Genomic DNA, 57,671 nt, shown 5'->3' on the forward strand with positions numbered 1-57,671 from the left:
CATCTTTTTGCCTTTCCAAATAAAATTTTAGAATGCCTTGAAAAAGAAAAAGTAAGCACTATATTTTGGGTACCTTCAGTGTTGATTTATTTTGCAAATGAAAAAGGATTGCAAAAATATTCACTAAATCTTTTAAGAAAAATTCTCTTTGCTGGTGAAATCATGCCTAATAAACAGCTAAATATTTGGCGTAAACACCTACCCAATGCTTTATTTTCCAACCTTTATGGTCCAACAGAAATCACTGATGTATGTTCTTTTTATATCATCAATCGCACTTTTAAAGATGAAGAACTTTTACCTATAGGCAAAGCATGTAAAAACACAGAACTTTTAGTTTTTGATGAAAATATGAATTTCATAAGCCCTAAACAAATAGGCATTAAAGGAGAGCTTTTTGTGCGTGGAACTTCTTTGTCTTTAGGGTATTATAATGACAAAGAAAAAACCAAACAAGCTTTTATACAAAATCCTTTGCATGATAATTATTTAGATTTACTCTATAAAACAGGAGATATCGTTTCTTATAATGAATTTGGCGAACTTTTATGCTATGGAAGAGCGGATAATCAAATCAAATACATGGGGCATAGGATAGAACTTGGAGAAATAGAAAGCGTGATAAATTCTCATACAAGTGTAAAAAATAGCGCTTGTATTTTTAAAGAAGATATTATTTGTTTTTATGAAAGCAAAGATGAGATTAATTTTAAAGCTTTTTTAAAAGATAAATTACCTTCTTATATGATCCCAAAAAATTTTATTAAAATTGACAAATTTAAACTCAATCAAAATGGTAAAATTGATAGGAAAGTTTTAAAAGAACTTGTTTAAATAAATATTTTATATTTTCAAAAAACCAAAGGAGAGAAAAAATGCAAGAAATCAAACAGTTGTTTAATGAGATAGGGAAGAATGATATTACGGAATTTCATAATGATCTCGTGTTTGGTGGGTTTATAGATAGTGTTGATATAATTAGTTTAGTGAGTCTTATTGAGGATAAGTATAAGATTTCAATAGATTTTGATGAGATTGTTCCTGAGAATTTTTATAACTTTCAAACTATAATGGAAATGATATGCAAAATGCAAAAATAAGTACTATTTGTTTGTTGGGTACAAGCAATCTGAGACATATTGTTTTGCAATTACAGGAGTGCTTGCAAAAATATAATATTAGGATAATAAATTTAATTTTTGAAGCTAGTGGCTCTGAACATTGTTTGTTTGAGCTTGTAAAAAACTATAATGAAATATCTAGGGCTGATTTGATTATTTATGATACATATTCTGAAGATATTGTTTTAAATAAAAACGTTGATTTTGTTTGTAAAACAATTGAAAGAACTTTTGAAATTTTATCATCATTTGGTATTCCAACAGTTCATTTAATGTTACCAATAAACAATGCTAATAATTTAAGTAAAGATCAAAAAATGATTACTAATACATATCTAAGCTTGATAAATTATCATAAATTTAATATTGCATATATTGGAAAAAAAAATAAAGAAAAAAGGATTTATAGCGAACTTTTGAAAGATAGAATACATTTTTATGATTGCATTTTGATTGATTCCATATTGCAACTAATTGATAATATTCATTTATTATCTAAGCCTGTTAATAGTTATACTAATATTATAGATAATTTTATAATTTTGCAGAGTGAAAAATTTTGTAAAGAACAATATGTATTTAAATATACTGGAAGAGATTTTAACTATATTCAAATAAAAAAGAAAGATGTGATTAAAATACCAGATGAATATGTGGATATGTATATACATTCTTATTTTTCATTTAATAAATCTTTGGGTGCATGTTTAAGATTTGAAAATAGTAATGCAAAACTACAGTCTTTAATTAGACCAGCTCATCAATTTAAACAACTTGGTGATTTATTTTTGATAACAAAGGATACTTTTTTGAGTTATAGCGAAAATTATACAGATAATATCGATTGCGTGGAACCTATTTATATAAAACAAACAAAACATTTAGGATTTATAAATCTTGGAGATATTCTCCTTGTTAAGGATAAAAATAAATTTTATTGTACAAAAATTAATATAAATACAGATCAGACAATTATTGTTGATAATGATTTGGATTGTTCAAAATTAGTTATTAATGTTGATTTTTGTAAAGAACTGGTCGATAACTATATAGCAGTTCAATGGCCAATCAAATCAATACCGTATAAACAAGAAGTATCTAATTTACAAAATGAAAATAATTCAAATAAAAAAAAATATACGATTATTTTAGATAGATATATAGAATATAGATTGAAAAGTCATTTGAGCTATAGATTTGGAAATGTTTTATTAAATTCAAATTTAATATCTTTAAGTTTTAATTTATTGTATGAGTATAAGCTATATAAAAATAATAAAAATTTAATAGACTATAGGGAATATAAAAATTATGAGGTTTATTATATAATTACAGGTTCTATAGAGTATAAATTGGGCCAAGCTTTTATTGCAATTAGTAAAAATTGGTATAAAAGTTATGGTTTGGCGTATGTGAAATTTGTTTTCATAGATTTAATTGTTTTGAGAAGAAAATTTAATTTCAGGGGTAAATAAATTATTTGGGCAAGATCTAATTTGTAAATATGGATAATAATCTTGCTATAAAAGATAATTGTTTGATTCTTTGTAAAGAATTCTTTTACAAAATAAATTAAAAATAGGATAAATTTAGCAATAAGTTAATAAAATTGGTATGAATAGTGGAAGTATATCAAATTTATCCTCAAAGATGTACCTAGGTTAAAAAGAGAAAAATATAAAAAACTTTGATATAATAAAATATTATATCAAAGAGAGAGTATGAGCACTTATTCAACATCAAAAAAACTTGTAAAAAATGTTAGTGATTTTATTAATGTTAAAAGCTATAAAAATTCACTTTTACCAAGTGATTTTATTTGTGGTTGGGGACGCAAAAAATCAGGTTTAAAAGCTATGAATTTAGCTAAAAAATATAAGGCTAAATTCATACTTTTAGAAGATGGATTTATCCGCTCATTAAACTTAGGGGTTGAAAATAGCCCAAGTTTTTCTATAGTTAAAGATGATATAGGCGTTTATTATGATGCAACAGCACCTTCAAAGCTTGAAAATCTTTTAAATACTTATGAATTTAAAGATGAAGAAATCAAGCAAGCTAAAAAAGCTATAGAGCTTATCAAAAAATATAAAATTAGCAAGTACAATAACAATCTTGATATTCCAGATGATTATTTTCAAAAAGATGAAAAACGCGTTTTAATCATCACTCAAACAGCCAATGATGCCTCTCTTGAATTTGGTTTTGCTAAAGATTTTAAAACTGTCGATATGATAAAAGATGCCATAAAAGAAAATCCTGATTCTAAAATTTATATAAAAATCCATCCTGATGTTTTAAGCGGTAAAAAACAAAGTGATTTAGTTATAAATTTCTTGCCTAAAGAATGTATTTTAATCACTGAAAATTTTAATCCCATAGCCTTGCTTGAGTTTTTTGATAAGGTTTATACCAAAACTTCTGGTATGGGTTTTGAAGCTTTGATACAAGAATGTGAGTGTATTTGTTATGGCATGCCATTTTATGCAGGTTGGGGTCTAACAAAAGATAAATTAGAGTGTAAAAGAAGGATGCAAAAAAGAAGTTTAGAAGAAGTTTTCTATGCTGCTTATATACTTTATAGCGAGTATTTTAATCCTTATTTAAATCAAAAAAGTAATATTTTTGATACTATTCAAACTTTAGCAAAATATAAAGATATAGAAAAGGTAAATTCTAACAGGCTTTTTATGCTAGGCTTTACCTTATGGAAAAGGCATTTTATCAAGCCTTTTTTTAAGGCCAAAGATAATGAAATTATTTTTTTAAATTCTATTAAATCTTTACTTAGATACAAGCTTAAAGAAGATGATAAATTTTTCATTTGGGGTAAAAGGATAGATTATAATACTCTTAAAAGCACTCTTATAAAAAAAGCGCAAGATGAGAATTTGCTTCATTTTGCTCCTAAAATTTCTTTGGTAGAAGATGGTTTTATCCGTTCAATCTCTTTGGGTTCTGATCTTGCGCGCCCTTTTTCTTTAATCGTTGATGATAAAGGACTTTACATTGATCCAAACAAACCAAGTAAACTAGAAGAGCTCTTGCAAAATGAAATTTTTGATGAAAATATACTAAATAGGGCGAAAAATATTATAAAAATCTTACTTGAGAACCGCTTTTCAAAATACAATGGCTTAAAGCATGAAGACTTAAAAATCAATGCCAAAATAGGACAAAAGATTATTTTAATCCCTGCTCAAGTTGAAGATGATGCTTCGATGATTTTAGGGGGTTTTGGCTTATCCACTCTTGATTTGCTTAAGGAGGTGCGTGCTAAAAATCAAGATTCTTATATCATCTTTAAACCTCATCCCGATGTGTTAAGTGGCAACCGTGTGGGTTTAAAAGATGAAACACTCATCTTGAAATTTTGTGATGAGATTGTAAAAGATTGCAGTATTGATAGTGCTATAAAAATTGCTGATGAAATTCACACTATTACCTCTACAAGTGGTTTTGATGCTCTTTTAAGAGCTAAAAAAGTTTTTACTTATGGTATGCCTTTTTATGCGGGCTGGGGTTTGACAAAAGATAAACATAAATGCGAAAGAAGAACAAGAAAACTAAGCCTAGAGGAGCTTGTAGCAGGTGCTTTGATCACATATCCAAGATATATAAATCCTAAAACAAAAACTTTATGTGAAATTGAAGTTTGTTTAGATATAATGCTAAATTTACAAAAAGCTTATTTTTCAAAAAAACATATAAAATTGGCAATAGATTTTAAAACTTTTATACTTAGAAAAATAAGAAGATTTTATGAATTTTTAGCAAAGAAATGAGATTTAGCACTAAAATTAAAAAAGAATTTAGCGGTAAAAATGTTTTACTCTTGCAAGGGCCTGTGGGAAATTTTTTTCATCATCTTGCAATGAAAATGAAAAAAAACCAAACCAAAGTTTTTAAACTCAATTTTAACGGTGGAGATTTTTTTTTCTATCCTAGTGGAACAAGGTGTAAGTGCGATGAAAAAGATCTTGAAAATTTCTATAGAGATTTTTTTCAAAGCAAAAAAATCGATGCTATTTTAATGTATAATGATTGTCGTATTATACATGCTAAGGCTATTAAAGTGGCTAAAGAATTAGGAATTGAAGTATGGATTTTTGAAGAAGGATATTTAAGGCCTTATTGTATTACTTTGGAAAAAGATGGAGTGAATGCAAATTCTTCTTTACCGCGTGATAAAAATTTTTATCTTTCTCAAGATATTTTTACCCAAGAAAGTATAAAAGAAATTCCAGGTGGATTTAAATTTATGGCTTTTGATGCTTTTTTGTATTGGTTGTTTGCTTTTATTTTGGCTCCATTTTTTAACAACAAACTTCATCATCGCACTTTATATCCTTTTGAATTTTTATTTTGGTTTAGATCTTTATATAGAAAATATCTTTACAAGATTACAGAAAAAAAACTTAATGAAAAGATTTATAATTTAGAAAAAAAGTACTTTTTGGCGATTTTACAAGTTTATAGCGATACGCAAATTAAATATCATTACAAAAAAAGCATAGAGCACTTTATAGAGGAAACCATACTTTCTTTTGCAAACCATGCAAGAGCTAAATCTTATCTAGTTTTTAAACACCATCCCATGGATAGGGGTTATAAGAATTATTCTAAACTCATAAATGATTTAACTCAAAAATATCATGTCGAAGGAAGGGTTTTATATGTTCATGATACCCACTTGCCAGTTCTTTTAAGAAAGGCTTTAGGTTGTATTACTATAAATTCAACAGTGGGCCTTAGTGCTATTTTAGAAGGCTGTCCGACTAAGGTTTGTGGCAATGCTTTTTATGATTTTGAAGGCTTATCTTATCCAAAGAAGCTTCAATTTTTTTGGCGTGAAGCTCATGCTTATAAACCCAATCCTGTTTTGGTATGTAATTTTAAAAAATACCTTTTACAAACTAATCAATTCAACGGCAATTTTTACAAAAATTTCTTTTTAGACAAATAAGACTAAAAAGCTTTGATTAAGAGAGCTTTTAAAGCAAAGTTGCTATAATTAAAAGCAAAAAAGAAATATTGTATGGATAGGGAAGCATTTTATATAGCAGGATATGATCCTAAAAGTTATAGATTTTATTATGATTTATTTAAAAAAAACCTAAAAGATTATTCTCGTGCTTTTAATATTAAAGCTGATTTAAGTAAAATTGAAAAAAATGAGCAATTTCCTTTTTTTCAAATTTCTTGCGAAGGAGTACAAACTAAATATCATTTTTTAACATGGAATGATATTGTTAAGAAAAATTGGTCAGAAAATTATAAAGATGCTTTGGCAGATTGTTATAGTTTTTTTAGAATTTATACTATCACAGGACTTTTTATCAAATTTGGCAAAGAGTCGATTTATCAACTTATCACAGGTTATTATCCTTTTTTTTATGTGTTATTTTCTTTACTATTTTCTTTGGTTTTGGCTTTTGGAAGTTTTGCTTTTTTGCAAAATTATATGCATTTTTCTTTAGCTATCATCATAGGATGTTTTTTAGGATTTTTACTAAATCATTTTTTATTTAAATTAGGTAAGAAATTAGCTGTATTTTGGATAGCAAGAATTTGTGCTTTTTGTGCTACTTGGCAAGATAAAAAAACAGGCACTATGCAAGAAAGAATCAAGCTTTTTGCGAATACCATAGTAGATAAGCTAAAACAAAATGAAAATAAACAAGATTATGAACTTGTTTTAGTAGCACATAGTGTTGGAACTATAGTTTGTATAGAAGTTTTGGAGTGTATTTTAAGACAAAATTTAGATTTATCTTTACTTCATAAGTTAAAAATTCTTACTCTAGGAGAATGCATTCCTTTAGTGAGTTATCAAAAAAAAGCGGATGAATTTAGAAAGAAGCTTGAATTTGTTTCAAGGTTTGATTTAAAATGGTATGATTACACATCGATTATTGATGGAGCATGTTTTCCTCAAGTGGATTTTTTCCGCACGAGTGGCGTAAATGCTAAATTTACACCCCCATTTTTAAGTGCTAAATTTCACACTTTATATGAAAAACATGAGTATAAAAAAATAAAAAGAGATAAAAACAAAGCACACTTTTTATATCTTTATAGTATTAGTGTTAAAGGTGATTATGATTTTTTTTCTTTCATCATAATGCCTAAATTTTTAGAAGAAAAGGTAAAAATATGAGTGAATGTCCCTTTTTTCCAAAACCTTATAAAAATAAAGCTTCTACACTTTTAACTTTTTTGTTAAAGCGTAGATCTTGGCTTGATGGGCTTTATGAGCGTAGTTATAAAATGCAAACAGGCTATGTGAAGATGCCAAATTTTGATCTTTATGTTATAAATGACACTAAAGAAGTTAAAAGAATGATGGTTGATGAGGTTAGAGAATTTCCTAAAAGTGCATTTTTGCATGAGCTTTTAAGTCCGCTTTTAGGGGAGAGCATTTTTACTACAAATGGTGAAGTTTGGAAAAAGCAAAGAGAGCTTTTGCGTCCAAGTTTTGAAATGACTCGTATCAATAAAGTGTTTAATCTTATGAGTGAAGCTGTGGCAGATATGATGGATCGTTTTAGCAAGTATCCAAATCATGCTGTTATCGAAGTAGATGAAGCTATGACTTTTATTACCGCTGATGTGATTTTTCGCACCATTATGTCTTCAAAACTCGATGAGGAAAAAGGTAAAAAAATCTTAAATGCCTTTGTGACTTTTCAAGAGCAAAGCGTGCATACAGCCATGCGTCGTATGTTTCGTTTTCCAAAATGGCTTTCTTATGTTTTAGGAGATCGTAAGCGTGCTAAGGCCGGAGATGTGATCAGACAGGTTTTAAGTGACATCATAAAATCAAGATATGATATGGCAGATAATGCAGAATTTGAAGATATTTTAGGATCTTTGCTTTTAGTAGTGGATGCAGATACAAATAAGCGTTTTTCTTTTGAGGAAATTTTAGATCAAGTGGCTATGCTTTTTTTAGCAGGACATGAAACCACAGCAAGTTCTTTGACATGGACGCTTTATTTGCTTAGTCTTTATCCTAAGGAGCAAGAAAAAGCTTATGAGGAGATTACTCAGGTTTTACAGGGTGGAGCCATTGAAATTTCGCATCTAAGACAGTTTAAATACTTAACAAATATTTTTAAAGAATCTTTAAGACTTTATCCTCCTGTTGGATTTTTTGCAAGAGAGGCAAAAAAAGATACCCAAGTTAGAGATAAGCTTATTAAAAAAGGTTCTGGGGTGGTGATTGCTCCTTGGCTGATACACAGACATGAAGAATTTTGGACAAATCCACATGGATTTAATCCTTCTCGTTTTGAAGGAGAATACAAAAAAGATGCTTATTTGCCTTTTGGTGTAGGGGAAAGAATTTGCATAGGACAAGGTTTTGCTATGCAAGAAGCGATTTTGATTTTGGCTAATATTTTAAAAACTTACAAACTAGAACTTGAAGAAGGTTTTGTACCTGATGTAGTAGGCCGTTTAACGGTGCGTTCGGCTAATGGTATGAGGATAAAATTTAGCAAAAGAGAGTTATGAAAAGAGTTAGAACTAAAATTCGTGCCAATTTTCGTCGTCGTGTAAAACGCACTTTAAAAGGAAGCTTAAAAGAAAAATTAGCAGGGACTATTCTGCTTTGTGCAATAGTACCTTTAGCAGTTTTAGGATATCTTTTTATCGTGATTATAGGAACTTTTTTTAATACCGCACGAGCAAGACAGGGTGTTAGAGCCTTAGATCATTTTGTAAATGCAAGCTTGTTTAATGGCTATGCTTGGGAGAGCGTTTCTTCTCATGCGTGGCGTGAAAGAAATCGTAAAAAATGGGCAAGGATTGTTATAAAAATCACAGATTTTTTTCAAAAAGATCATTGTAAAAGAGCAAATAAAAGAGAACAACCTGTGGTAGATTTCATACTTTCAAGAAATTTAGACAAGCAAACTATAGGAAAATAATCAAACTATAGCCACTATGGCTATAGCAAAACCATTATCATGAGAAATGCTTAGGGAAGTTTGAGTGATATTAAAATTTTTTGTAATTTTTTGAGAATATTTTAATTTAGGCGCGTTTTTTTCATCTTTTGATATTTCAATATCAAAAAAACTGCATAATTCACAAATTCCAACACCCAAAGCCTTGCTAGCAGCTTCTTTAGCAGCCCAAAGACCTGCTAGAGTTGCTGGATTTTTAATGAGTATTTGTTCTTTTGGGCTTAGAAATTTATCCAAAAAATTTTTGCCATGTCTAGAATGAATTTTTTCTATCCTAGAAATGGCGATGATATCACAGCCTACACGCATTTAAGAAACTACAAAATCCGTAAAATAAACATTTTTAATAAAGCCATCGGTTAAAATTTCATTGATTTTTCCAACTAGCTCATCTTTTAAACGTTCTTTGCCTTTTTGTGTACTTACTTCTTCAAAAGTTTTAGCTGTTAATGTACGAATAATAATATCACGAATCACCGGGACTTTTTTATCAAGTTCAGGTTTTAAAAGTTCGCTATTTTGTTCTAGTTCTATAGTGCATTTTACATATCTTGAGCCGCTATCGCTAAGTAAATTTAGGGTAAAAGGATCAAGTGGGTACATAGGACCTATATTAGCAAAATCACTACCTCGCTGAGTAGGAGCTGAAACTTTAGGTTTATCAGCTTTTGCTTCTTCTTTTGGAGCTTCTTTGACTTCACTTTCATCACTTGAACTGCTTGAAATAAGCCAAGCAATCACTCCCATAATACTAAGAAGTAAAACAAAAAGTAAAATAACAATAATAATTACAAGTGAACCGCCTTTTTTCTTTTTCGTTTCTTCGTTTTCTAATTCTTCATCCATAAATTTTCCTTCATTTAGTGAAATTAATGTAAAATTGTAGCAAAAATTTCTTTTCTATCCAAATTTGCTTTAGAAAAACGATAAATTTAGGTTAAAGAAGAGATGAATTTAAAGGAAAAAAATGTTAGATGTGATTTTTAGAGAATATGATATAAGAGGGCTTTATGGCAAAGAACTAAATGAAAAAAGTGTTAAGGCTATAGGTTTTTGCTTGGGACAAACCATGCTAAATAAAGGCTGTAAAAATGTAAGTGTGGGCTATGATGCAAGATATAGTGCAAATGAACTTTTTAATTATCTAGTAAGTGGACTTAACAAAGCGGGAATAAAAATCTATGATATAGGGCTTGTGCCAACTCCATTGGGATATTTTAGTCTTTATGAGGGCTTGAAATTTGATGCAAATGTTATGATAACAGGCTCTCATAACCCAAAAGATTATAATGGTTTTAAAATCACTATCAATAAAGAAAGTTTTTTTGGCGTGGAATTAAAAGAGTTTTCAAAAGAAGTTTATAAGCATTTAGATGATGAGATTGAAGAAAATTTAGAAGTAGAAAAATACGATATTTTAAGCCTTTATGTGAAATTTATGTGCGAGCAATTTAGTTTTTTAAAGGATTTTAATTATAAATTTGGTGTTGATTGCACAAATGGTGCGGCTGGAGTGGTGATAAAGCCTTTAATCAAGGCTTTAAATTTAAAAGCTCATGTAATGTTTGCAGAGCCTGATGGACAGTTTCCAAACCATGCTCCAGATCCTACAGAAGAAGAAAACTTAAGTGCGATTAGAGAGTTTTTAAATCAAAATCAAGATTATTCTTTAGCTTTTGCTTTTGATGGGGATGCTGATAGAATGGTTGCTTTGAGTAAAACTCATGTATTTTGTGGGGATGAGCTTTGTTATTTGTTTGCTAAAAATATTCCTAATCCACGCATTTTAGGTGAGGTAAAATGTTCTAAAAATCTTTTTGATGAAGTGGCTAAATTTGGAACTATTTTTATGGGAAAAACAGGACATTCTAATATCAAAAAAATAATGAAAGAAAAAGATATTGATTTAGCTGCTGAAGTGAGTGGACATATTTTCTTTAAACATAGATATTTTGGTTATGATGATGGAATTTACGCATTTTTAAGAGCCTTAGAACTTGTTTATAAAGGTTTTGATTTAGAAAGTATGATTAAAGCTTTACCAAAACTCTATACTACACCTGAAATTAAAATTCCTGTAAATGAAGAAGAAAAATTTAAACTTGTGGAAGAATTTCAAAAAGAGATTGAAAAAGGAGCTTTAAAAGGTGTTAAAAGTCTTTGTGAAATCGATGGAGCTAGGATAGATTTTGGCGATGGATGGGCTTTGCTTCGTGCATCTAACACCAGCCCTTATCTTATCACACGCTTTGAAGCAACTTCTTTAGAAAGAGCAAAAGAGCTTGAAAGTATGGTATTTACTTTATTTGATGATATAAAAGCTAGGCTTAAGAATTGATGAGATAATATTTTGCGATTTAAATTTATTTTAAAAAGGAATTAAAAATGAAAAAAATACTTGTTTTACTTTCGTTATGTGCCTTTGCTTTTGGTGCAAGTGAATGTGATAGAAAAATCGATCGTATCAATAAAGAAATCAGTTTTTCTAAAGCGCATAATGATACAGCTAGAACCTTAAGCTTAGAGCTTGCTTTAAAACAAGTACAAAATGATTGTACTAAAGATCCTATGTTTTATGATAAAAAGTTAGAAGCTAAAAAACTTAAAGAACAAGAAGTGGAAAAAATCGAAAAAGAACTTGATGCTTTAAAAAAACAAAAAGATTATATGAGTAAGGCTGAGTATAAAGCTAAAAAAGAAGCTTTAAAAGAACAAAAAGAGAAAATCAAAAAAGAAATTAAAGAATATATTGATAATCTCTAAAAATTAAAAGGCTAATTAAATTTAGTCTTTTTAAACCCTACCTTTTTTAAGATTTTCTAATAATTCTTCTATATTATAAATTCCTCTGTGTTCTGGTGTTAAAAGATGGATTAAAATATCACCAAGATCAATCACGCTCCATTCTTCACTACTATCTATGTTTAAAAATTCCTCACCTTTGGCTTTAAGTTGTGTTTTAAGCTCATCGATCAAAGATAGAGCGTGTCTTTCTCCTAAAGTAGCTGCGATAATGACATATTTTACAAAGTATTCTTGCTCACTCATGTCAATGGTTTTGATATCTTCAGCTTTTTTTTCATCTAAAATTTTAACGATTAAATCTATTCTTTCTTGCATTCTTTTCCTTTAATTTTTGAAATTGTATCAATTTTTTTGTAATTTTTCATAATATTTTTTTACTTCATCTTTAATTTCTTCACAAACTTCATTTGTATTTAAAGTATTGCGTATAAAAGAAGAAGCGATTTTTTTATCGGTTTTTAAATCTTTGAAATTCTTAGGAATTTCTATATCATTGCGATTGGCAATAACAAATTCTACTAAAGAATTAAGTTTTTCAAAATCATGCCAAAGATGAAGTTTTTCTAAATGATCTGCTCCGATTAAAAGATAAAATTTACTAGGATTATAAAGCTTATAAAGATACTTAACGCTTTCTATACTAGGAACAGGGCGTTTTTGCTTGGTTTCAAAATCACAAATTTCAACTTTTGGCAAATGCCCCCAAAGTTTTTTAACCCATAAGAATCTTTGCTTTTCATCAGCACTAAAACTTTGTTTAAAAGGATTGATATAAGTAGGCATAATAATAAGCTTATCAATATCTAATTTTTCCAAAGCCTCTAAAACAACGCTATTATGACCATTATGCGGCGGATCAAAACTGCCACCAAAAAGTGCTATCTTCATTAAAATTTTAACCTTTTTTTTGTAGAATATTAACATTATATTTTGCAAAAGGAAATTAAATGGCTGTAAAAGTTGCTATAAATGGTTTTGGACGCATAGGCAGATGTGTTGCAAGAATCATCTTAGAAAGAAATGATATTGAGCTTGTGGCGATAAATGATACTACGGATATTGAACTTACAAAATACCTTTTTAAATACGATACAGTACATGGTGAATTTAAAGGCAGTGTTGATAGTGAAGGCGATGATTTAGTGGTAAATGGTAAAAAAATCAAAGTATTTAAAAGTCGCAATGTAAAAGATCTTGACTTTGCAAAATACGGGGCACAAATTGTTTTAGAATGCACAGGGGCGCATTTAACCATCGCAAAATGTCAAGAATTTATAGATATGGGAGTGCAAAAAGTGATCATGAGTGCTCCTGCAAAAGATGATACACCTACTTATGTTTTAGGAGTAAATTCAGAACTTTACAAGGGTGAAAGCATTATTTCTAATGCAAGTTGTACAACAAATTGTTTAGGTCCTGTTTGTCGTGTTTTACAAGATAATTTTGGCATCGAAAAAGGACTTATGACAACAATACATGCTTATACAAATGGACAAAGTATTATTGATGCTAAAGCTAAAGATAAACGCCGTTCTCGTGCTGCAGCACAAAATATCATTCCAACTTCTACAGGTGCAGCAAAAGCTATGAAACTTGTTATGCCTGAACTTAATGGCAAACTTCACGGACAAAGTATGCGTGTGCCAGTGATTGATGTATCAAGCGTGGATTTAACTGCACAACTAAGCCGCAAAGTCAGCAAAGATGAAATCAATGAAGCTTTTAGAAAAGCTGCAACTACAAATTTAAAAGGCATTTTAATGGTAGATGATGATGAAAGAGTTTCAAGTGATTTTATCACTTGTTCTTATGGAGCAATTGTGGCAAGTGATTTAACTCAAGCGATTATGGATGATTTCATCAAGGTAATTGCTTGGTATGATAATGAATGGGGCTATTCAAGTCGTCTAGTAGATATGGCAGTATATATTGCAAATAGGGCTTAATCATGAGTGATATTATTTCTATAAAAGATATTGATTTAGCTAAGAAAAAAGTTTTTATAAGATGTGATTTTAATGTTCCTCAAGATGATTTTTTAAACATCACTGATGATAGACGCATAAGATCAGCTATTCCTACGATAAGATACTGTTTGGATAATGGTTGTAGTGTGATTTTAGCCTCTCATTTAGGGCGTCCAAAAGAAATTAGCTCTAAATATTCTTTAGAACCTGTGGCTAAGCGTCTTGCTAGACTTTTAGATAAAGAAATTATTATGGCAAAAGATGTTATCGGCGAAGATGCAAAAACCAAAGCTATGAATTTAAAAGCGGGTGAAATTTTACTTCTTGAAAATTTGCGTTTTGAAAAAGGCGAAACTAAAAATGATGAAAATTTAGCCAAAGAACTTGCCTCTATGGCTCAAGTTTATGTCAATGATGCTTTTGGAGTATGTCATAGAGCACATTCTAGTGTGGAGGCTATTACTAAATTCTTTGATGAAAAACACAAAGGTGCAGGATTTTTACTCCAAAAAGAAATTGATTTTGCAAGCAATCTTATCAAACATCCAGCACGTCCTTTTGTTGCTGTTGTTGGAGGTTCAAAGGTAAGTGGAAAACTTCAAGCATTGACAAATTTATTACCAAAGGTAGATAAATTAATCATAGGCGGAGGTATGGCATTTACTTTTTTAAAAGCTTTAGGTTATGATATAGGAAATTCGCTTTTAGAAGAAGAACTTTTAGAAGAAGCTAATAAAATTCTTACCAAGGGTAAAAATTTAGGAGTGAAAATTTATCTTCCAGTAGACGTTGTAGCCGCTCCTGCGTGCTCACAAGATGCGCCGATGAAATTTGTTCCAGCGCAAGAAATTCCAAATGGTTGGATGGGTTTAGATATAGGACCTGCAAGTGTGAGGCTTTTTAAAGAGGTGATTTCTGATGCGCAAACGATTTGGTGGAATGGACCTATGGGTGTTTTTGAAATTGATAAATTTTCAAAAGGTAGCATTAAAATGAGTCATTATATCAGCGAAGGACATGCAACTTCTGTTGTTGGAGGCGGTGATACGGCTGATGTGGTTGCGCGCGCAGGTGATGCAGATGAGATGACTTTTATTTCCACTGGAGGTGGCGCTTCTCTTGAGCTTATAGAGGGTAAAGAACTTCCAGGCGTAAAAGCTTTAAGATCTAAGGAAAATGAATGATCTTTGCTGCAAATTTAAAATGCAATCACACAAGAGCAAGCTTTAAAATTTATGCTGAAATTTTAAATAAAACTATGGGAGCAAAATGCGATGATATTATCGTTTTCCCACCTAGTGTAGCATTTTTAGAAAATGAAAATAACTTCATACAAGGAGCCCAAAATTTTTATCCTTGTGTTAATGGTGCTTTTACAGGTGAGCTTGGAAAAGAGCATTTGGACGAATTTGGGATCAAATGTGTTTTAATCGGGCATTCCGAAAGAAGAGCTTTAGGAGATGAAGAATTTATTAAGGCTAAATTTGATTTTGCTAAAGAGCATGGTTATAAAATTGTTTTTTGTATAGGTGAAAATTTAGATACAAAAAATTCAGGCAAGACTTTAGAGTTTTTAAAAAAACAACTTGAAATGATTGATTTAAATTATGAAAAACTCATTATTGCTTATGAACCTATTTATTCTATAGGAACGGGAGTCAGTGCACAAAGTACAGATATCGCTAAAGTGCTTGAATTTTTAGCGAGTTTAACCAAGGTACCTTTGCTTTATGGTGGAAGTGTGAATGAAAATAGTATCAAAGAAATTTTAAGTGTAAATCATTGTAGCGGAGTTTTGATAGGCTCTGCAGCTTTAAAAGTAGAAAATTTTATAAAATTAATCAAAGGATAAAAGATGATTATGAAGGGTAAAAAAGGCCTTATTGTAGGGGTTGCAAATAATAAATCTATTGCTTATGGCATAGCAAAAGCATGTTTTGATCAAGGAGCCCAGCTTGCTTTTACTTTTTTAAATGATGCTTTAAAAAAACGCGTAGAACCTATAGCACAAGAGTTTAATTCTAATTTTGTTTATGAGCTTGATGTAAATAATAACGAGCATTTAGATTCTATTGCTGAAAAAATCAAAAAAGATTTAGATGAGATTGATTTTGTGGTGCATGCGGTTGCTTTTGCTCCAAAAGAAGCTTTAGAAAATTCTTTTTTAGAAACTTCAAAAGAAGCTTTTGATATAGCTATGCAAACTTCTGTGTATTCTTTACTTTCTTTAACACGTGCGGTTTTACCTATTTTAAAAGATAAGGGTTCGATTTTGACTTTAAGTTATCTTGGTGGGGTTAAATATGTACCTCATTATAATGTTATGGGTGTAGCAAAAGCTGCACTTGAAAGTTCTGTGCGTTATTTAGCAAGAGATTTAGGGGTAAAAGGAATTCGTGTTAATGCTATTTCAGCAGGTCCTATTAAAACTTTAGCAGCAAGTGGAATAGGGGATTTTAGAATGATTTTAAAATATAATGAAATCAATTCTCCTTTAAAACGCAATGTTAGTATAGAAGATGTAGGAAATTCGGCTATGTATTTACTTAGCGATTTGGCAAATGGTGTTACAGGTGAAATACATTATGTTGATGCAGGATATAACATCATGGGCATGGGCGATGTTGAAAAAAATGAAGAAGGGCAAACTGTTCTTTGTTGGGATAATCAAAAAGGATAAAAAATGGCAAAGCTTAGCAATGAAGAATTAAAAAATATACTTGAAGATCGCATTAAAAAACTTGAGAATTCTACTTTAAAAGAGGATAAGGTTATCAATGAAGAAAGTGTAAAAATTCTTGCTAGGCATTTATCTTTAGGCAATGAAATTCCAGCTCTTGCTCAAAGATTTTTTCAAATCGCACCTAAAACAAAGTTAGTATGGCTTCATCTTTGTGAATGTACAGGGTGTAGTGAGAGTTTGTTGCGTTCTGAGTTGCCAAGTTTTGATGAGCTTATTTTTGATTTTTTTTCTTTAGAATATCATGAAACTTTAATGGCAGCAAATGGCACTAAAGCCGAAGAGCTTTTAGAGCATGTTTTAGAAGAAGATTTTATTTTAGCGGTTGAAGGTGGTGTTGCAGCCATTGATACCTTTTTTCTTACTATAGGAGCACAAGGAGAGAGTGGCTATGAAATTTTAGAAAAACTAGCCGCTAAAGCCAAGGCTATTTTTGCAGTGGGTACTTGTTCAAGTTATGGTGGTATTCAAGCTGCCTATCCAAATCCTAGTAAAACCTGTGGTATTAGTGAAGTCTTAAGTCAAAAAGTAGCAAATATCCCAGGTTGTCCTCCAAGTGATGTAAATATCATTGCGACTTTAAGTTTTTTTGCTTTATTTGGAGTTTTGCCTGAACTTGATGAGCAAAATCGTCCTGTGTGGGCTTATGGTAAATGTTTGCATGATATGTGTGAAAGAAAGGCGAAATTTGAAAGTGGGATTTTTGCTGAACATTTTGATGATGAAGCTGCAAAGAATGGAGCTTGTTTATTTAAGATAGGTTGTAAAGGACCTTATACTTACAATAACTGCCCTAAAGTGAAATTTAATGCTAAAACTTCTTGGCCAGTGGCTGCAGGACATGGTTGTATAGCCTGTAGTGAGAAAAATTTTTGGGATGAGTTTGGAAATTATGAAAAGCCTATGGCAAATATTTTTTCTTACGCTAAACTTTGTAATGAAGAGTTAAAACAAGAATTTTTTCTAGAAGAGCAAATTAAAATTTTAGAACAAATAGATTTTGAATTTGAAAGCAATATAAAACTTATTTTACAAAATATAGCTAAAAATAAATTAGGTGCTTTGCTTGTAGAAAATTATAAAAAATCTTTTGAAAAAAACTATGCTTTTATAGAACAAAATTTTGATGAAAATCCTATGCCTTCAAAAGATTTTTGGAAATATCTTGAGATGAGTTTTATTTTGGTTAAAGGCGCATTTTTAAAAGATAAGAATGATTTTTTAATTGCGGCAAAAAATTATGCTTTTAAACATGCAAGTCCTTATGATTTTAAGTTAAATATGAACGCTGAAAAACCAAAGCTTGATGTGAGTAAATCTTTTCGTATGACTTTAATCTATCTTTGCGGTGGGCTTGATTTTGAAGGTGTTGCTTATAGCATTTTAAAAGCTTTTGAAGATAATATTGCTAAAATTTCATCATTAAAAGTAAGTTAATTTAATAAAATTTTAGCAATATGAAGTCCTATAAAAGCTACTATATAAGCACTTGTGCAGGTAAAAAGAAAGAGAAAGAGAGTATATTTTAGCTTTCCACTTTCTTTTGAAAAAACTATAGTTGCTGCAAAGCAAGGATTATAAATCATTACAAATAAAATAAAAGCCACTGCACTTGGTATAGGTATATTTTTGGCAATAATTCTTTTTAAATCATTATTTGTTTCATCTACATCTTTTCCTAGTGAATAAAGTACTCCCATAGTTGAGATCATCACTTCTTTAGCAGCCAAACCACTGATTAAAGATACGCTTAATTTCCAATCTAACTCAAGGGGTTTAAAAATAGGTTCTATGCCTTTGCCAAATTGTCCTAAATAACTTTGTTCTATAGCTCTTTCTTGAGCATTAAAATCATTTAAATTTTCTTCATTTTTTGGAAAATTGCTAGCAAACCATATGAGCAAAGAGGCCAAAAGTATGAAAGTTCCTGCTTTTTTAAGATACATTTTGGCTTTATTATAAACCATAAACCAAACTAAATGCCAATTTGGCATACGATATTTTGGCATTTCCATAACAAAAGGTTCATCAAGTCCACGAAATGCTGTCATTCTTAAAAATTTTGCAGCACAAAGTCCTAAAATCGCACCTAAAATATAAATTCCAAAAAGATAATTTCCTGCTTTTTCACTTGGAAAAAAAGCACCGATAAAAAGCACATATACAGGAAGTCTTGCCCCACAACTCATAAAATTGATCACAAAAAGAGTTAAAAGTCTATCTCTTTTGTTCTTAAGAGTACGTGTAGCCATAAAAGCAGGTACCGAACAACCAAAACCAGTGATTAGCGGAATAAAACTTTTACCATGCAAACCAAATTTATGTAAAATCCCATCAAGTAAAAAAGCTACTCTTGACATATAGCCTGTGGTTTCTAAAAGAGCTATGCCTAAAAATAAAATCATTATATTAGGTAAAAAAAGTATCACAGCACCAACACCTGCGATAATCCCATCAGCCAAAGCTGAAGCGATAAAGGCATTAGAAATATTGTTTTTAACAAATTCACCCAAGGCATTAAAGCCTGATTCTATATAATCCATAGGAATTTGTCCTAAGCTAAAGGTGAGTTGAAATAAAAGCCACATTAAAAATAAAAATATAGGTAAGCCAAAGAATTTATGGATAAGTAAGGCATCGATTTTTTTGGTTAAATTTCTTTCTTCTTTTTTGTGTGTGATAATTTTTTTTGAAAGTTCATTAATAAAATATAATAAATCTTCTTTTTCTGGACTTTTTTCGCAAAGTGGAGTGTAAAATTGGGATCTTGGAATAAATTTACTTTCAAATAAAATAATAATTTTTTGCAGCAAAAGTTCTAAATTTTCTTTTGTTTTTGCTGAAATTTCAACAACTTGACTTTGAAATTCTTGGCTTAAAACAGAAGTGTCAAGCTCTATACCTTCTTTTTTGGCTTCATCGCACATATTTAAAGCTAAAAGCATTTTTTTATTAAGACTTAAAAGTTCTGCGCTAAGGATAAGATTGCGTTCTAAATTGGTAGCATCTAAAACATTAACAACAACATCATAGTCATTTTGATTTAAAAAATGGCGTGTGATTTTTTCTTCTTCGCTATATCCATCTAAAGAATAAGTTCCTGGCAAGTCGATGACTTCAAATTCATAGTTTTTGTAAAAAGTTTTTGCACTTGCTTTTTCTATAGTAACTCCGCTAAAATTTCCTACTTTCATATTGGCTTTGCAAAGCGCATTAATAAGAAGACTTTTGCCTACATTAGGCTGACCTACAAGGGCTATTTTGATTTTTTTCATATAAGATTCACTTCTATGGTTTTAGCTTCATCAGATCTTAGGATAACACAACTTGTATCAAGTTCTACCATTATGGTGGCATTTTTTAAAGAGGAGTGAATTTTTTTCAAGTTTTTATTTTTAATAAATCCAAAGCTTAAAAGTCTATTTTTGAGTTCTTTTTTAGCGTTTAAATTGACAATAATAGCCTTTTGTCCATCTTTTAACTCGTTTAAAGTCATTGTAATTCCTAAATTAATAATAAATATTATAATAAAAAAGTGTAATGAAATATCCTTCTTAAAAAAGAAGGATGAATATTTAAAAAGAAAAGTAGTTTAAATTTTCTAGATTGATGATTTGATCTAGAATTTTATTAGCCTTAGTATGATCAAGGTAAATTTGTGCATTGGCTAAAAATTTAGCTTTTAATTCTTCAAAACTTAGTGGATTATCAAAATTACCTTTATTGATAAAAACATCTTTTTGGATTATGCGTCCATCTTGCAAACTGGCTTCTAAATGCCCTGGAAAATATTTTGGAAAGCCTTGAGATTTTCTTTTTTCGTAACTGATTTTTTTAGCAAATTCTAGTACTTCTTTACGCTTTAAATTTTCATAAGATTCAAGAGTGATTTTACTATCAAAGAATCCTAGAGCCATTAAAAAAGGCATGGAAAATTTAGCTTCATAAGCACTATGTGGAGTGTATTTTGCTTCCAAAGGATCACAGATAAAAGAAATAGGAACTTCATCTACAAAACAACGAATACTTTTAATTTCATCAGCTTTTAAACCATCATTTTTTAAAGCAATAGCACAATCAATAAGCCCATGAGCAAAATGACAACTTGGATAAGGCTTGATTGAAACTTGCATAGTTTGCCAAATTTCTCCTAAGGCTTTGCTAAGTTCTGTTTTATCGCATTCTTCTTCTATGCCAAAACATTTAAAGATATTATCCCTACCTTCAAAAATACTCAAAGGCCCACTCATATTGTTTTTAGCAAAATGAGCTACCATAATGCCGTTTTTAATAGCATTGGCAATATGTAAAACTTTTGAATTGGATCCATTGGATAAAAACTCATTAACCCCACTTGCAAAACTTCCTGCAAGTCCTAAAGCATTGATGATTTGTTCTTTGTTAAGATCTAACAAGATTACGCTTGCACTCACACTTCCAAAAATTCCTGCAATAGCAGTAGTATGAAAACCACGCTTATGAAAAGTACCTTTGCTTGCAATGCCTACTCTAGCTGCAATTTCCCAGCCTACTATAAAAGCTTTAATGATTTTTTTTGCATCTTTGCTAACATGAAAACCATAATTTAAACAAAGTGGAGTTAAAATCGCACTTGCATGCAAAATCGCTTCTGTATGCGTATCGTCAAAATCTAACGCATGAGAAGCAATGCCATCTAGCATGGCTGCGTATATAGGATCTAATTTTTGATCATTTACCCAAATAGGAGTATTTTTTTCTGTGCTTAAATTTTCAAAAGCTTTAAAAGCATTTAAAACACATTCTTCTTTGCTTGCTGCTATAGCTGTTCCAAGGCTATCAAGCATAAGCTCTTTAGCTCTTTGAACAACTGTATTAGGGATATTTTCATATTTAAGATTGAAAATAAAATCCGCTAAAATTTCACTATAGAACATGATTTTTCCTATTTTAAGATAGCGCTATTTTTGATTTTTGCCAAAAATTCATCTACAAGTTTTGGCGCATATCCTACATAGGTTGTTGCATCAAGCAAAGCATCGATTTCTTTTTCTTTCAATACCTTAGATACTCTTTTATCTGCAAGTAAAACTTCTTTAAAAGTTTTTTGTTTTTCGATACCTAGCATAGCATTTTCATAAATAATTTCATGGGCATGTTGTTTTCCATAATGATCGCTTAATGCAAACATAACACGCTCTGCTAAAACAAAACCATTAAGAGTATTTAAATTTTTAAGCATTTTATCTTTTTTTACTTCTAAATCGCTAAGAGCGAATTTCATATTTGCTAAAACCACAGAAAGCATTAAAAACATTTCAGGTAAAAGCTTCCATTCCATTTTCCAAACTTGACCATCTCTTTCATGTTCATGTCTTTCAATATCACTTAAAATGGCTAAATTTGCTTTAAAGGCATTGCTTACTGTAACTGCATTTTCGCTTACCGCAGGATTTCTTTTGTGTGGCATAGTGCTTGATCCTACTTGTCCTTTGCCAAAAGGTTCGGCAACTTCATCAATTTCATTATGCGAAAGGATTAAAATTTCATGAGCGATTTTGTTAAAGGTTGCGTTGATATTACCTAGCACAAAACCAAGCTCTATAAAGCGATCACGTGCGCTCTGCCAAGAAATATTAGGCACATCAAGTCCTAAATTTTCTAAAGTGAGTTTTTCTACCTTATTGCACTCATCACTTAAACTTGCTTTAGTTCCTACAGCACCTACTATACTGCCTACATAAAGTCTTTTTTCAAGCTCAAGTATTCTTTCAAAATGACGCTCAAGTTCGCTTAACCAAATAGCCACTTTATGTCCAAAAGTAATAGGCAAAGCTTGAAGTGTTAAAGTTCTTCCCATCATAGCAGTATTTTTATGGGTTTTAGCTAGTTTTGCTAGGGCTTTTGCGATAGCTTTTAATTCGCTTTTTATAAGAGTCATTGCTTCTTTAAATTGTAAAACCAGTCCTGTATCGATGATATCTTGAGTGGTTACTCCAAAATGCACATATTCTCCTAAATTATTATCGCAAGCTTTTTCTAATCCTCTTACAGTAGGAACTAAAGGGTGTTTAGTCTTTTTAAATTCAGCAAAGATAAAGTCCATATCCATAAATTTATAATGAGCTTTTTTTGCGATCTCATCAGCTGCTTTTTTAGGGATAATTTTAAGTTTTGCTTGTGCTTTTGCTAAAGCTGCTTCAACATCGAGCCATTTTTGTATGCGGTTTTGTTCGCAAAAAATAGCACGCATTTCCTGCGTGCTCCATGAGTCTGCTAGTAATCTATGATCAAATACGCTAATTCCTGTCATCTTATCTCCTTATTTTTTAATACTATCAAAAGCTTGTGTTAAATCAGCAATTAAATCTTTAGTATCTTCAAGACCTATATGAAATCTTACAAATGGCCCTCTTGCATTCCAATTTGTTGCAGTTCTAGGTGGAGTAGTTACGGTGGCCAAGCTTTCATATCCACCCCAGCTAGCACCAATTGAAAAGTATTCTAGTTTATCTGCAAATTTAATAGCATCATCTTTGTTATAACCTTCTGCAAATTCTATGGTAATCATACCATTTGCACCTTTATGATCACGCATAAAAATTTTATGATTTGGGTGGGATTTGAGTTTTGGATAGAAAATTGTTTTAATTTCTTTTCTGCTTTGTAAAAACTCTACAATTTCATCAGCACTTTTTTCATGAGCTTTCATTCTCACATCTAGTGTTCTCATACCACGAAGTACTAAGTAAGCATCATCAGGGCTTGTTGTAAAGCCTAAAGCTTCTGGAAGTTTGTCAAAATTTTTCCATTCTTTTTCGTTGATTACTACTATACCCATGGTTACATCAGAGTGTCCGCTAAGATATTTTGTAGCGGCGATAACTGAAATATCCACCCCAAGTTCTAAAGGATTTAGAAAATATCCACTAGAATAAGTATTATCAATGGCTACAGGGATATTATGCGCATGGGCAATTTTGCAAAGTTTTGGTAAATCTATGATTTCATAAAGTATAGAACCTGGACTTTCACATAAGATAAGCTTGGTATTAGGTTTGATTTTTTCTTCTACATCACTTGCATCAGCTTTTAAAAAATCAATTTCAACACCTATTTTTTCTAAAAATAATTCGCAAATCGTTCTTACAGGCCCATAAATTGCATCAGTAATTAAAAAATGTGCATCTTTGCTTGCATAGTTTAAAAGCACCATAGCTAATGCTGCAAGTCCTGTTGGGAAAAGTTGTGCTCTATAGCCACCCTCTAGAGTGCAAATAAGTTTTTCAAGTTCAAAATTGGTTGTTGTTCCTCTAGCTCCATAACTTAAAACACGATCTGTTTTTCTTAATTCTCTGTATTTTTGCCAAGTTGCGTGATCTTTAAAAAGTATGGTTGATGCACGCATAAGCGTAGGATTAACTGATCTTACTTCAGCGCCTTGATCACCTCTGCTACAATGAATAAGTTTAGTTTTTGAGTTCATTTTTTCTCCTTTTTAAAGATAAATATAAGTCATAATAACATTTACAATAGCCGCTACAAGCATAGGAATAGCTGTTCTTTTAACCACGGCAAAAGGACTTACTTTTGCAATAGCTGAGATAGCTAAGATTGCTGGCGCAATAGGACTAACACATCTTCCAAAGCCCGTCATGATTTGAATTGGTGCTATCATGGTGATAGTTTCAACTCCAAAGTGTTTTGCTATATTTGGGATAAGTGGAGCAAAGCTAAAAAATGCCGCATTTCCTGAACCCATTAAGAAAGCACAAACTGCAAGCAAGATTGAAACGGCGATAATAATAGCCAAAACTCCAAATCCTGCATTTTTGCAAAATTCTATTAAAGTATCTACAAAACCTACAGATAAAAGACCGCTTGCAAATACTTGACCACAAACGATGAGTGAAACTGTGATAACAAATAAATGTCCCATTCCTTTAAAGAAAATCATAATAGAATTAAGAGTTTCTACTATACTTTTATAGCGTATCATTTCAAAAATAATAGCCACAAAAGTTGAAATCACCATTGCTACTGGAACATTCATTTTAATTGCGGTACTAGCAGCTGCTTTAACTTCTTCAGCGCTACTTATTCCCATTAAAACCAAGATGCTATCAAGCACGGAGCTAAATCCTAGGATTAAAACCAAAGGAATTATAGGTAAAATCGCATAAATTCTAGGAGGTTTTTTAAGTTCTTTTTCTTTGCCTTCATTTTCATTTAGTTCTTTTTCAATTTCTTGTGCATTGAAGACAAAATTATCTTTTTTATCAAAAAATTTATTGCAAAGATATATTGCAATACTTACAGCTATAATGATAGGCAAGGTTGTAGGGAGTTGATAATGAACAAAATAAATTGCAGGATCAACTTCAGCTTTTTCTGAGGCCATGATCACATTTCCACTTCCAGGTCCATGATCGATATATTGACAAATAGCAATCACACTTAAGGCAGAAAGTTTTGAAACGCCAGAGCGTACAAGTATAGGATACATAGTAACCATAAGTAAAAGTGCCAAGCCTGCGTGAGAAGGGATGAAAAGAACTAAAAATTGCACGATAAAATAAGCAACTATGAGTAAAACATAAGGAGATTTTACGGCTTTTAAAGGTTTTTCAAAAACTTTAAAAAGTGCATAAGAAGCCCCTACATGATCCATATAAGCAGAAAAACCTGCTATAGTCATAAGTGTAAGTCCAAGCCCTGCTAATGTACTTGACATGGTTTGATTAAAAACTTGAAAAATATCAAAAAAACCTAGATTTAAAGAATCTTTGGTAACAATGTGTGGAGAAAGTCGAAAAATAGCAGCTAAGGAAAGTAAAAGCAAGCCACTTAAAAGCAATGCCATGTGAGCATTGATTTTTTTATAAAGCATAAAAATAAGTAAAAAAACACTAAATAAAGAAAAACAAATACCTAGCATATTTTAGCCTTTTTGAGCGATGATCTCTATCTCTACTTTAGCTTTTTTTGGTAGATCTTTTACTGCAAAAGCGCTTCTTGCTGGATAAGGAGCTTTAAAAAATTCAGCATAAATTTCATTAAATGCTACAAAATCATTAATATCAGCTAAAAAGCAAGTGGTTTTAATCACTTTATCATAACTGATACCATTTTCTTCTAAGATAGCACCGATATTTTTTAAAGATTGTTTGGTTTGTTCTTTGATATCAGAGCTTTCTATTTCTCCTGAAGCAGGGTTGATAGGAAGTTGTCCTGATATAAATAAAAGTCCATTTACTTCTCTGTAAGCTGAGTATGGACCAATGGCCTTTGGATAGTTTGACATGAATTCTCCTTTGTTAAATATAGATTAAACAGAATGCATTTTATCACTACAATAATAATTTGTCAATAGTTTATTATCATAATAATAAAATTTTATTTTTAAGAAATGTTTTAAAGTATAAAGAGTAGAATTTAATATCGTATTAATTTTTATTGAAGGCGGTTTTATGGATGAGGGACAAAAACAACAATTTATAAAGTTGACATATTTTTTAGGAGAAGTTTTAGGTGAGCAATATGAGATAGTATTTCATGTAATTACTGAAGATGGAGCTTATATTGCGGCAATTGCTAATAATCACATTAGTGGGAGAAGTTTAGATTCCCCCTTGACTGCTTTTGCAAGTGAGCTTATGCAAAATAAAAAATATTTAGAAAAAGATTTTTTATGTGATTATAAGGCTCTTGTTGGAAAATCAAAATTAATTAGAGGATCTACTTTTTTTATTAAAAATCATGATAAATTAGTAGGTATTTTGTGTATCAATCATGATACTAGCATTATGAGAGATTTAATATGCAAGATGATTGATTTAGAAAAAATTGGAGATATGGGTGATATTTTAGGAAATATTAGTTTTTCTCAAAATGATTCAAGCATAGAAACATTAAGTCACTCAATAGAGGATATTTTAGTTCAAAGTGTAGATTCTAGTTATTTAAATTCTGATTATCAATTAAGTATTACCCAAAAAGAAGAAATTGCTGAAAAGCTATATGAAAAAGGTATTTTTAATATAAAAGGAGCGGTTCCTATCGTAGCAAAATTTTTAAAAATTTCAGAACCTAGTGTTTATAGGTATCTGAAGAAATTTAAAAAATAACTAAAATTTTTTGATAAATTTTAGTATTTTTAGGCTCATTTTCTTTAAAAAATTATTTTTAGATTTTTTGAGTAAAAATTCTGCCACATCTTTGCGTCCAAACATAATAGCAAAAGTATAAGGTGTCATTCCTAAACCATTGTTTTCATCAATATTTGCTCCATACTTAACTAAAAGTTCACACATAGGTAAGTATCCTTTAAAACAAACTCCTGCTAATGGGGTTTGTCCACGATCGTTTTTTTCATCTACTTTTGCACCTTTTTCTAAAAGCATTTTAGCGCTTTCATAAGAATTATTATAAGCTGCAAGCATAAGTAAGCTATCGCCTTTATGAGTTTTTAAATTTACATTTAAACCCGCTTCTATCATGATTTTAAGATTTTCACATTCATTATTTCTTGCAAAATTAAAAGCCATTTTGCAAAGCTCTTCAAATCTTTTTTCTTCTTCTAAACTAAGAGTTGTCATTGTTTTTCCTTAATTATTATAATCTTTAGTTTGCCACCAAAAGTGGCAAGTAAAAATTATTTTTCTAAAGCTTTCTTAATTCCTTTTGCATAATCAGGTGAAATTTTTTCAAAATGTTCTAAAGCTCTAGTGATAATTTTTTCATCAACTCCTTCCATAGAAGCAGCGATATTATGAAAAAGTTGAGTTTTTTGATCATCATTCATAAGATTAAATAAAGCTCTTGGTTGAGTATAAAAGTCATTATCTAGTGGAGCATATCTTTGTGCCACGCCTTCTAAGACTAAATCAGGTTCAAGATAGCTTTTATCTTCTTTTGGGCTGTTATCATAGCTGTTTGGTTCATAATAAGCTGCATCATTTTTATAATTATCAAAATTCATAGCACCAGCGACATTGTAAGTATTCACTTCGCTTTTTGCACGATTTACTGGTAAAAGATGATAATTAGTTCCTATTCTATATCTTTGTGCATCAGGATATGAAAAAATTCTAGCTTGCAACATTTTATCAGGGCTAAAGCCAATTCCAGGAACGATATTGCTTGGACTAAAGGCAGCTTGTTCAACTTCATTAAAATAATTTTGAGGATTTTTGTTTAGAATCATTTCGCCTATATCCATCAAAGGTACAAGACTATGAGGCCAAATTTTTGTTAAATCAAAAGGATTAAATCCAAGCTTTTCTATATCTTTTTCAGCAAGAATTTGAACTTGAACTTTCCATTTTGGAAAATCTTTATTTTCTATAGCATTATAGAGATCTCTTTGATGACTTTCCCTATCCTTTGCTATAAGCTCTGCAGCTTCTTGGTTGGTAAGATTTTTAATCCCTTGTTGGGTTTTAAAATGGAATTTCACCCAAAATCTTTCATTTTTATCATTAATAAAACTATAAGTATGGCTTCCAAATCCATGCATATGACGATAACTTGCAGGAATTCCTCTATCACTCATAAGAATGGTTACTTGATGTAAGCTTTCAGGACATAAACTCCAAAAATCCCAAGCAGCATTATTGCTTCTTAAATGTGTTCTTGGATCTCTTTTTTGAGTATGGATAAAATCAGGGAATTTATAAGCATCACGGATGAAGAATGTCGGAGTGTTATTTCCTACCAAGTCCCAGTTTCCTTCTTTGGTGTAAAATTTAATAGCAAAACCTCTCACATCGCGTTCAGCATCTGCTGCACCTGCTTCACCTGCTACTGTTGAAAAGCGTAAAAATAATGGAGTAACTTCGCCTTTTTGAAAAATTTTAGCTTTGGTATAAGCACTTAAGTCTGCTGTAATTTTTATTTCGCCATAAGCTCCACTTCCCTTAGCATGAACGGTTCTTTCTGGAATTCTTTCTCTATTTTGATGAGCAAGTTTTTCAAGTAAAAGATAATCTTGCATAAGTAAAGGTCCTTTTGCGCCTGCGCTTAATGAATTTTGGTTATCGGCTATAATGTTTCCAAAATCGTTAGTCAATTTTTTCATTGTTTTCTCCTAAATAATAAAATTTATTAATTAGTAAATTATATCTATTAAAAATTAAAATTAACTGAATAATTGCATTTTATTAATAATAAATTTCAAAATAAATTTAGTTTTTTTATATTATAATAATAATTATCAAAATATATTTTAAAAATCACAAAGGAGAATTTATGTCAGTTTTGGTTATTGGTGCAGATGAAATCACTCCTATTAGAGCTGTTTTACATGATTTAGGTGCTAAAAAAATAGAACACTGGGATGCGCGTAATGAAAATAGAGTTAATCGCAAGCCGATTCCTTGTGATACAGAATGTATAGTAATGTTAACAAGCTTTTTAAATCATAATACTATGAAAAAAATCAAAAGTGAAGCTAAAAAGCGTAAAATTCCATTAGTTTGTGCAAAAAGAAGTGTAAGTTGTGTGTATTGTGAATATTGTAAAATTTTTAATCTTAATAAAGAATTTTCTTGCTATAAAGGTTAAAGATGTTATTTGGATTTGATGATAAGCGAGAATTTATACCGCAAATTTATCGCTATTTAAACAATCAAGAGCTTATGTTGACTTTTTTAACTCAATATAATGCGAGCGTTGATAGCGCTCTAAAAATTCCTCTTTTATATGCAAAAAATACCAAGAGTTTAAAAATGATATTTGGAAATTTTTTACATGATATAATGCATGTTTCATTTGGTAAGATTCAAAATATAAATATCAAGCTTAATACATACGCTTTCTACTTTCAAAAAAGAAAAAGCTTAATTTTTAATACTAAAATATCTAAGAATATCGATCTTTTAAGACTTTTAAGAATTTATCTTTATGGCATTTGTTTTGATGCGCAAATTTTATTTAGCTCTTATGTTTATGATAAGGTTTCTTTTCAAAATAATGGAAAAAATATAGATCAAGATGGTGATCTTATTATAATAGATAAGAAATTTGCAATTTTACCACTTTGCAAAGAGATTAATATACGTAATTTAAAAATTGAAAATGAAATTCATGGATTATTGGATTTAATAAAAGAAAATAATTTTGAAAAATTTTATATTGTTTGTCCGCGTAACAAAAATTTCACACATTTTATTGAAATAAAACATTTTTTGTGTGATTTAAACAAAACTATGTTAAAATTAGTTCCGTATAAAATATCAAATCAAATTATAAGGAGAAAATAATGTCAGTAGCAGTAATCTATGGTAGTGCTATGGGAAATACAGAAGGAGCGGCTAATACAATTGCTTCAAAACTTGGAATTAGCGATGTTTTTAATATCTCAGATATTGATGCATCTAAAATAAATTCTTACGATAAATTAATTTGTGGAACTTCAACTTGGGGAAGTGGTGATTTACAAGATGATTGGGATGGTTTTGATTTTTCAGGACTTAGTCTTGGTGGAAAAACTGTAGCTGTATTTGGTATGGGTGATAGTGAAAGTTATTCTGACACTTTTTGTGGTGGCATGGGTAAATTAGCTCAAAATTTAAAAGATGCAGGTGCAAATTTGGTAGGAGAAGTTTCAACTGATGGTTATACATTTGAAGCAAGCGATGCGGTTGTAGATGGTAAATTTGTTGGACTTGCTCTTGACAATGATAATCAAGAAGATCAAACTGAATCAAGAATTGATGCTTGGGTAGAACAAATTAAACCTTATTTTGCTTAATAATTCTTAAAATCAAGAGTCTTTATACTCTTGATTGTCTTTTCTTAAAAATAAAAAAAACTCACTATTTGATTTATAATTTTATTTTCTAAAGATAATTGACAGCGTTCTTTATTTCCAAGATAAGCCGTTCTTGCAAGAAGACTTGTTTTTTGAGAATTGTGATTTTTAGAGTTGATTTGTAAATTAACCTGCATAGTATAGTAGTTTTCCACCATCCATTCTCCATTGCTTTCCAAAGGATCAAAATCATAAAAAAATCTTGCTGAAGTTGTGATTTTTTGAGCATAAGAATGCTTTTTCATATCTACAAGATTGATTAAAATTTCATAATCTGCATTCTCTTTTACTTCTTTTAAGCCTAAATTTTTAAGTTTTAAAGCCAAATCTCTATCCAAAGTAGTTTGAAGTTGGCTAGGATTTTGAAAGGAAATTTTAAAACTTTGTTGTTTTTGTGATCTGATAAAAATGCCTTCATTGCTTGTTTGAATAAAGCTTTGTATGAAAGTTGCATTGGTGCAAGCACTCATAAAGAGTGCTATAAAAAAGCTTAAAATTAAAGCAAATTTAGACATTAGGTTTATTTAATAATAGTTGGAGTAGCGCTAAGACCTAATGAGCGATATTTTTCATATAAGGAAAAAACTTCTTTTAATTCTGCATCACTTACTTTTGGATAATTTTTGATATTTGCATCGTAGTATTTGTTTAAAATTGCGATTTTTTCTTTATCATTTTTTGCTTTTTTTGCCTCTTTGTAGATTAGAGCGGATTTTTCAAAAGCAGATTTTCCATGTACTGGAGTTAAAATATAATTAACTTGATAGTTTTTAAGTTCATCATCAATTTGAGCTAAATGTTCTCTACAATAAGGGCATTCAGGATCCGAAAAAACATAAATTGCAGGTTTATTTTTATCTCCCAAAGCTATTACCATGGTTTCTTTTTGTGCTACAGCTTTAGCATTTTTTGTAAAATTTTCTCTTGCTTCTTGAAATTTTTTCATTTCATATTCTTGAGCATAAGAAATTCCCGTTTTCAAGTCGATAAGATCAGGGGTAATAAGACTATCTTTTGTAAAAAGAATGTTTTCTTGTTTTTGTCCATTTAATTCAACGCTTACAATAACACTTTCAAAACCCGTATTACCAACCTTTTGACGATTTGATACACTAACGGTAGCATTTGGAAATTGTGCTTTAATGCTTTTTGAATAAAAATCACTAATTTCTGAATTACTTGCAGCAAACAAAGATGCTGAACAGGCAAGAATTAAACTTAATTTTTTCATAGTTTATAAATCCTTTAAATAAATTATGTTTAATTCTATAATGATTTTCTAAATGTTTGTTAAAAATCTTTTTTCAGCTTCTTTGCTTACTTGAGGAAATTTGTCTAAGTATTCTAAATAAGCAATAGCATATTTTCTTGAAAGATTGAAATATTCTTTCATACTTTGCACATCAAGACTTTGATTTTTTAATAAATTTAAACATTCTTGCATAAGTTTTTCAAGAGCTTGTTTTTCTATAAAAAGATTGTGTGAAAGTCTTACAACTAAGCCTTTTTGGGTAAGTTTTTTGAGTATATTATCTCCGCTTTTTCTATCAAGTTCTAAAAAATCATAAAGATTATAAGGAGCTTCGGGTTTAATACCTTGTTTTTTTAAAATTTCATATAATTGATTATTATTTTTTTCTTGAAGTTTTTCAAAATCTATGCCTTTTTTAAAATAAATTCCATTTTGAAAATCCAATAAATTTGACATTTCTTTAAGTCCGAGTTCGCAAAAATTTTCACTTGCCCAAGTAATCCTTAAAGCTAAAGAATGTGCTGAAAGCATGGCATAAGGATTTTTTTCAAGTATGAATTTGATGAAATTTTTAATTTCTTCTAGACTTTGTAAATGATATACATTAAGATTTTTTTCATCGACAAATACTTGATTTAATTCTTTTGCTAATTTCAATGCTTTTTGATGAGAGAGTTTAAATCTTTGATAGCTTGAAAGCAAACCAAAGCCGTATTTATGTGCGTCTTTTAAGAAAGAAAAAGCTGCTTTAAAATCTTTATTTTTCAAAAACATTAAAAATTTATTTTTTTGTTCTTTTTTTAAAGGTTCGCTTAAAGGATTTAAAACCTTACCACCGCCTATAACGCGATTGTTTTGTAATAAAATAAAAGCCTCATCAAAACTTAAAAATACATTTTTATCAAAACTAAAATGCACAAAAAATTCATCATTTTCTAGTTTTTTTAATATATTTATTTTGCATTCTATTTGTCTTGAACCCACGCAAAAAATCATTTTGCTATTTTGTAAATTTTTTGCTTTAACTAAAGCATCGCATTCTTTAAAGGCTTTAAAATAACCTTTTTTACTTAGCAAATAACCTTTTTTCAACTCTTTATAATTACAATTTAAACTTAAAGCCACACGGTTACAAGCTTTGATTTGCTCTAAATTAGTATCGTGGTTTTGTATATTTTTAACAATGAGTTCTTTTTGAGTGTCTAAACAGATGATTTTTTCATTTAAAGTGATGCTTCCTTCATTAAGACTGCCTGTAACGACAGTTCCTATGCCTTTTAGAGAAAAAACTCTATCGATATAATAATGAAAAATCAGTTCTTCATCGTTTTCTTTGTTTTCTATGGTATAAAGATAATTTTTTAATTCTTCTATGCCTTGATTATTTTTTATACTGGTGTGAAATACTTTTAAAATGGGATAATCTAAATTTTTTAACTCTTCTAAAATTTCTACACTTTTTTGCTCTATATTTTCACAAAGATCGCATTTGCTAAGCACTAAAATGATATTTTTAATATCAAGAATTTTTAAAATTTCTAAATGTTCTAAACTTTGTTCTTTTAAACCTTCGTTAATATCTACGACAAATAAACAAACACTAAAGCCAAAAGCTCCACTTACCATAGTTTTAACCAAATCTTTATGTCCTGGAACATCGATAAAAGAAATGTTTTTATCTTTTAATTTAAGATTTGAAAAACTTAAATTAATGGTGATTTGTCTTTCTTGTTCTTCTTTTAAACTATCGCCTTCAAAACCATTTAAAGCTTTAATGAGTGAAGTTTTTCCATGATCAATATGTCCTGCGGTTCCTATAATAACAGATTTCATAAGTTTTCCATTTGATTGATTATAAGAATAAGTTTTTGAAGCTCATTTTCTCGTATAGTTCTAAAATCAAGAACAAATTCATCATTTTCAATGCGTCCTATGATATTTTCTTTTCTAAATCGAGTTTGTAGTTTTAAAGCATCTCCTTGAAAAGTCAGTATATAAGTATCTAAACTTTTATCAGGCATAGAACCTCCTCCTACTAAACTTTTGCTTTTTTTGAGCCGGGTTTGAAATTTTAATTCTTTTTGCACTCTTAAAGCTTTTTTTTCTATAAAGGATAAGTCATCATTTAAAAGTTTTAAGGTAATAATTTTTTCATAATCTTTTTGCAAATAAGCTTTTAAGCTTTCGTTTAAAAAAGATAGAGTTAATTTATCCACTCTTAGCATTCTTAAAAGTTGATTTTGTTTAAGCTTTTCTATGAGTTCTTTTTTTCCAAGTATAATGCCTGCTTGCACACTACCAAAAAGTTTATCTCCGCTAAAACTTAAAATATCACATTCTTGCACGAGTTTTTTGATTTTAGGTTCATTTTTAATCAGTTTTTCGTTTAAATTTTCACACCAGCCAGAACCTAGATCATAATAACTCAAAAGCCCTTTTTCTTTTGCTAGTTCATGTAGATCTTTTATATTTACTTCACTGTGAAAACCCATAAGAGCGAAATTAGACTTGTGGGTTTTTAAAATTAGAGCGGTATTTTCACTGATAGCTTGTTCATAGTCTTTTAAGTGTGTTTTGTTGCTAGTTCCAACTTCGCAAAGCTTTACACCTGCAGCTTTTATCACTTCAGGCACACGAAAACTTCCGCCAATTTCTACAAGTTCTCCTCTTGAGCTTATGACTTCTTTATCATAACAAAGAGAATTAAGTACTAAAAAAACTGCTGCAGCGTTGTTATTGACCACTAAAGCATCTTCACATTCAAAAAGCATTTTAAGTTTTTCTAGTACCAAAGCATAGCGAGAGCCTCTTTTTCCATTTTCTAAATCAAACTCTACATTAGAATAATTACAAATGATATCTTTACACGCTTCATAAAGTTCTTCATGGATTACACTTCTACCAAGGTTTGTATGTATAACCACTCCGCTTGCATTAATCACACTTTGTAAATCTTTGCGGTAAAAAGTTTTGATTTCTTTTTTGATTTCTAAAAGTAGTTTATTTTTAGAAATTTCATCTTGGGAAAAATTTTCTTTTAGTTTTGCGACAACTTTTTTACAAAAAAATGCTTTGATATAAAAAGGATAGGATTTTAAACTCTCATCTTCAATAAGAGTGTTAATCTGTGGAAAAGTTCTAAATTTGTTCATCTTAAGCCTTAAGAAAATATTTGGTTATTTTAACATAGAATTTATAAAATGATGTTTTAAAGAGATTAAGGAAGATGATGCAAGATTTTGTTTATATAAAAAATGATGTTTTAATCCCTTTACCTGATGCTATTGAAATTTTAGATCAGACAAATGATAAAGAAGCATTAGTTTGCAATGATAAAAATCAAAAAGCACAAATTTATGCCCCTGAGATTAATTTTTATCTTAAAAATTCTCAAGATGAAATTTTAGAGCAAAGTAAAAATGTTTTAACGCTTTATGAAGCAAGAGCTAGCGTTTATGATTTAGGGCTTGATTTAGAACAAAGTAAAGAAGTACAAAACCGTTTAATTGTCGCAGATGGTGACGCTCAAACTGTAGAGTTTTTAAAAGAACATGGATTTAAGGTTATTGCTTTAAGCAGTGCAGAAATTTTAGCTGTTTTTGGAAGTGTAGGGGAACTTTGTGCTGTGGTTAAAAATCAAGGCGAAGAAGTGGAAATAGATTTTGATTTTTTGCTTTTTAAAGCTAAGGATTTAAGCGTTGTGCGTAAAGATTTTACAAGACAAAGTGGATGTCATAATCTTTTAAATTTTGAAAATCTTGAAGTATTGTTAGAGTTTTTGCAAAGCAAAAGTCCAAAATATCATTATAAAACTTATATTAGCTATAATGCTAGCGTGTGTCAATACCACGAAAGACGCAGTGAGCATTGTGCAAAATGTGCTGAAATTTGTCCTACTGTGGCGATTTTAAAAGATGATGAAAAAAAGCATTTAGAATTTTCTCAAGTGGATTGTTTGGGTTGTGGAGGATGTATTAGTGTATGTCCTAGTGGATCACTTGATTATGCTCCTATGCCAAGAGAAAGTTTTTTTACCCTTTGTGAGTTTTATAAAGATAAAAAAATTTTAATCATTCCTAAAAAAATGTCTTTAGAAAATTTAAATCTTGCTTTACCAAAAGATGTTTTACCCTTTATGATAGAGGGTGAAAAATGGCTTTCTTCTATGCATTTTTTAACGCTTTTGCAAAATAGCGGAGCAAATTTGGTTTTTTATACGGATTTTGTATCTCGTGGTAGCAATGAAGCCATTACGCTTTTAAATGCTTTTTTTGAGAGAAAATTTCAAAAAAAAGCTATTTTTGTTGCCAAAGATGAAAAAGAATTACAAAATGTTTTAAAAGAGCAAGAATTTATACAAGATTTAAAATATGATTTTCATAACAACACCTTAACTACAAGAGAAAATTTTGCCAAAAGAATGCAAGAAATGATAAAAAATGAAGATTTTGGCAGTATAGAAAGTGGCGAATGGTTGCGTTATGGTAAGGTAGAAATCAATCCTAACACCTGTACGCTTTGTCTTTCTTGTGTGGGTGCCTGTAATGTAGGAGCTTTAATCGCTGATAAACAAGAAAATGCTTTGAAATTTAATGCTTCTCTTTGTACGACTTGTGGGTATTGTGAGTTAAGTTGTGCCGAAAAAGATACTTTAAAATTATTTCGTAGTGGAATGGAGTTTAGAGCTTCTTATTTTGAATATCAAACCATGGCAAAAGATGAGCTTTTTGCCTGTATAGAATGCGGTAAAGAATTTGCCACCAAAAAAGCTGTAGAAAAAATAGCCAATTTAATGAAGCCTAAATTTGGTAATGATGAGAATAAAATCAAAACACTTTATTGTTGTGCAGATTGCAAGGCAAAAGTGATGATAAAAGCAATGATTAATTAAGATCAAGAAGCTTTTTCATCCACAGCATAGCTTTAGATATGACACTTCCATGAGTTTCATTTTTAAAAAGTTTAAAATGAGTTTTACAATTAGTTTCTTTGGATATTTTTTCGCTAAGTTTTTGAGCATTGATCTTAGCTACACCTTTGATAATACTTGAATTTGTTTCCAATGAACCTAATCCGATGTAAATTTTAGGGCAAGTTTGTAATTTTATGATATTAGGTAAAAACTCACTATTATCCCACCATAAAGAAGGTGAAATAATAAAATAATGACTAAAAATCCTACTATCATAAAGAAGTGTATCAATGGCAAAAAGTCCTCCAAAAGAATGTCCAAAGAGAATTTGATGGCTAAAATCAATAGGATACATTTTATTGATATAGGGGATGAGTTGGGTTATTAAGAAATTTCTAAATTCTTTACTACCTCCACCTTGTTTATTTAAATTTGTTGTAGGCGTATAATCTTTAGTGCGTTTGTGTGTATCAAAAGCTAAATTATTATCATAACCTATTCCAATAATTAAAAGATTTTCTTTGACAGGAGTGTTGAAAAGATTTAAAAAAAGAGGAAAAAAGGCATTTCCATCGAGTAAATAAATGATTTTATATTTATAATTTGAGTTTTCATTCTTGTTTTTAGCTATAAAAATTTTATATATTGTGCCATTATAATTAAATTTGACATTTTCTAAAATAAAGTTTTGTTTTGCTTGTTTTGAGAGCTTGGGTATCTCTAGACTTGGTTTTGCAAAAGCTAGAAAAAAAGAACAGAATAAAAATAATATTTTTTTCATAATTTTTCTTCTAATTCTTCTTTATTTGTAAGTTTGCTATCAAATTTAACAACAAGATTTTTAGAGTTTTTATAAATATCTACAACTCCTAAATTTTCGCTAAAAGTACTGAAATTTAAAGGTGTTTCTAAAGGTAGATAAAGGTTTTTAAAATCAGCTGGATTTTTTAAGAAAAATAATGCCACAAGCCAAATTAGAGCTAAAACCACTAAAATAATAGCCAAAAGATTTAAGGCATCTAGATGTAAAAATATCCCTCCGATAATACCACCTATAAAACTTCCACCATATCCAAAAGCATTAAACAACCCTAATGCTGCACCTTTTTCATGAACTTTACAAAATTTTGATGCGCAACTTTGCATAATAGGTTCGTGTAAATTAAAACCTATAAAAAAAATCACAACTGCTATGATAAAAAAATCTATAGAATTACTAAAAGTAAAAAAAAGATAAGAAAGTATGAAAAAAACAATTCCTAAGAGTAAAATTTGTTTAGCTAAACCTCTTTTTTCGCCTAAACTTCCAGCAAAGCCCATAGCGATAAAACCTGCTATCATAGAAGCGCTATAAACAATCCAAAGTTTATCAGAAGCAAAGCCTAAATGTTTTACTAGGATAATAGGAATACTTAAAAATGCTATACTCATAAGCATTTTTTGCATGAAATTAGTAAGATTCATAAGGGCTAAATTTTTTTGTTTAATAAGATGAAAAAAAGGAGTTTTTTCATTTTCATGAGTGATTTTATTTTCTTTAGGTACAACGGTATAAAGTAAAATTATACATAAAAGAGACAAAGCCGCACTAAGATCAAAAAGGCTAGACAAACCCCATTTTGCACTCATTAAAGGAGAGATCACCATAGAAGCTGCAAAACTAAGTCCTATAAAAGAACCCATTACCGCCATGGCTTTACCACGATTTTCTTCTGTGATAAAATCACTTATCATTGCCGTAGCCACAGCTCCAATAGCTCCTGCACCTTGGAGCATTCTTCCTAAAAGCATGATGTAGATATTTTCCGCAAAAGAGCAGATTAAAGAGCCTATTATAAAAATAATCAGTCCAATGAGCATGGTTTTTTTACGACCAATTTTATCACTTAAAATCCCAAAAGGCATTTGTAAAATCATTTGGGTTAAGGCATAAACACCAACTAAAAGTCCCACTAAAAATTCATTAGCGCCTTCAAGTTTTAAAGCATAAAGACTTAAAACTGGCAAAACTATAAAAAGCCCAAAAAATCTTGTTCCAACTATGAAAGATAAGGGTAAAACATTATTTAGCATTATCAATTTCCTATTAAATTTGAAATTTAAATTAGGATAATTTTACTATGAAATGGATTAAGCATTGATTAACATCGTTTTATCATTTAATATTTAAAAGCTACGCACAAGGATAAATTTTATAAAATCATATTTTTGTTTTTGATATTATTTTGGAGCTTTTGTTATGAAGATTATCCTAGCTACGAGCAATAAGCATAAGGTTTTAGAACTTAAAGAAATTTTGAAAGATTTTGAAATTTATGCTTTTGATGAAGTTTTAACGCCTTTTGAGATTGAAGAAAATGGAAAAACTTTTAAAGAAAATGCTTTGATTAAAGCAAGAGCGGTTTTTAATGCTTTGGATGAAAAGCAAAAAAAAGATTTTATCGCTTTAAGTGATGATAGCGGCATTTGCGTAGATGTTTTAGGAGGAAATCCAGGAATTTATTCTGCTCGATTCAGTGGTCAAGGTAATGATAAAAGCAACCGTGATAAGCTTGTAAATGAAATGATAAAAAAAGGTTTTAAACAAAGTAAGGCGCATTATGTTGCTGCTATTGCTATGGTAGGTTTGATGGGGGAATTTAGCACGCATGGAACAATGCATGGAAAAGTGATTGATACAGAAAAAGGTGAAAATGGTTTTGGTTATGATAGCCTTTTTATTCCAAAAGGTTTTGATAAAACCTTAGCCCAGCTTAGCGTGGATGAGAAGAATAACATCTCTCATCGTTTTAAAGCTTTAGAGCTTGCAAAAATCATTTTAAAGATTTTAAATAAAGGATAAGAAATGAAAAATTTTTTAAAATATATAGCTATTATTGTTTTAATATATGCTCTTTATGTTGGTTTGGAAACTTGGCTTTCTTAGAATAAATAGTGATTAAAAAGCTTGGTAATAAGAACAAACTTCCACTTAAAAGCAAAATCATTACAAAAACGGTTAAAATTCCAAAATAAATTGTTGGAATGAAATTACTACTCATCATCACGCTAAAACCTAAAACTATGCTAATGGTGGTATAATAAAGTGCCGAACCTATACTAAGGTGAGAAATCATAATGGCTTCTTCTAGGCTTTTGTTTTTAATTTCTTCTCTAAAACGATAAATATAATGTATAGCATCATCAACGCCTATACCTATAGCAATAGCAGCTATAGTAATACTCATCATATCCAAAGGAATACCTAAAAGCCCCATAAGAGCAAAAACCACACTTAAAGGAATAACATTTACCAATATAGCCGCAACTGAAAATTTTAAATCCCTAAAAACAATGATAAAAAGTATGAAAATAGCTAAAATTACAAATATAAGAGTATCAAATTGTGATGAAAAAAGACTTTGAAGCATATTATTATAAAGCACCATTATGCCTGTGATTTGCACTTCTACTCCATCGTTTTTTACAAGCTCGTTGAGCTGTTTTTTAAGATCTATTAAAAACTCATTACGTCTTAAATTCGGATCAGAATCAATAATACGCATACTAAATCTTAATTCATTATTTTCTATACTTACAAAAGGTGAGAGCAAGTCTTGTTTAAATTTAGCAGGTAAATTCTCATTTAAAAACGCAAGAGCAAAATCATCTAAATCTTCTCCATCGTTGATATTTTTCCCTAGGGTTAAAAGACTATTAAGACTTAAAACTGAACCTACAAATTCTTTGTTTTCTAAAAATTCATGAACTTTTTTTGCAATGCGTGTTTTTTTGGAGTCAAACCAATAAGTTTCTTGTGTGGCTAAATTTTCAAATTCGCTTTCAAAACTATCAAGCGCATCGCTTGTATTTTGATCGTTTTTATTATTTGGAAAACGAATGATTACTTCTAAAGGCAAGGTTCCACCTAGATTTTTATCAATAACCAAAAGTCCTTTTTTGATTTCACTACCATCTTTGAAATAATTTACAAAAGAATTTTCAACTCTGAGTTTTGAAATGCCTATTAAAGCTAAGATTATAGCAAGAACTGAAATTCCATAAATCATGCGACGCTTTCTAGGATCAAGAGCGGTTTTGGCGCAAAAGGCTAAAAGATTAAATTTAAATTCTTTTTTATGATAATTTTTTGGTTTTAAAAGAACTAAGATGCTTGCTAAAAACAAATAACTAAAGATAAGAGCTAAACCTATACCTATACTCATCATAATACCAAGTTTTATGATAGGTTCGATATTTGATAGGATTAAAGAAAAAAATCCTATCATCGTTGTAACAATGGCATAAAGGCTAGGATTTGCTTTGGCTAGTAAGGTTTCAAGCACTATGCGCTCAACTTTAGCTTTGGGATGATTTTGGGTGCTTTCGATAAAATGCGTGATCAAATGAACAACTACACTTAAGGTGATAATTAAAACCAAAGCAACGTAATTTGATGAAATAACCGTGATTTGAAAATTTAAAAGTGCAAAAACTCCACTAGCTGCACTTAAGCTTATAAAACAAATAAAAAGAGGTAAAAAAACAAAGCGCCATGAACGGAAAAAATAATAAAGTGCAAGTCCTAGTAAAAATACAAGAGAAACACCATAAAGCACAAGATCAAATTTTATATAAGCTATCATATCATCAGCGATCATGCTTACGCCACCAAGGTAGAGCGTATCTTTGTTTTTTTCATAATTTCGAACTATGCTTTTAATAGTATCTAGACTTTGTTTCGTGATAACTTTTTGCTTGTCTTGATGTTCTTTTATGGCAAGACGAATTTGATCTTTTTCTTTTTCATCGGTAGCAAGATCGCGTTTTTCTATAAGGTTATTATAAACTGTATCAGGCTTTAAGTAAATAATAAGCCCTGTTACTTTTCCATCTTTTGAGATGATATTATTTTTGTAAAAGGGACTATTTAAAATTTCATTTTGAGCTTTTGTGCGGTTTATGTCTAGGCTTTCTATATTTGGAATATTTTTTAAAAGTTCTTTTAAATCCGTATTTTGCGAACTTTGAAGCAAAGGGGCATTGATGATACTAAAAACGCGTTCTACTAAAGGGGTTTTTTCTAATTCTTCATGAAGTTTTTTTAATTTGGCTAAATTTTCATTTGAAAAAGGTTTTTCATCATAGGGTTTAAAGGCTAAAAGTAAAAAATTATCACTTTTATAATGTTTTGAAATTTCTCTAAAAGTTTTTAAATCTGCATCATCTTCTAAAAGCAAACTTTCAGCACTTGCATCTACGCTAAGCTTAAAAGCAAAAAAGCTTAAAAACAGGCATATAAATAAGGTTCCAAAAAAAGTACTTTTTGGACGAGAAATAAAAAACTTTAAAAGCTTTGCAAACATTATTCTATGACAATACTTTTAAGTTTTTGAAGTAGGGCATCAAAGCCTTGGTTGGCTAAAATATCTCCAAATTGCGATCTATAAGTTTGTACTATACTCACACCTAAAACATCTACATCATAAATAAGCCAGTTGTTATTATCATTGTAAAATTTGAAAATGATATTTTTTTCTTCCCCATCTACTACCATAGAAGTGGTTAAAAAATAGCGTTTTTCATTTTTTAACTCACCATTTTTGACCTTTAAAACTTGATCTTTATAAAGACTGAGTTTATCGGTAAAACTTTTTTTAAGACTTGCTTCAAAGGCTGTGGTAAATTTTTCTTGTTCTTTTGGATTTAATTTAGAATAATTTTTCGAAAGACTGAGTTTTGCCATGAGTTTATAATCTATTATACTATCAAAAAGTTTAAAAATTCCATCAGCAGCTTGTTTTTTATCTTCTTTGCTATCTTGTAAAAGTTTTAAGCTTGCATCAATGTTTTTTTGCATAGTACTAGAAATTTCATCTAGCTGCAAGGCAAAAGCATTAAAAAATAAAGCCAAGATTAAAAATATTTTTTTCATTATTTTCCTTTATTTGCTAAGTTCATTGCGTCTTTGCTCGTAAGCATCACGCAAGAATGGATATAAATTAGGCGTGTTGTGATAAATTTCATCAATTTCATCAAGTCTAAAACTAAGTTCATTGCCAAATCCATAAGCACTTATAGCTATACTTGCCCAAGTAGGATCAATGTAAGCGGTAAAACTTGCATACCAAGTTGCAGGTAAAGTAAGAGTGTCTCTAAGATTACTAGGGCCAAGTATAGGTAAGACAATATGAAAACCGCTTCCTACGCCCCAGTGAGCCAAAACGGTTCCTAAGTCCGCGGGATGTTTTTTAAGACCCATTTTTGATGCCACATCCATAAGTCCACCAAAGCCCATAATGGTATTGGCGGTAAATCTTTTAAATTCTTCTCCTGCTTCTTCAAATTTAAACTGCAAAACATTGCCTACAAAACGCAAAGGAGCAAGTAAATTATCAAAGAAATTTCTTACTCCTAATCTTATAAATTCAGGGGTGATGGCGTTATAGCCCTTAAGAACGGGACGCAAACCATAATCATACAAAGCCACATTAAAGCTTGTCATAGCTTTGTTATATCCTGAAAGCGGATCGTTTACTTGATAGTTTTGGTATTCTTGTTCAAAATCATTTAAATTTTGTTCTTTAGCAAAAGCAAAAATAGTAAAAAAAATTAAAATAAAAGATATAAATTTTATTCTCAAGCAAAAACTCCTAAAAATTTTAAAAGTAAAATTATAGCAAATTTTTAATCAAGATTTATATCCCAGTAAAAATCCACCCATTCAGTAGCTTCTTTTGCTTTAAAATCAGGCTCCAAAAGAGCAGTTTTTTTGTAAAAAATGGTTGCAATTTTAAGTTCTATATGAGGAAATTTTTCAAGCAAAACTTTTTTTATTTCTACTAAACTTTCTCCGCTATCTACTATATCATCAATGAGTAGAATTTTTTTGTGCTTGCTTAAATCAGGAATATTAAAAATTTCAATAGTATCAAGTTTTTTTGTATCATCGTAATGAATTGAGTTTAAAGCAAAAAGCTGACGTGTTTTTAAAGCTACTGCTAAAGAGTGTCCTAAACTCATTCCTCCTCTTGCTATAGCTAAAAGTGCATCAGGGTTAAAATCTTTTTTAATTTCTTTAGCAAGAATTTTTACATCTTCTTTAAATTCTTCATAGGAGTAAAATATCATTATATATCCTTAATTTATTGTAGTGCCATAAGTAAAAAATTACCCAAAGATAATAAACTTAAAACTATAATGCCAAGATTGATTTTATCCCATTCGCGTTTAAAAATTCTTACAAGCAAATAAGAAAGAAAACCAAAAGCAAAACCTGTGGTGATAGAGTAAGTAAAAGGCATCATGATAATAGTAAAAAAGCTTGCTACAGCTATAGCACTATCTTTAAAATCTATATTTTTAACTTCCATAAACATTAAAATTCCAACCATTACAAGTACGGGGTATATTGCATTTGCAGGAATGGCTTTAAAAAGTGGCAGTAAAAAAAGTGTAAAAGCAAAACAAATAGCTACAACTAAAGCTGTAAGCCCCGTTCTTCCTCCACTTTCAACACCTGTAGTGCTTTCTACAAAAGCAGTAACTGTAGAAGTGCCTGTCATAGCTCCTAAGGCTGATCCTGTTGCATCTGCCATTAAGGTTTTGCTTAGTTTTTTTTCTCCATTTTTTGGATCATCAAAAATCTTTCCTCTTTCACCCACACCTGTGATAGTTCCTATACTATCAAAAAGTTGAGTGATGAAAAAAGTAAGAATTATAGGTATCATAGTAATATTTAAGGCGCTTTTGATATCAAGTTGTAAAAAGATGGCTCCTAAACCATTTTCCATGCTAAAATTTGGCAAAGAAAAGATTAGCACAGGAAAACTTGCATTATCTAAATGAAAAATCCAAGCGATAATAGAGCTTACTAATACCCCCAAAATAAAAGCTCCGCGAAGTTTTATAGCCCAAAAAAAGATGATTAAAGCTAGGGTAAAAATTCCAAAAAGCACATGAGGGCTTTTGAAATTTCCTATGCTGACTAAAGTATCTTTATTATGTATTATCACACCCATTTGACTTAAGCCTAAAAATGCAATAAAACAACCTATGCCCGCACAAATTGCAAGGCGTAAATCTTTTGGGATATTGCGGATTACCCAAAGGCGAAAATGTGCAAAAGAAAGTATAAGAAAAATAATACTTGAAATAAAAACAGCTCCTAAGGCACTTTGCCAAGCTATGTTTTGACCTAAACAAACCGCAAAGGTAAAATAAGCATTTAAACCCATTCCCACACTCATAGCTACAGGAGTATTGGCAAAAAAAGCATTAAAAGCACTTGCAACTATGGTGATTAAAGCTGTTGCGGTGATTAAAGCTTCTATAGGCATTCCTGTATTTCCTACTATGCTAGAATTTACAGGGATAATATAAACCATAGCCAAAAAAGTAGTAAGCCCTGCTATAACTTCAGTTTTAAAACTCGTATTGTTTTCTTTGAGTTTAAAAAAGTCCATTTTTTCTCCTTAGTAGGTTTTTAGCTCGTTATATAAACTATCGCGTTCTACAGGAATAAGATTTGAAGTTTTTATCATATCGATAAAAGTTTTTAAACTTGTGCCTTTGGCAGATTTTGCACCACCTGCGCTTTGTATGCTTTCTTTTTCTATAGTGCCATCTAAATCATTAGCCCCAAATTCTTGTGCTACCATGGCTAAATTTAAAGTCATTGTTGCCCAGTAAGCTTTGATATTTTTAATATTATCAAGCACTAAACGAGCAATGGCAATGGTTTTTAAAATTTCTTCACTATCCATGATTTTATCAGTTTGTATAAAGCTATTATCCCTTTGCCAAACTAGAGGGATAAAAGCATTAAATCCACCGGTTTGATCTTGAAGATCACGCAGTCTTAACATATGATCGATCCTGTGATGTCTTTCTTCTATATGTCCAAAAAGCATGGTAGCATTACTTTGTTTGCCTTTTTCATGCCAAAGTTTATGAATTTTAAGCCAATTTTCACTGCTAACTTTTCCATGACAAATTTTCTTACGCACTTCTTCATCAAAAATTTCAGCTCCACCGCCTGGCATGGAATCAACGCCGTATTCAAGCATTTTTTCTATCACTTCTTCATAGCTCATTTCAAAACGACGATGTAAAAAATCAATCTCAGCAGCAGTCATAGCTTTTACATGAAGATTAGGATATTTTTCTTTTATCATTTTAAAAATTTCTAAATACCACTGCCAAGTTGTATCTTTGTTATGAGCTGAAACGATATGTACTTCTTTAGTTTCTCGTTTTACAGTTTCATCGACGATTTTCATGATTTCTTCATGAGTCATCAAATAAGGATTAGGATTTTTTCGGTGTGCTGAAAAGGCGCAAAATTTACAGGTATCTGCACAGATATTAGTTGGATTGATATGGCGATTGATATTAAAATAAACTTTTTTTCCATGAAGTTTGGCGCGTTTTTTATGGGCGTATTTGCCTAGGGTAAAAAGATCTAGATCCCAAAGTGCATTGGCTTCTTCTTGGTTTAATCTTTCTTCATTTTCTAGTTTGGTAATTAAATTTTTCATTTTAATTTTACTCTTTTGCTGTTTTTAAATAAAGCATTATAATTTTTGCTTACTGAAAAAGAGTTTATAGAAAAAGCCAAAATAAAAGATATTTTTGTTAAGATTATTATTAAAATATTAAAATTTAAAAGAGAGTGGAAATTTTGTTAAATAAAGAATTAGAAATTTTTAAAAAAAATCTTAGTTCCTATACCCAAAGTTGTAGAAAATTTTTTCTTAAGCAAGGGGCGTTTAGTTTATATCATTCTAAAAATATGGATAATTTCATAAAAAAAGCTTATGATATAGTTCTTAAAGATTATTTTGATGATTTTTCACCTCCAAGTGATAATATCCCTTTTTGTGTTTTAGCAAGCAAAGCATATGCAAACAATAGTCTTTGTTTTAATGAAAGTATTTCTTTGATTTTTGTCTATAAAGATATTAAGGCTTTTCATTTAAAACCTATGATTAAGGCTTTTATTGAAATTTTAAATGATACACATTTGCAAATTGACTCTGTTATCTTAGAATTTAATGGACTTTATAATGCTAGCAATGAGCTTAAGACTTCTATAATACAAACTCGTTTCATATGTGGTTCTAGGATTTTATTTAAAGGGATTAAGACGAAATTTGAGAGTATTTTAGAAGAAAATAAAAATGATTTTGCCAAGCTTTTGCTAGAAAATTTTAAAGAATTTGATATTCCATTTATAAAGCAAGAATTTAATATCTTAAAAGATTTTGGCGGATTAAATCATTTAAGATTCTTAGAGAGTTTGCTTGTTCTTTTTAAGACTTCTCCAAAAAATTATGCTTTAAATTTTATAGATGAAAAAAATTTAAGCGAGTTGCGTTTAGCTGGAGATTTTTTACTTTCTTTAAAATCAGCGATGAATTTATTAAGTGCTAAAGATGAGGATGAGTTTTTACTTATTAATGTTCATGATTTGAGTGAATTAATGTATAAAAAAGCTAAAAAACATTTTGGAGCAAATGAGTTGTTGGTTCAAAAGGCTTTGCAAAGTATGCATACTATAGGTTTTTATACACACTTTCTAGCAAAGCAAATTCAAGATGGATTAAATCATACCCCTAAACAAGAGTATAAATTTAAAACTCTTATAGAAGTTTTAGAATACTTATTAAAACTTGAAGATAAAGAGGTTATTTTCGATCTTAACTTGGTTTTTGCCCTAAGAAGATTGAAATACGGTAAAAAAGATATAGAAAAAGCTTTAATACTTTTTGAGAAAATTTTTTATAAAAGGCATAGTTTTTGTGTTTTAAAACTTTTGCTTGATAGTGGAATTTTAAAAGATTTATGCAAGCCTTTTTGGACAGTTCGTTTTTTAAGTGATGAAGAAGGAAATTATAGTTTTGATGAGCAAGTTTTTCTTATGTTAAGTGAATTTGAAAAATACGAAGATGAGCTTGAGATACTCCAAAAACTTAAAACCGATGAAAAAATGATTTTAAAGCTTGTGATACTTTTAAGCGCTATAGAAAGTGAAAATGAAATTTCTTTAGCAGGCATATATAGAGCGTATTGCTCCAAATTTGATTTAAAGAATGAAATTTTAGAATGGGGTCTTAAAATATTTAAAAACAATAATGCCTTAAAAGATCTTGTAGAAAAAGAAGATATATATAATCCTATTGTTGTAAGTAGTTTGGTTTCTAAATTAGAAAATTTAGAAAATTTAGAGCTTTTATACACTTTAACTTGGCTAAAGGCTAAGGCTTTAAATTACAATGCTTTTTATTTTAGAGTTCTTGATAAACTTTTAGAAAATGCAAAACAAGGTTTTGAAGATGAAAATCTACTTGAAGAAAGCGCAAGAAGAGTAAAAAAAGAATTAACGCTTAAAAGAAGTAAGATTTTTTTAGAGCAAGATGAAATTTTGCAAGATAAAATCATACATATCAAATCAAATCTTTTTATTATAAAAAATACTTTTGAAGATATTGTTATGATTTCTAAATTAGCCAAAGAAAATGATTTTAAATTTTGGTTTAGCAATGAAACAAATCTTAGTTTGCAAATTATTGCACCACTTCATTTTAATATTGCCATTATTTTAAGTTCTTTAACAAATTTAAATCTTATTTTCATGAATTTTTTTGAACTTTTTGATGATAAAATTTATTTAAGATTTGAATATGATAATATTATCAGTGATGAGCAAAAACTAAAACTTTGCGAGCTTTTAAATTCAAATCTTTCTGGTTTTAATTTGAAAAAAATTAAAAAGCCAATCATTAAAAAAGATGAGTTAAAATTAGACTTAAATTATTCTAAAATGTATGCCAAATTAGGTCTTAATACTAAAGATCAGCAAGGTTTAATGGCGTATTTGATGAATGTTTTTAATGAACTTGAACTTGTTTTATGCGCAGCAAAAATTCAAACCATAAGACAAAGGACGCGTAATATTTTTATTTTTCAAAAGAATGAAAAACTAGAACATAGCGAGCAAAAGTTAGTTAATTTATTAATAAGTGAGTAAAAAAATGTGTGGAATCGTAGGCTATATAGGAAATAATGAGAAAAAACAAATTATACTAAATGGACTTAAAGAATTAGAATATCGTGGCTATGATAGTGCGGGTATGGCAGTGATGCAAGAAGGTGAGCTTAGTTTTTTTAAAGCTGTAGGAAAACTTGAAAATTTGGCGAATAAATGCACGGATTTTGAAAGTCAAGGTTATGGTTTTGCTATAGGTCATACAAGATGGGCAACTCATGGTAAGCCTACTGAAATCAATGCACATCCTCATTTAGGACAGTATTCTTGTGTGATTCACAATGGTATTATAGAAAATTATAAAGAAATCAAAGATAAACTTGAAAAAGAAGGCGTGAGTTTTTTAAGTCAAACCGATACTGAAGTTATTGTCCAGCTTTTTGAATTTTACGCAAGAAATTTGGGAGTTTTTGAAGCTTGGCAAAAAACCATCAAAGAACTTCGCGGTGCTTTTGCTACTTTGTTAGTAACAAAAAAAGATCCCAATCATGTGTATTTTGCAAAAAATGCTGCTCCTTTGATTATCGGTAAAAATGCAAATAAAGAATGGTATTTTTCTTCAGGTGATGCACCTTTGATAGGAAGTTGTGATGAGGTAATGTATCTTGAAGATTTAAGCTTGGGATACGCGAGTAAAGATGAGCTTGTTGTTTATGAAAATGATGTTTTAAAATCACTTTGTTTTTCTAAGCTTTCAGGCGATAAGGCTTATGCAAAAAAAGACGGCTTTCGCTTTTTTATGGAAAAAGAAATTTATGAACAAAGTCGCGTGATGAGTGAAGTTTTAATGGGACGTATTCAAGGCGATGAAGTCGTTTTTGATGAGCTAAACAATGAAGATTTAAGTCAAGTAGATGAAATCACGCTTTGTGCTTGTGGAACAAGCTATCATGCTGCAATGGCAAGTGCTTATTTGTTTGAAAGAATTGCTAAAGTTAAAGCTAAAGTAGAAATTGCAAGTGAATTTCGATACCGTGAAGCAATTATAAAAAAAGATTCTTTATTTATCGTTATTTCTCAAAGTGGAGAAACAGCAGACACTTTAGAGGCTTTAAAGATTGCAAAAGAGCAGGGCGCTAAGACTTTTGCAATTTGTAATGTGGATAATTCTAATATAGTGCGTTTAGCACACCTAAGTCTTTTAACTCGTGCGGGCATAGAAAAAGGAGTTGCTTCAACTAAAGCTTTTGCCACTCAGGTTTTAACACTTTGGATGCTTGCTATTTTTATGGCGCAAAAAAGAAATTTAAATGTTTCTGCTGAAATTAAAGCGCTTTTACATACTCCAAATTGTGTGAGTGTAAAACAGGCTTTACATGAAAAAATTCATCGTTTATCCAAGCGTTATTTAGATGGACATGGCTTTTTCTTTATAGGTAGAGATGTGTTTTATCCTTTGGCCTTAGAAGGAGCTTTAAAACTTAAAGAATTATCTTATCTTCACGCTGAGGGTTATCCTGCAGGAGAGATGAAACATGGCCCTATTGCTCTAGCTGATTCTAAACTTTATACTATAGCTTTAATGCCAAAGCATATGCTTTATGAAAAAACAAAATCAAATGTTGAAGAGCTTATAGCTAGGGATTCTACAGTGCTTAGCATTTCGCCTTTAGAATTTGATTTGAGTGATGATTTTATAAAAACTAATGAGCAAGATCACTATATGTGTGAATTTTTTGAAATGATGGTAATTACTCAACTTTTAGCAATGGAAATTTCTATAAGACTTGGCAATGATGTGGATATGCCAAGAAATTTGGCTAAAAGCGTAACGGTAGAATAGAAATGAAAAAATTTTTTTGTTTAACTTTCGTTTGTAAACTTTTTGCTTTAAGTGAATTTGAACTTCATCATATTGATAAAGTACATAAGCTAGGGTATAGTGGAGATACTATTATAATAGGTGTAGCCGATGATGCTTTTAATCAAGATCATATTAGTTTAAAGGATAAGATTTTAAAGTCTACTTATCCTACTGATACAGCTGGGAAACAGCTTATACCTGATTTGCAAAAATCAACACACGGAAGTCATGTAGCAGGTATAGCTGTTGGAGCAAAGATAGACGATAGTAAACCTTATGGAGTGGCTTATGGGGCAAAATTTTATGGAGCTGGGGTGTTTCCAAATGGCTCTTACACTCAAAATCCTAATATTTATAATTTTTTCAAAAATGTGAGTATTATTAATAATAGCTGGGGTATTAAATTTTATCCTTATTTTAATCTTAGAGCTTCAAATTCTGGATTAGTAGATTGTACTCAAACTAATCAAGGGAAAAGCTATAATATCTGTAATACTCCTTTGGAGTATGTTATGAAAGCAGATAAAGTTGCTAATGATATGATGAGGCTTAGCAAGGATAAGGGAGTATTAAATGTATTTGCTGCTGGTAATGAAGGAATTCTTAGCCCTGCTTTGCATGCGATTTTACCAAGTTATGATGAATCTTTAAGAGCTTGGTTGGCTGTTGGAGCTTTGGATGCAAATGAGATTACTTTAGAATCAGATGGGACTTTAACAATTAAAAGTCAAAGTTTGGCCGATTTTAGTAATGGTTTTAAGGGAGCTACGAATTTTTCTTTAGTTGCTGCTGGGGTAAATATTAATAATGTTGATTCAAGCACTAATGATAACTTTACAAAAAAAAGTGGAACTTCTATGGCAGCACCTATGGTGAGTGGAACAGCGGCACTGGTCAAGCAAAATTTCCCCTTTTTGGATGGTAAGCAAATTGCTGATATACTGTTAAGTACAGCAAATAAAAATTATAAGGCTCCAAAATTTACTGTTAAACAAGTAACCGATGGAACAAATCAACCTAAATTTCTTATTGTGTATATTTCGCAAGATCCACCTAAGATAGAAGATGAAATAAAACGGGATTTAAAACAGCTTTACAATGGAATGCAAGTTCAAGTTAATGGACAATGGATTGATTATAGTGATTATATTTGGGATAATAGAGATAGTGCGCAGTCGCAAAAACTTAATACTTCCACTATTAGTTCTATTAATGGAGTAGTTAGGGTTGAAAAAGAAGAATTATTTGGACAAGGAATTTTAGATGCACAAAAGGCATTAAAAGGACTGAGTATTTTAGATGCAAACAGACTCAGTGACCAGGATGTATTAAAATATGATCAAGAACCTAATACAGCTTATTATACTATAAATACTGCAGGTTATGATGCTGAATTTTCTAATGATATTAGTCAAAGAAAATGGGATGAAAGTACTCATTTATCAAGCACTATTAATAAACCTACACATTTAGCTAATCTTAACATAGGATTATCTAAAGAAGGTGAAGGTATTTTGATTATCAGTGGTCAAAATACTTATGAGGGTGCAACTTTAATCAAACAAGGAGAATTAAAGCTCAAAGGAAAAGTTAAAAATAATGCTTATGTAGAACAAGAAGCAATGCTAAGCGGTAATGGTATTGTAGGGCAAAATTTAAACAATAAAGGCATAGTTAGACCTGGAAATGAAGATTTGAGTGATTTAACCGTGCAAGGAACTTATACTCAAGAAGGAGTTGACTCTAAATTACAACTTGATTTTGGTAATTATAAAAATTCTAAACTGATTGCAAAAACTTATGATATTAAGAGCGGGAATTTAGAATATATTCCTTTACCTAAATACTATATCTTAAATAAGCCAGTGAAAATTAATTTAGGAGATTTGGAAAAAAGTTTATCATCTTTTAATCATGTTTTGGTGCAAAATACTTATGCTTTAAATTTTGATTTTGTTTTAAGTGATGATTTAGTGAGTATTAATAAAACCTTAATAAAACCTAATTTAAAACCCAATGCTTATGAAATTCCTAATACAAGCTTGGGAAATGCTTTAAGACAATTGCGATCTAGAGCAGACTTGAGTCGGACTTATCAGGAATTTTTTGCTTCTTTAGATAATGGAATAGATGTAAAGACTAAATTAAATAGAATAGAAGGTTCAGAGTATTTAAGCACTTTTAGTAATCATAATCAATCTAATTTGATACAAAATAACATATTGTTTACTCTTCATCCTCTTAATATTAATAATTTTGCACAAAACAATAATATGTTACTTGCTAGTGCTTATTTACCTAGAATTTTTAGTAATGAAGAATATTTTTGGCACCTTACTCCAAGCTATAAATACTATAAAGATAAAGATTTTTCAGGTCAAAAAACAGGTGCTAATATCTCTTTAGGAGAAAATTTCTCATCAGGCTTTTTAGCTTATGCTTTATCTCTTTCTAGCGCTAGATTTAATTTTAATAATGGTAGTGATTTGAAGAGTTATAATATGGACTTATTGTTTAATTATAACCATGATTTAGATTTTATAAAAATATTAAGTGGATTAGGTATAGGTGTAGGATTTAATACTCTTAATCGTTTTGTAGTAGAGCAGCCAATTGAAGGCAAGTATAAAACATTGCAAACTTCAGCCCAGCTTGGTGTAACTAAAGATATTATTTTAGGTCAAGATTTTATTTTTAATCCTTTAATGTATTTTACACATAGTTTTTTTTATCAAGAAGATTTTAAAGAAAATAAAAGTCCTTTTGCTAAAAATTACGAAAGTTTAAAACATCATAGCATAAATACAAATTTAGGTTTTAATCTTGCTAAAAATATAGAGCAAGATGATTATCAAGCTTCTTTTTCTACTTTTGTAATTTTTGAAAAAAGAATTTATGGAAGAACTTTAGAAAATAAGGCTAGTTTTGTTGATTTTCCTATTGCTTTTATTCAAAAATATAAATTAAAAGATAATATTTTAAGTCAAGGTTTTAATTCAGAATTTTTATATAAAAACAATGTATTTTGGCAGTTTATGTTAATGAATAGATTTTCTCATAATGCCTATGAATTGCATTTAATGAGTTCAATAGGAAAACGTTTTTGAAAGTATTTATTTTTTTAGCTTATAATAAATAAAATTTTAATCAAAGGAAAAAATTATGGAATACAGAGTTGAACATGATACCATGGGTGAAGTTAAGGTCCCAAATGACAAATATTGGGGAGCGCAAACTGAAAGAAGTTTTGAAAATTTCAAAATCGGTTGTGAGAAAATGCCAAAGGTTTTAATCTATGCTTTTGCAAATCTTAAAAAATCTTTAGCTTTAGTCAATAACAAACTTGGCAAACTTGATGATGCTAAAAAAAATGCTATAGTTCAAGCTTGTGATGAGATTATCGCAGGTAAATTTGATGATAATTTTCCACTTGCGATTTGGCAAACAGGTTCAGGTACGCAAAGCAATATGAATATGAATGAAGTTATTGCAAATCGTGCCACTGAAATCATGGGCGGGGATTTTCGCAAAGAAAAGCTTGTACATCCAAATGATCATGTTAATATGAGTCAAAGTTCAAATGATACTTTTCCAACAGCTATGAGTATCGTTGCAGTTGAGCAAGTAGAGAAAAAGCTTATCCCTGCGCTTGATGAGCTTATTGCAACTTTTGAAAAAAAAGTAAAAGAATTTGATGGTATTATCAAGATAGGACGCACGCATTTGCAAGATGCTACGCCACTTACTCTAGCACAAGAATTTAGTGGATATCTTTCTATGCTTTTGCATTCAAAAGAGCAAATCATCGCTTCTTTACCAACTTTAAGAGAACTTGCCATAGGAGGAACCGCAGTAGGAACAGGGCTTAATGCACATCCAGAATTAAGCCAAAAAGTAAGTGAAGAGTTAACTCAACTTATAGGTACGAAATTTGTTTCAAGTCCAAATAAATTTCATGCTTTAACAAGTCATGATGCGATCAATTTCACTCATGGAGCTATGAAAGGTTTGGCTGCAAATTTAATGAAAATTGCAAATGATATTAGATGGCTAGCTTCAGGTCCAAGATGCGGTCTTGGTGAGCTTATCATCCCTGAAAATGAGCCAGGAAGTTCGATTATGCCAGGTAAGGTAAATCCTACCCAGTGCGAAGCTGTTACTATGGTTGCTGTACAAGTGATGGGAAATGATGCAGCTATTGGATTTGCAGCAAGTCAAGGAAATTTTGAGCTTAATGTGTTTAAGCCTGTGATTATTTATAATTTCTTGCAAAGTCTTGATTTGTTGGCTGATTCTATGCATTCATTCAATATCCATTGTGCTGTAGGCATAGAACCAAATCGTGCAAAAATCGATCATAATCTTCATAATTCTTTAATGCTAGTTACCGCTCTAAATCCACACATAGGTTATGAAAACGCTGCTAAAGCAGCCAAAAATGCCCATAAAAAAGGTATTTCTTTAAAAGAAAGTGCAATGGAGCTTGGTTTGGTTAGCGAAGAAGATTTCAATAAATTTGTTGATCCTACTAAAATGATAGGTCCAAAAGCCTAGAACATAAAACTTGCCTTTTTTAAGGCAAGTTAAATTAAATTCTTATCTTTTAAAATCACATACATTCTTAAAGTTGATACAAAAAAGGTTAAAATCGCAGGACCTAGTATAATACCCCAAAAACCAAAGGTAGAAATTCCTGCTATCATAGCCAAGAAAATTAAAAGTTCGTTGATTTTGGTTGGAGTTTTTACAAGTTTTTTGTTGATCCATTTGATGATTAAAGGTTTGATTAAAGTATCTGCTATAAAAGAAATTACAATTACAGAATAAATAAAAATAACAAGAGCTGAGTTAAGATTGTTTGAGGCAAATTCATAAAGACTTACAGGCACATAAATTAAAGCTCCTCCTATAGCAGGTATGAGAGAACTTACAGCAAAAATTACTCCCATTAAAATTCCATCATAACCATAAAACATTGTGATTAAACCAAAAAGTGCACCTTGAAATATCGCTACAATCACCATAGAGTAAAGCACAACAGCCATAACATTACCCACTTCGCTTAAAACATCATCGAGTTCTTTTTTATCAATAGGAATGATGGATTTAAGATAGATAACAAGTTCTGTTCCATATAGATTTGCAAAGAAATAAAACACGCAAATTAAAACCATATCTATAAGGAATTTAGCTCCTGATTTTGTAAAACTTGAAGCATAACTTAGGATTTGTTTGGAAATGCTATTTAAATCTATAGAAGCTAAAAATTCTTTGATTTTAGGTTCTAAAAAATTAAAGCTTTCAGGCAAGGTAAATTGATAGTTTTTGACATAATCAAGTGTTTGTGTGACTAAATTGATATCAAAATTCTTTAAAGCTTTGGCAAGTTCTATCATGGCATAAACAAAAGGTGCAAAAAAAAGCAAAACCATGCAAGCTGTTGTAAGAATGGAAGCTAAAAATTTATGTCCTTTAGTAAGATTTAAAAATTTCGCATTGATGTTTGAGGTAGCTACCGCCATTAAACTAGCTATGATAATCACAAGTAAAAAACCTTTAAAAAGATAAAGCAAAAGAAATAAAATAACTAAAATAAAGCTTATAAGAAAGATTTTTCCATTTTGCAAAATTTACTCCTCAAATAAAGTTTTTTCATAGTTTAATTTTAAAGCACTATAGCTTTTTGTGCTAGCTATACGCCCTTTTGCAGTGCGTTCTATATAGCCATTAGCAAGCAAATAAGGCTCAATTACATCTTCTATGGTATTTTCATCTTCGCTTAAAGCCGCAGCAATACTTGCAAGCCCGATAGGTTTTTGCTTAGCAGCGGTTAAAAGTTCAAGATATCTTAAATCCATCGCATCAAAACCAAGCTCATTCACTCCTAAAGAATTTAAGGCTTCATTAGCTCTTTTTTCTGTGATAATCTCTTCATCATTAACATCAGCAAAATCTCTTACCCTTTTTAAAAGCCTTAGAGCTATTCTAGGGGTTGAACGACTTCTTTTAGCGATCTCAAGTGCGGCTTTTTCTTCGCAAGTTTTATTAAGTTTTAAAGCTGCTTTTTGCAAGATGAGAGCAAGTTCGCTATCTTTGTAAAATTCTAATCTAAATTGCATACCAAAACGATCTCGCAAAGGATTACTAAGCATACCTGCACGCGTTGTAGCTCCTATAAGAGTAAATTTTGGCAAATCGATTTTTATGGTTTGGGCGGCTGGACCACTACCTATGATAATATCAAGGCGGTAATCCTCCATCGCAGGGTAAAGCACTTCTTCGATAGCAGGGCTTAAGCGATGAATTTCATCGATAAAAAGTATATCTCCTTCGCTAAGATTAGTTAAAATAGCGGCTAAATCCCCGCTTTTTTCTATCATAGGAGCGGCGGTTGTTTTGATATTTGCACCCATTTCATAGGAGATGATATTAGCTAGTGTTGTTTTTCCAAGTCCTGCAGGACCGCTAAAAAGTATATGATCTAAACATTCATTGCGTTTTTTAGCTGCAGCTATAAAGACATTTAAATTTTTTTTAATGCTTTCTTGACCTATATAACCATCAAAATTTGAAGGACGCAACGAAGTTTCGTAAGTTTCATCAAAGGAGTATTTTTCTATTTCTACTATTCTATCCATATCTTTGCTTATATTTTGGAAAAATTAAAATAAGATTTTAGCTAAAATTTGCTAGAATTTACATTAAACTTTAATGATTATGGTTTAAAAATGGGAATTTTAACAAAATTAGAATTAGATTATGAAATTGACGATATAGAAAAATTTTTACAATTTTTTAGAACCATGTGCGATAGGTTTGAACCTTTAATCATCAAGCTTGGAAGCGATAGTGTGCGTTATAAAGAAGCTATAAAAGAGCTTGAAACTTTAGCACACAATACCGCTTGGGCAGCAAGACGTTTAAATCTTGAAGAAGTGACTGATTTTTGTGTATTTTGTGAAGAGATGATGGCGCAAGCAAATCGCTTTAACGGACCTGCTAGTGATGAATTTACGGATTGGATGCTTTTGATGAGCGATCAGTTTGAAAAATATTGTCGTTCATATGAAAATGATGATTCTGTTTTAGCGGTTTTTAATCCTTTAATTGTTAATGTTCCAAATATTATTTCTAAATAAGGGAGCGACTTGGCTTCGACAGGAGTAAGTCTGCTTAGATGGCATGTCGCTTTGGGCAAAGCGTAAAAAGCCCAAATAAAATTAAACGCAAACAACGTTAAATTCGCTCCTGCTTACGCTAAAGCTGCGTAAGTTCAG

Annotated in this window: 52 protein-coding genes, 1 other RNA gene and 1 pseudogene (1 of these 54 running past the window's edge); 27 read left to right on the forward strand and 27 right to left on the reverse strand. The window is 30.3% G+C overall.

The genetic code is table 11. The features are described 5' to 3' along the window. The 8 genes from ELQ12_RS07820 to ELQ12_RS07855 form a co-directional block, all read left to right on the forward strand. On the forward strand, window positions 1-834 hold an 834-nt coding region (locus tag ELQ12_RS07820; RefSeq protein WP_166739602.1), incomplete at its 5' end, for an AMP-binding protein. A 41-nt stretch (window positions 835-875) separates the two neighbouring features. Next, a complete protein-coding gene (locus ELQ12_RS07825; protein WP_134264681.1) occupies window positions 876-1,100 on the forward strand; it encodes an acyl carrier protein in 225 nt (74 codons plus the stop codon). After that, on the forward strand, window positions 1,082-2,596 hold the full coding sequence (locus ELQ12_RS07830) for a hypothetical protein (RefSeq protein WP_134264682.1): 1,515 nt from the start codon (window positions 1,082-1,084) through the stop codon (window positions 2,594-2,596). The genes ELQ12_RS07825 and ELQ12_RS07830 overlap by 19 nt, the downstream gene beginning before the upstream one ends. A 246-nt stretch (window positions 2,597-2,842) precedes the next feature. Further along, the gene (locus tag ELQ12_RS07835) at window positions 2,843-4,906 is read left to right on the forward strand and encodes a capsular polysaccharide biosynthesis protein (protein WP_134264683.1); all 2,064 of its coding nucleotides are present in this window, start codon (window positions 2,843-2,845) and stop codon (window positions 4,904-4,906) included. Further along, on the forward strand, window positions 4,903-6,087 hold the full coding sequence (gene kpsS, locus ELQ12_RS07840) for a capsule polysaccharide modification protein KpsS (RefSeq protein WP_134264684.1): 1,185 nt from the start codon (window positions 4,903-4,905) through the stop codon (window positions 6,085-6,087). Before ELQ12_RS07835 ends, kpsS begins: the two co-directional genes overlap by 4 nt. A gap of 72 nt (window positions 6,088-6,159) precedes the next feature. Then, window positions 6,160-7,281 carry a DUF829 domain-containing protein gene (locus tag ELQ12_RS07845; protein ID WP_134264685.1) on the forward strand — a complete coding sequence of 374 codons (1,122 nt, stop codon included), beginning with the start codon at window positions 6,160-6,162 and terminating at the stop codon, window positions 7,279-7,281. Then, window positions 7,278-8,639 carry a cytochrome P450 gene (locus ELQ12_RS07850; RefSeq protein ID WP_002870608.1) on the forward strand — a complete coding sequence of 454 codons (1,362 nt, stop codon included), beginning with the start codon at window positions 7,278-7,280 and terminating at the stop codon, window positions 8,637-8,639. The genes ELQ12_RS07845 and ELQ12_RS07850 overlap by 4 nt, the downstream gene beginning before the upstream one ends. Further along, window positions 8,636-9,055 (forward strand): hypothetical protein, encoded by a 420-nt coding sequence (locus ELQ12_RS07855; RefSeq protein ID WP_002862076.1) that lies wholly within the window; start codon window positions 8,636-8,638, stop codon window positions 9,053-9,055. The genes ELQ12_RS07850 and ELQ12_RS07855 overlap by 4 nt, the downstream gene beginning before the upstream one ends. Here the strand turns inward: ELQ12_RS07855 and acpS are convergent, their stop codons facing one another. Together acpS and fliL are read right to left on the reverse strand one after the other, a co-directional pair. Continuing rightward, a complete protein-coding gene (gene acpS / locus ELQ12_RS07860; RefSeq protein WP_002866684.1) occupies window positions 9,056-9,403 on the reverse strand; it encodes a holo-ACP synthase in 348 nt (115 codons plus the stop codon). After that, window positions 9,404-9,940: a flagellar basal body-associated protein FliL gene (gene fliL / locus ELQ12_RS07865; RefSeq protein ID WP_002855429.1), complete on the reverse strand. Its 537-nt coding sequence runs from the start codon at window positions 9,938-9,940 to the stop codon at window positions 9,404-9,406. Window positions 9,941-10,042: 102 nt separating this feature from the next. Between fliL and pgmL the strand changes: the two are divergent. Both pgmL and ELQ12_RS07875 read left to right on the forward strand, forming a co-directional pair. Continuing rightward, window positions 10,043-11,432: pseudogene (gene pgmL, locus ELQ12_RS07870) on the forward strand (phosphoglucosamine mutase PgmL). Window positions 11,433-11,479: 47 nt separating this feature from the next. Next, a complete protein-coding gene (locus ELQ12_RS07875; RefSeq protein ID WP_070284087.1) occupies window positions 11,480-11,857 on the forward strand; it encodes a DUF1090 domain-containing protein in 378 nt (125 codons plus the stop codon). A 30-nt stretch (window positions 11,858-11,887) separates the two neighbouring features. Here the strand turns inward: ELQ12_RS07875 and rsfS are convergent, their stop codons facing one another. Together rsfS and nadD are read right to left on the reverse strand one after the other, a co-directional pair. Continuing rightward, complete coding sequence (gene rsfS, locus ELQ12_RS10405; protein WP_002855339.1) at window positions 11,888-12,214, reverse strand: ribosome silencing factor; 327 nt, start codon at window positions 12,212-12,214, stop codon at window positions 11,888-11,890. A gap of 27 nt (window positions 12,215-12,241) precedes the next feature. Continuing rightward, window positions 12,242-12,787, reverse strand: a complete 546-nt coding sequence (gene nadD / locus ELQ12_RS10410; RefSeq protein ID WP_002862071.1) for a nicotinate (nicotinamide) nucleotide adenylyltransferase — start codon at window positions 12,785-12,787, stop codon at window positions 12,242-12,244. Between the two features lie 59 nt (window positions 12,788-12,846). On the opposite strand from nadD, the gene gap reads away from it, so the two are divergent. From gap to ELQ12_RS07905, 5 genes are read left to right on the forward strand one after another with little or no spacing between them, the layout of a single operon-like run. Next, window positions 12,847-13,845: a type I glyceraldehyde-3-phosphate dehydrogenase gene (gene gap, locus ELQ12_RS07885; protein WP_053872839.1), complete on the forward strand. Its 999-nt coding sequence runs from the start codon at window positions 12,847-12,849 to the stop codon at window positions 13,843-13,845. 2 nt (window positions 13,846-13,847) lie between these two features. Continuing rightward, complete coding sequence (locus ELQ12_RS07890; RefSeq protein WP_002922780.1) at window positions 13,848-15,050, forward strand: phosphoglycerate kinase; 1,203 nt, start codon at window positions 13,848-13,850, stop codon at window positions 15,048-15,050. Continuing rightward, window positions 15,047-15,718, forward strand: a complete 672-nt coding sequence (locus ELQ12_RS07895) for a triose-phosphate isomerase (RefSeq protein WP_002922782.1) — start codon at window positions 15,047-15,049, stop codon at window positions 15,716-15,718. Before ELQ12_RS07890 ends, ELQ12_RS07895 begins: the two co-directional genes overlap by 4 nt. 3 nt (window positions 15,719-15,721) lie before the next feature. Next, on the forward strand, window positions 15,722-16,546 hold the full coding sequence (gene fabI / locus ELQ12_RS07900; RefSeq protein ID WP_002922790.1) for an enoyl-ACP reductase FabI: 825 nt from the start codon (window positions 15,722-15,724) through the stop codon (window positions 16,544-16,546). Between the two features lie 3 nt (window positions 16,547-16,549). Further along, window positions 16,550-18,043: a hydrogenase small subunit gene (locus tag ELQ12_RS07905; protein WP_126214972.1), complete on the forward strand. Its 1,494-nt coding sequence runs from the start codon at window positions 16,550-16,552 to the stop codon at window positions 18,041-18,043. Here the strand turns inward: ELQ12_RS07905 and feoB are convergent. The 7 genes from feoB to ELQ12_RS07940 all read right to left on the reverse strand — a co-directional run bounded on the left by feoB (window position 18,040) and on the right by ELQ12_RS07940 (window position 25,889). Next, window positions 18,040-19,881: a ferrous iron transport protein B gene (gene feoB, locus ELQ12_RS07910; RefSeq protein WP_126219710.1), complete on the reverse strand. Its 1,842-nt coding sequence runs from the start codon at window positions 19,879-19,881 to the stop codon at window positions 18,040-18,042. The genes ELQ12_RS07905 and feoB overlap by 4 nt on opposite strands. After that, a complete protein-coding gene (locus tag ELQ12_RS07915; RefSeq protein ID WP_060816383.1) occupies window positions 19,878-20,102 on the reverse strand; it encodes a ferrous iron transport protein A in 225 nt (74 codons plus the stop codon). Before ELQ12_RS07915 ends, feoB begins: the two co-directional genes overlap by 4 nt. Window positions 20,103-20,181: 79 nt before the next feature. After that, window positions 20,182-21,522, reverse strand: coding sequence for an MmgE/PrpD family protein (locus tag ELQ12_RS07920; RefSeq protein WP_134264686.1), 1,341 nt, complete (start codon window positions 21,520-21,522; stop codon window positions 20,182-20,184). A gap of 8 nt (window positions 21,523-21,530) precedes the next feature. Beyond that, on the reverse strand, window positions 21,531-22,898 hold the full coding sequence (gene purB / locus ELQ12_RS07925) for an adenylosuccinate lyase (protein ID WP_134264687.1): 1,368 nt from the start codon (window positions 22,896-22,898) through the stop codon (window positions 21,531-21,533). Window positions 22,899-22,907: 9 nt separating this feature from the next. Then, window positions 22,908-24,071, reverse strand: a complete 1,164-nt coding sequence (locus tag ELQ12_RS07930; protein ID WP_134264688.1) for a PLP-dependent aspartate aminotransferase family protein — start codon at window positions 24,069-24,071, stop codon at window positions 22,908-22,910. Window positions 24,072-24,083: 12 nt separating this feature from the next. Beyond that, window positions 24,084-25,523, reverse strand: a complete 1,440-nt coding sequence (gene dcuC / locus ELQ12_RS07935) for a C4-dicarboxylate transporter DcuC (protein ID WP_134264689.1) — start codon at window positions 25,521-25,523, stop codon at window positions 24,084-24,086. A 3-nt stretch (window positions 25,524-25,526) separates the two neighbouring features. After that, the gene (locus tag ELQ12_RS07940; protein WP_002852401.1) at window positions 25,527-25,889 is read right to left on the reverse strand and encodes a RidA family protein; all 363 of its coding nucleotides are present in this window, start codon (window positions 25,887-25,889) and stop codon (window positions 25,527-25,529) included. 166 nt (window positions 25,890-26,055) lie between these two features. On the opposite strand from ELQ12_RS07940, the gene ELQ12_RS07945 reads away from it, so the two are divergent. Beyond that, on the forward strand, window positions 26,056-26,712 hold the full coding sequence (locus tag ELQ12_RS07945; RefSeq protein WP_002859670.1) for a transcriptional regulator: 657 nt from the start codon (window positions 26,056-26,058) through the stop codon (window positions 26,710-26,712). Here ELQ12_RS07945 and ELQ12_RS07950 read toward each other — a convergent pair whose 3' ends face one another. Both ELQ12_RS07950 and ELQ12_RS07955 read right to left on the reverse strand, forming a co-directional pair. After that, window positions 26,713-27,183 (reverse strand): Cj1386 family hemin-binding protein, encoded by a 471-nt coding sequence (locus ELQ12_RS07950; RefSeq protein WP_002862058.1) that lies wholly within the window; start codon window positions 27,181-27,183, stop codon window positions 26,713-26,715. It lies immediately after the preceding gene. A 56-nt stretch (window positions 27,184-27,239) separates the two neighbouring features. Further along, complete coding sequence (locus ELQ12_RS07955) at window positions 27,240-28,664, reverse strand: catalase (RefSeq protein WP_052950116.1); 1,425 nt, start codon at window positions 28,662-28,664, stop codon at window positions 27,240-27,242. Between the two features lie 170 nt (window positions 28,665-28,834). Here ELQ12_RS07955 and ELQ12_RS07960 point away from each other — a divergent pair, with 170 nt between their 5' ends. From ELQ12_RS07960 to fldA, 3 genes are read left to right on the forward strand one after another with little or no spacing between them, the layout of a single operon-like run. Beyond that, window positions 28,835-29,149 carry a DUF2325 domain-containing protein gene (locus ELQ12_RS07960; protein ID WP_002870622.1) on the forward strand — a complete coding sequence of 105 codons (315 nt, stop codon included), beginning with the start codon at window positions 28,835-28,837 and terminating at the stop codon, window positions 29,147-29,149. A 2-nt stretch (window positions 29,150-29,151) separates the two neighbouring features. Next, window positions 29,152-29,847, forward strand: coding sequence for a hypothetical protein (locus ELQ12_RS07965; RefSeq protein ID WP_044780160.1), 696 nt, complete (start codon window positions 29,152-29,154; stop codon window positions 29,845-29,847). Beyond that, on the forward strand, window positions 29,847-30,338 hold the full coding sequence (gene fldA, locus ELQ12_RS07970) for a flavodoxin FldA (RefSeq protein ID WP_002871975.1): 492 nt from the start codon (window positions 29,847-29,849) through the stop codon (window positions 30,336-30,338). Before ELQ12_RS07965 ends, fldA begins: the two co-directional genes overlap by 1 nt. Before the next feature lie 44 nt (window positions 30,339-30,382). Here fldA and ELQ12_RS07975 read toward each other — a convergent pair whose 3' ends face one another. The 4 genes from ELQ12_RS07975 to selA are packed head-to-tail and all read right to left on the reverse strand — an operon-like array spanning window position 30,383 to window position 34,802. Beyond that, on the reverse strand, window positions 30,383-30,913 hold the full coding sequence (locus ELQ12_RS07975) for a hypothetical protein (RefSeq protein WP_070261097.1): 531 nt from the start codon (window positions 30,911-30,913) through the stop codon (window positions 30,383-30,385). A 5-nt stretch (window positions 30,914-30,918) separates the two neighbouring features. After that, window positions 30,919-31,629: a DsbA family protein gene (locus ELQ12_RS07980; protein ID WP_002855861.1), complete on the reverse strand. Its 711-nt coding sequence runs from the start codon at window positions 31,627-31,629 to the stop codon at window positions 30,919-30,921. A 48-nt stretch (window positions 31,630-31,677) separates the two neighbouring features. Next, a complete protein-coding gene (gene selB, locus ELQ12_RS07985; protein WP_070261096.1) occupies window positions 31,678-33,483 on the reverse strand; it encodes a selenocysteine-specific translation elongation factor in 1,806 nt (601 codons plus the stop codon). Further along, complete coding sequence (gene selA, locus ELQ12_RS07990) at window positions 33,480-34,802, reverse strand: L-seryl-tRNA(Sec) selenium transferase (RefSeq protein WP_070261095.1); 1,323 nt, start codon at window positions 34,800-34,802, stop codon at window positions 33,480-33,482. The genes selB and selA overlap by 4 nt, the downstream gene beginning before the upstream one ends. Before the next feature lie 77 nt (window positions 34,803-34,879). On the opposite strand from selA, the gene ELQ12_RS07995 reads away from it, so the two are divergent. Then, window positions 34,880-36,541 carry a 4Fe-4S dicluster domain-containing protein gene (locus ELQ12_RS07995; protein WP_070261094.1) on the forward strand — a complete coding sequence of 554 codons (1,662 nt, stop codon included), beginning with the start codon at window positions 34,880-34,882 and terminating at the stop codon, window positions 36,539-36,541. Here the strand turns inward: ELQ12_RS07995 and ELQ12_RS08000 are convergent. Both ELQ12_RS08000 and ELQ12_RS08005 read right to left on the reverse strand, forming a co-directional pair. After that, complete coding sequence (locus tag ELQ12_RS08000; protein WP_052950129.1) at window positions 36,534-37,343, reverse strand: alpha/beta hydrolase; 810 nt, start codon at window positions 37,341-37,343, stop codon at window positions 36,534-36,536. The genes ELQ12_RS07995 and ELQ12_RS08000 overlap by 8 nt on opposite strands. Beyond that, window positions 37,340-38,635 (reverse strand): MFS transporter, encoded by a 1,296-nt coding sequence (locus ELQ12_RS08005; protein WP_052950130.1) that lies wholly within the window; start codon window positions 38,633-38,635, stop codon window positions 37,340-37,342. The genes ELQ12_RS08000 and ELQ12_RS08005 overlap by 4 nt, the downstream gene beginning before the upstream one ends. Window positions 38,636-38,801: 166 nt before the next feature. Between ELQ12_RS08005 and rdgB the strand changes: the two genes are divergently transcribed. Beyond that, on the forward strand, window positions 38,802-39,404 hold the full coding sequence (gene rdgB, locus ELQ12_RS08010) for an RdgB/HAM1 family non-canonical purine NTP pyrophosphatase (RefSeq protein ID WP_044778863.1): 603 nt from the start codon (window positions 38,802-38,804) through the stop codon (window positions 39,402-39,404). Window positions 39,405-39,435: 31 nt separating this feature from the next. On the opposite strand, the gene ELQ12_RS08015 is transcribed toward rdgB, so the two are convergent. The 6 genes from ELQ12_RS08015 to mqnE are packed head-to-tail and all read right to left on the reverse strand — an operon-like array spanning window position 39,436 to window position 46,080. After that, window positions 39,436-41,907: an RND family transporter gene (locus tag ELQ12_RS08015; RefSeq protein WP_070261093.1), complete on the reverse strand. Its 2,472-nt coding sequence runs from the start codon at window positions 41,905-41,907 to the stop codon at window positions 39,436-39,438. Continuing rightward, window positions 41,907-42,476 carry a phospholipid-binding protein MlaC gene (locus tag ELQ12_RS08020; RefSeq protein WP_134264690.1) on the reverse strand — a complete coding sequence of 190 codons (570 nt, stop codon included), beginning with the start codon at window positions 42,474-42,476 and terminating at the stop codon, window positions 41,907-41,909. Before ELQ12_RS08020 ends, ELQ12_RS08015 begins: the two co-directional genes overlap by 1 nt. A gap of 9 nt (window positions 42,477-42,485) precedes the next feature. Further along, window positions 42,486-43,184 carry a VacJ family lipoprotein gene (locus ELQ12_RS08025; RefSeq protein ID WP_070261092.1) on the reverse strand — a complete coding sequence of 233 codons (699 nt, stop codon included), beginning with the start codon at window positions 43,182-43,184 and terminating at the stop codon, window positions 42,486-42,488. Between the two features lie 44 nt (window positions 43,185-43,228). Further along, the gene (locus ELQ12_RS08030) at window positions 43,229-43,672 is read right to left on the reverse strand and encodes a phosphoribosyltransferase (protein WP_002862044.1); all 444 of its coding nucleotides are present in this window, start codon (window positions 43,670-43,672) and stop codon (window positions 43,229-43,231) included. A gap of 14 nt (window positions 43,673-43,686) precedes the next feature. Further along, window positions 43,687-45,006 (reverse strand): NCS2 family permease, encoded by a 1,320-nt coding sequence (locus ELQ12_RS08035; RefSeq protein WP_134264691.1) that lies wholly within the window; start codon window positions 45,004-45,006, stop codon window positions 43,687-43,689. Window positions 45,007-45,015: 9 nt separating this feature from the next. Then, on the reverse strand, window positions 45,016-46,080 hold the full coding sequence (gene mqnE, locus ELQ12_RS08040) for an aminofutalosine synthase MqnE (protein WP_070261090.1): 1,065 nt from the start codon (window positions 46,078-46,080) through the stop codon (window positions 45,016-45,018). A gap of 143 nt (window positions 46,081-46,223) precedes the next feature. On the opposite strand from mqnE, the gene ELQ12_RS08045 reads away from it, so the two are divergent. From ELQ12_RS08045 to fumC, 4 genes are read left to right on the forward strand one after another with little or no spacing between them, the layout of a single operon-like run. Then, window positions 46,224-48,572, forward strand: a complete 2,349-nt coding sequence (locus ELQ12_RS08045) for a nucleotidyltransferase (RefSeq protein ID WP_070261089.1) — start codon at window positions 46,224-46,226, stop codon at window positions 48,570-48,572. 4 nt (window positions 48,573-48,576) lie between these two features. After that, window positions 48,577-50,373 (forward strand): glutamine--fructose-6-phosphate transaminase (isomerizing), encoded by a 1,797-nt coding sequence (gene glmS, locus ELQ12_RS08050; RefSeq protein WP_052776832.1) that lies wholly within the window; start codon window positions 48,577-48,579, stop codon window positions 50,371-50,373. Window positions 50,374-50,375: 2 nt separating this feature from the next. Then, a complete protein-coding gene (locus tag ELQ12_RS08055; RefSeq protein WP_134264692.1) occupies window positions 50,376-53,501 on the forward strand; it encodes a S8 family serine peptidase in 3,126 nt (1,041 codons plus the stop codon). Window positions 53,502-53,556: 55 nt separating this feature from the next. After that, window positions 53,557-54,948, forward strand: coding sequence for a class II fumarate hydratase (gene fumC / locus ELQ12_RS08060; protein WP_134264693.1), 1,392 nt, complete (start codon window positions 53,557-53,559; stop codon window positions 54,946-54,948). A 29-nt stretch (window positions 54,949-54,977) separates the two neighbouring features. Here the strand turns inward: fumC and ELQ12_RS08065 are convergent, their stop codons facing one another. Both ELQ12_RS08065 and ruvB read right to left on the reverse strand, forming a co-directional pair. Next, a complete protein-coding gene (locus tag ELQ12_RS08065; RefSeq protein ID WP_044780168.1) occupies window positions 54,978-56,021 on the reverse strand; it encodes an AI-2E family transporter in 1,044 nt (347 codons plus the stop codon). A 3-nt stretch (window positions 56,022-56,024) separates the two neighbouring features. Further along, window positions 56,025-57,032: a Holliday junction branch migration DNA helicase RuvB gene (gene ruvB, locus ELQ12_RS08070; protein ID WP_002862037.1), complete on the reverse strand. Its 1,008-nt coding sequence runs from the start codon at window positions 57,030-57,032 to the stop codon at window positions 56,025-56,027. Window positions 57,033-57,122: 90 nt separating this feature from the next. Here ruvB and ELQ12_RS08075 point away from each other — a divergent pair, with 90 nt between their 5' ends. Further along, window positions 57,123-57,533 (forward strand): hypothetical protein, encoded by a 411-nt coding sequence (locus ELQ12_RS08075; RefSeq protein WP_002783915.1) that lies wholly within the window; start codon window positions 57,123-57,125, stop codon window positions 57,531-57,533. Continuing rightward, window positions 57,534-57,671, forward strand: a transfer-messenger RNA (tmRNA) gene (gene ssrA, locus ELQ12_RS08080); it runs 221 nt beyond the window's last position.

Source organism: Campylobacter sp. US25a, from assembly GCF_004379075.1.
GTDB classification, from domain to species: Bacteria; Campylobacterota; Campylobacteria; order Campylobacterales; family Campylobacteraceae; genus Campylobacter_D; species Campylobacter_D jejuni.

Coding starts and splice junctions, on each gene's coding strand:
- ELQ12_RS08020 (WP_134264690.1), bottom strand. CDS start 42,476: ATGAAAAAAATATTTTTAATCTTGGCTTTATTTTTTAATGCTTTTGCC.
- selA (WP_070261095.1), bottom strand. CDS start 34,802: ATGAACAAATTTAGAACTTTTCCACAGATTAACACTCTTATTGAAGAT.
- ELQ12_RS07905 (WP_126214972.1), top strand. CDS start 16,550: ATGGCAAAGCTTAGCAATGAAGAATTAAAAAATATACTTGAAGATCGC.
- ELQ12_RS07980 (WP_002855861.1), bottom strand. CDS start 31,629: ATGAAAAAATTAAGTTTAATTCTTGCCTGTTCAGCATCTTTGTTTGCT.
- fabI (WP_002922790.1), top strand. CDS start 15,722: ATGATTATGAAGGGTAAAAAAGGCCTTATTGTAGGGGTTGCAAATAAT.
- feoB (WP_126219710.1), bottom strand. CDS start 19,881: ATGAAAAAAATCAAAATAGCCCTTGTAGGTCAGCCTAATGTAGGCAAA.
- ELQ12_RS07835 (WP_134264683.1), top strand. CDS start 2,843: ATGAGCACTTATTCAACATCAAAAAAACTTGTAAAAAATGTTAGTGAT.
- acpS (WP_002866684.1), bottom strand. CDS start 9,403: ATGCGTGTAGGCTGTGATATCATCGCCATTTCTAGGATAGAAAAAATT.
- gap (WP_053872839.1), top strand. CDS start 12,847: ATGGCTGTAAAAGTTGCTATAAATGGTTTTGGACGCATAGGCAGATGT.
- ELQ12_RS07955 (WP_052950116.1), bottom strand. CDS start 28,664: ATGAAAAAATTGACTAACGATTTTGGAAACATTATAGCCGATAACCAA.
- ELQ12_RS07940 (WP_002852401.1), bottom strand. CDS start 25,889: ATGTCAAACTATCCAAAGGCCATTGGTCCATACTCAGCTTACAGAGAA.
- glmS (WP_052776832.1), top strand. CDS start 48,577: ATGTGTGGAATCGTAGGCTATATAGGAAATAATGAGAAAAAACAAATT.
- ELQ12_RS07890 (WP_002922780.1), top strand. CDS start 13,848: ATGAGTGATATTATTTCTATAAAAGATATTGATTTAGCTAAGAAAAAA.
- mqnE (WP_070261090.1), bottom strand. CDS start 46,080: ATGAAAAATTTAATTACCAAACTAGAAAATGAAGAAAGATTAAACCAA.
- dcuC (WP_134264689.1), bottom strand. CDS start 25,523: ATGCTAGGTATTTGTTTTTCTTTATTTAGTGTTTTTTTACTTATTTTT.
- ELQ12_RS07845 (WP_134264685.1), top strand. CDS start 6,160: ATGGATAGGGAAGCATTTTATATAGCAGGATATGATCCTAAAAGTTAT.
- ELQ12_RS07875 (WP_070284087.1), top strand. CDS start 11,480: ATGAAAAAAATACTTGTTTTACTTTCGTTATGTGCCTTTGCTTTTGGT.
- ELQ12_RS07850 (WP_002870608.1), top strand. CDS start 7,278: ATGAGTGAATGTCCCTTTTTTCCAAAACCTTATAAAAATAAAGCTTCT.
- ELQ12_RS08035 (WP_134264691.1), bottom strand. CDS start 45,006: ATGGACTTTTTTAAACTCAAAGAAAACAATACGAGTTTTAAAACTGAA.
- rsfS (WP_002855339.1), bottom strand. CDS start 12,214: ATGCAAGAAAGAATAGATTTAATCGTTAAAATTTTAGATGAAAAAAAA.
- ELQ12_RS07975 (WP_070261097.1), bottom strand. CDS start 30,913: ATGTCTAAATTTGCTTTAATTTTAAGCTTTTTTATAGCACTCTTTATG.
- ELQ12_RS07830 (WP_134264682.1), top strand. CDS start 1,082: ATGCAAAATGCAAAAATAAGTACTATTTGTTTGTTGGGTACAAGCAAT.
- rdgB (WP_044778863.1), top strand. CDS start 38,802: ATGAAGATTATCCTAGCTACGAGCAATAAGCATAAGGTTTTAGAACTT.
- ELQ12_RS07950 (WP_002862058.1), bottom strand. CDS start 27,183: ATGACAACTCTTAGTTTAGAAGAAGAAAAAAGATTTGAAGAGCTTTGC.
- fumC (WP_134264693.1), top strand. CDS start 53,557: ATGGAATACAGAGTTGAACATGATACCATGGGTGAAGTTAAGGTCCCA.
- ELQ12_RS08015 (WP_070261093.1), bottom strand. CDS start 41,907: ATGTTTGCAAAGCTTTTAAAGTTTTTTATTTCTCGTCCAAAAAGTACT.
- ELQ12_RS07920 (WP_134264686.1), bottom strand. CDS start 21,522: ATGTTCTATAGTGAAATTTTAGCGGATTTTATTTTCAATCTTAAATAT.
- ELQ12_RS07930 (WP_134264688.1), bottom strand. CDS start 24,071: ATGAACTCAAAAACTAAACTTATTCATTGTAGCAGAGGTGATCAAGGC.
- ELQ12_RS07825 (WP_134264681.1), top strand. CDS start 876: ATGCAAGAAATCAAACAGTTGTTTAATGAGATAGGGAAGAATGATATT.
- ELQ12_RS07945 (WP_002859670.1), top strand. CDS start 26,056: ATGGATGAGGGACAAAAACAACAATTTATAAAGTTGACATATTTTTTA.
- ELQ12_RS07855 (WP_002862076.1), top strand. CDS start 8,636: ATGAAAAGAGTTAGAACTAAAATTCGTGCCAATTTTCGTCGTCGTGTA.
- purB (WP_134264687.1), bottom strand. CDS start 22,898: ATGACAGGAATTAGCGTATTTGATCATAGATTACTAGCAGACTCATGG.
- ELQ12_RS07965 (WP_044780160.1), top strand. CDS start 29,152: ATGTTATTTGGATTTGATGATAAGCGAGAATTTATACCGCAAATTTAT.
- ELQ12_RS07895 (WP_002922782.1), top strand. CDS start 15,047: ATGATCTTTGCTGCAAATTTAAAATGCAATCACACAAGAGCAAGCTTT.
- nadD (WP_002862071.1), bottom strand. CDS start 12,787: ATGAAGATAGCACTTTTTGGTGGCAGTTTTGATCCGCCGCATAATGGT.
- ELQ12_RS07995 (WP_070261094.1), top strand. CDS start 34,880: ATGCAAGATTTTGTTTATATAAAAAATGATGTTTTAATCCCTTTACCT.
- kpsS (WP_134264684.1), top strand. CDS start 4,903: ATGAGATTTAGCACTAAAATTAAAAAAGAATTTAGCGGTAAAAATGTT.
- fliL (WP_002855429.1), bottom strand. CDS start 9,940: ATGGATGAAGAATTAGAAAACGAAGAAACGAAAAAGAAAAAAGGCGGT.
- ELQ12_RS08055 (WP_134264692.1), top strand. CDS start 50,376: ATGAAAAAATTTTTTTGTTTAACTTTCGTTTGTAAACTTTTTGCTTTA.
- fldA (WP_002871975.1), top strand. CDS start 29,847: ATGTCAGTAGCAGTAATCTATGGTAGTGCTATGGGAAATACAGAAGGA.
- ELQ12_RS08000 (WP_052950129.1), bottom strand. CDS start 37,343: ATGAAAAAAATATTATTTTTATTCTGTTCTTTTTTTCTAGCTTTTGCA.
- selB (WP_070261096.1), bottom strand. CDS start 33,483: ATGAAATCTGTTATTATAGGAACCGCAGGACATATTGATCATGGAAAA.
- ruvB (WP_002862037.1), bottom strand. CDS start 57,032: ATGGATAGAATAGTAGAAATAGAAAAATACTCCTTTGATGAAACTTAC.
- ELQ12_RS07960 (WP_002870622.1), top strand. CDS start 28,835: ATGTCAGTTTTGGTTATTGGTGCAGATGAAATCACTCCTATTAGAGCT.
- ELQ12_RS07915 (WP_060816383.1), bottom strand. CDS start 20,102: ATGACTTTAAACGAGTTAAAAGATGGACAAAAGGCTATTATTGTCAAT.
- ELQ12_RS08030 (WP_002862044.1), bottom strand. CDS start 43,672: ATGATATTTTACTCCTATGAAGAATTTAAAGAAGATGTAAAAATTCTT.
- ELQ12_RS08005 (WP_052950130.1), bottom strand. CDS start 38,635: ATGCTAAATAATGTTTTACCCTTATCTTTCATAGTTGGAACAAGATTT.
- ELQ12_RS08075 (WP_002783915.1), top strand. CDS start 57,123: ATGGGAATTTTAACAAAATTAGAATTAGATTATGAAATTGACGATATA.